The sequence below is a fragment of the Rickettsia amblyommatis genome, assembly GCF_002078335.1.
GTDB classification, from domain to species: Bacteria; Pseudomonadota; Alphaproteobacteria; order Rickettsiales; family Rickettsiaceae; genus Rickettsia; species Rickettsia rickettsii.
In genome coordinates this window covers 641,140-698,810 of record NZ_CP015012.1, presented here as the reverse complement: position 1 = coordinate 698,810, position 57,671 = coordinate 641,140, and the positions used below count along the sequence as shown (strand labels likewise).

Sequence of the window (57,671 nt, the reverse complement as noted above, 5' to 3'; positions counted from 1 at the left end):
ATTTTTTCCTTTTTACTTTTTTTATATTGAGAGGTTACTGCATCAGGTATTTTAAAGTTAATTAAATTCTTTTTTGCTTCAAATTATAAGCCTTGTTTAAAATAAGAATAATATCCTAAAAAAACCTTATTAATTTTCACTATAAAAGCTCTTTAATTATCAATTAAAATACCTGATGCAGTAACCTTTAAGTTAATTTTTACTAGCATGTGCTTGTATTACTCTCGCCATACTCGAAGGCGGGGCTTGTAAAACACCTACAACCTTAGTAGCCGGTGCTTGTAATAACCCAACAGTTTTACCCCTAAGCTCATTAAGTACAGGTAGCTTAGAAAGTTCTTTTATTGAATGTTCATCTAATACGTGATTATCGACTATTCCACCTATAATCTTAAGATTATCATTAGCCTTAGCAAAATTAACTACTAATTTTGCCATCTCAACCGGTTCTTTAGAATAAACAATAGCAGTAGGACCCACAAATAAATTAGCAATACTATCAAGCCCTGTTTGATTTGCAGCTATTTTTGCTAAAGTATTTTTAACTACTTTAAAACCTGCTTCTTTAGATTTAAGTGATTCTCTAAGCGAACTCACTTGACTAACGGTTAACCCGTGATAATGAGTAATAATTATAGAAGGCGATTCTTTATAAATATTTATAATATCCTCTACTGCTACCGGTTTTTCTGATCTTAACACCTTTTAATTCTCCTTTTATAATACAGTTTAATATATTTAAACTGATACAAATGCTTAAAATAACAAAATTTTTTTATTATTACTATACTACCGTTAAACGGCTATAAAAATTATGCTATACTAGTTAAATCTATTTGTACCGATGCTCCCATAGTAGAAGATAAATACATTGCTTTTAAATAACTTCCTTTTAATCCGGCAGGTTTTGCTTTAATTACTGCCTCAATAAACGCATTTAAATTTTTTAATAAATCTTGGCCTGAAAAAGATAATTTTCCAAGCCCTGCATGAATTATACCTGCTTTCTCTGCTCTATATTCTACCTGACCGCTTTTAGCATTTTTAATAGCATTTTTAATATCTAAAGTTACGGTACCAAGTTTAGGGTTAGGCATTAAACCTTTTGGTCCTAAAATTCTTGCAACTGAACCTATAGCTGCCATCATATCGGGAGTAGCTATACATACATCGAAATTACTTTTCCCTGCTTTAATTTCATCAATAATATTTGTTGAACCTACTAAATCTGCTCCGGCACTTTTAGCTTCTTCTTCTCTTTCTTCTTTACAAATAACGGCAACCCTTACGGTTTTGCCTGTACCGGCAGGTAAATTAACTACACCACGTACCATTTGATCGGAATGCCTAGGATCAATTCCAAGCTTCATAACTATTTCTAAGGTTGGGTCAAATTTAACATATGATGCTGATTTTAATCGTTCAACTGCATTTGTTAAATTATATAAAGTATCTGATTTTACTTTTTCTCTAGCTTCTCTTATTTTTTTACCGCCGCTAATTTTTACAGCAACATCTTTCTTATTTGACATAATAATTAATTCCCTACTACTTCAAGTCCCATAGATGCAGCACTACCACAAATAATTTTTGTTGCTGCTTCAATATTTTTTGTATTTAAATCAGGCATTTTTAACTTTGCAATTTCACGACAATCATCCATAGTAACTTTACCTACTATGGCTTCTTTTTTAGTAGCACTAGAACCTTTAGTAATTTTAGCATACTTCTTTAAAAAGTAAGAAGCAGGAGGAGTTTTTATTTTAAAAGAAAAACTCCTATCTTCATAAACGGTAATTACGGTTGGCAGAGGTATTCCTTTTTCCATAGCTTGCGTAGCATCATTAAAATCTTTACAAAATGCTGCAATATTAACTTTTCTTTGTCCTAGGGCCGGTCCTATAGGAGGTGCAGGAGTGGCTCCGGCAGCCGGAATTATCAAGTTAATATAACCTTTTATTGCTTTCTGAGACATTTATAAATATCCTTATTTTTCTCTTAAATTAATATTACTTTGTAACAATTGCATGGATCTTGTTTCCCATCATTGCGAGGAAAAGCTGTAAGTTTTGACAAAACAAGGAAGAAAAAAAATTCTGTAAATCAGAAGTTTTTTATTATTTCTTCTAGATTGCCATGCAGCCTACGTCTGCTTGCAATGACGACGCATTATCCCGCAACAATGACATCCTGAACATGCGTACAATACAGCTTAAGTAATTTGATAAACCGTATTTAGCCCAACTTTTAATCATTTTTCTTTACTTGATTAAAATTTAGTTCTATTGGAGTTGCTTTACCAAATATTGCAACTGAAACTTTTAACCTATTTTTTTCTTGATCTATTTCTTCTACTGTACCCATGAAAGTTTCAAAAGGACCGTCTGTAACAGTCACTATTTCACCAACTTCATACAATTTAGAATTCTTTGCTTCTTTAGCTTCTGCTTCCAAATTATTAAAAATATTTTGTATTTCACTTTCTGTAAGAGCTTTTGGCGTGGTTTTGCCTCCTAAAAAGCCGGTTACTCCAGATATATTTTTTACTAAATGCCAAGATTTATCAGTCATATTCATCTTTATCAAGATATAACTCGGCATTAGTTTTTTTTCTACCTTGACATTTTTACCGCGTTTAACTTCAGAAACTCCAAAAACAGGTATTAATATATCTTCAAAAAAATCCGTCATTTTCTGTTTAGCGATTTTTCTAAGCATATCTTCTTTAATGCGTTTCTCTGCTCCTGATGCCGTATGTACTACATACCACTGCTTTACATTTTTTTCAGAAGAAGGTAATATACTATCTATACTCTGTTCTGTCACAATTTATTCCTTATACTATTTGCCGATATTAAGCAAAAGCTGCATTATGTTATGTATACTATAATCAAGTACCAAACACATTAAACTAAAAATAAAAACTGCTACTACCACTACTAATGTTGAAGCAATAAGCTCTTTTCTAGTTGGCCAAACTACCTTATAAGTTTCTTGTTTAACTTGTTCAAAAAACTTATAAATTTTATATTCTTTAAACATATTTTTGTTAGGTAATTTATTAGACTTCTTACAAAATTCTATATTTTATAGCAAAAAAGCTCTAAGCCTATAATGGCAGGAGCGACAGGCATCGAACCCGCAACCTCCGGTTTTGGAGACCGGCGCTCTACCAATTGAGCTACACTCCTATCATATTTTTAATAAAAAATCAATAAAATTTATATTTGTTATTATTAAAAAAATTACTATAACAAACAGTACTTCTAATTTATAAGCTGCCACAGCAAAACAACATTTATTTCTATAAGACGTAACATCTCACTCCTAAATTATTTTTTAGCTTTAATAATATCAGCTACTTGACTCGGCACTTGATCATAATGAGAGAATATCATACTAAACTGAGCTCTACCTTGAGATAAAGACCTAAGCGTATTAACATAACCAAACATTTCCGCTAAAGGAACATTCGCAGTAACTACTTGAGCATTCCCTCTTGGATCCATGCTTTGAATTTGTCCTCTACGACTATTTAAATCGCCTATAATATCACCCATATATTCATCAGGAGTGATAACTTCAACTTGCATAATCGGCTCAAGTAATTTAGGATTACCTTTCGGCATCCCTTCTCTAAATGCTGCCTTTGCAGCAATTTCAAACGCAAGTACACTAGAATCTACATCATGAAACGCACCGTCAACTAAAGTTGCTTTAAAATCAATCATAGGATAACCGGCAATAACACCGGTTTCTCTAATATTATTTAATCCTTTTTCAACACCTGGTATATATTCTTTAGGCACGGCACCGCCGATGATTTTACTTTCAAATACAAAAATTTTATTTTTATCTTCATCTTTTAGATCTTTTACCTCTTTTAGAGGCTCAAAAATAATTTTTACACGAGCAAATTGTCCTGCACCGCCAGATTGTTTCTTATGGGTATAATCAATTTCACAAGCTTTTGTTATAGTTTCACGATATGCTACTTGAGGAGCTCCAATATTTGCTTCGACCTTAAACTCTCTTCTCATACGATCAATGATAATTTCTAAATGGAGTTCTCCCATTCCTTTTATCACTGTTTGTCCTGTTTCATGATCAGTTGACACTCTAAATGATGGATCTTCAGCTGCTAAACGAGAAAGTGCGAGGCCCATTTTTTCTTGATCGGCTGTTGATTTAGGTTCTACCGCAAGCTCAATTACCGGCTCTGGAAATTCCATTCTTTCTAAGATTACTTGCTGATCAATATCGGATAACGTATCACCTGTGGTAGTATCTTTAAGACCTGCTAAAGCTACTATATCACCTGCTGATGCTTCTTTTACGTCTTCACGATTATTAGCATGCATTAATAGCATTCTACCGATTTTTTCTCTTTTATTCTTTACGGTATTAATAACAGTTGTTCCTGAAGTAATTTTACCTGAATATATTCTAATAAAAGTTAATGACCCGACAAACGGGTCATTCATAATTTTAAATGCTAAAGCTGCAAAAGGCTCAGTTACCGAAATAGGGAAATTTTTTTCTTCACCGGTACTTACTTCCATACCTTTTACTATACCTATATCAATAGGCGAAGGTAGGAAATCTACTACGGCATCAAGTAAAGGCTGCACCCCTTTATTTTTAAAAGCACTACCGCATAAAACCGGATAAAATGCTGCTGAAATAGTACCTTTTCTGATTAATCTTTTAATCTCTTCTGCTGTTACTTCTTCACCTGATAAATATTTTTCCATAACATGATCATCTAACTCAACAACCATATCAAGTAATTTAGCACGATATTCTTCAGCTTTATCTTTCATATCGGCAGGTATATCTTCTTCCAAATACTCAGCTCCAAGTGCTTCATCTTTCCAAACCACTGCTTTCATTTTAACAAGATCAATTATACCTTTAAAATTTTCTTCAATCCCTACAGGCAACTGAATAACAAGCGGTTTTGCTCCTAAACGATCTTTGAGCATTTCAACGCATCTATAAAAATCTGCTCCCATTCTGTCCATTTTATTGACAAAACACATTCTAGGAACATTATATTTATCTGCTTGCCTCCAAACCGTTTCTGATTGCGGTTCAACACCTGCTACACCGTCAAATACTGCAATCGCACCGTCAAGAACACGAAGCGAACGCTCTACTTCGATAGTAAAGTCAACGTGTCCAGGAGTATCGATAATATTAATTATTTTATCTTGCCATCTACAAGTAGTAGCAGCTGAGGTAATGGTTATACCGCGTTCTTGTTCTTGTTCCATCCAATCCATGGTAGCACCGCCCTCATGAACTTCACCTATTTTATGCGATTTACCGGTATAATATAAAACACGTTCGGTAGTTGTGGTTTTACCGGCATCAATGTGAGCACATATACCGATATTACGAATATGCTCAAGTTTATTTATTTTACTCATTATACCCTACCTTATTTCATTTTTTTAGGGCTAAAATGAGAGAAAGCTTTATTAGCTTCGGCCATTTTATGAGTATCTTCTTTCTTCTTAATGGCAACGCCTCTATTATTAGAAGCTTCAAACAGCTCTTCGGCAAGTTTATCAATCATCATTTTTTCAGAACGTTTTGACGCAGCATTAATAATCCAACGGCTAGCAAGGGCATAGCCTCTTCTTTCATCAACATGAGTCGGAACTTGATAATTAGCTCCTCCAACCCTAACCGAAGTTACTTCTAAATGCGGCTTCACGTTATGCATAGCATTCTTAAAGGTTTGATACGGATCAACTCTATGCTTCTTTTCAATTTTATTAAAGGCTGAATAAACAATTTTCTCTGCAAGGGCTTTCTTCCCTTCTTTCATAATATTATTGATAAATCTTGACAGTAAAATACTGTTATATTTCATATCAGGTAAAATTACTCGCTTTTCCGCGGCATGACGACGTGACATTTTATTTTTTCTCTCTAACTAATAATTTATTTTTTTGTAACTGCAACTTGTTTACGAGGAGCACCGTAACGTGACCGACCTTGCTTACGTCCTTTAACTCCGGCAATATCATAAGCACCGAGTACGATATGATATTTCACCCCCGGAAGATCAGGAACCTGACCGCCTCTTACTAACACCCTATCATGCTCCTTTACACTATGCTTTTCACCAGGAATATATGCATTTACGGTTCTTTTATTACTTAAACGCACCGTTGCAATCTTACGAAGCGCAGAGTTAGGCTTTTTAGGGGTAACGGTTTTTACAACTAGGCAAACACCGCTTTTAAAAGGATTAGATTCTAAGGCAGGAGATTTGGTCTTACGAGTTTTTGACTTTCTCCCAAAACGTACTAATTGATTATATGTCGGCATTTAAAAAATACTCCAAAAAATATATATACGATAAATAAAGGGTGGAAGTATTTTCCACCCTTTATTTTTCAATCATTTCTAAATACAAATTATAAGAATTTGTAAATTACACTAAATTTAAATTATAATTACTTTTTCCATAAAAGCAAGTATGTTTTAATTAACAATCATTTTTTTCTCAATTATTTTTGCTATAAAGCTGATTAACATAACTAAAATATAGTAACAGCACGCAGCAATAAGCATTGGAAAAAAATAATTATATGTTTCAATTGATACAATTTGTGCTCTACGCATTAAATCCATTTCTCCAAGCATAGAAATAATGGCTGATTCTTTAATCAAATTTACAAGCTCATTTACTAATGACGGAAAAATATTTTTAACTGCTTGCGGTAGAATTATATCTTTCGTTATTAAAAACTTTGGAATAGCAAGAGCTTCAGCCGCTTCAAACTGCCCTTTATCAACTGCATTAATCCCTGCCCTAATTACTTCGGAAACATATGCTCCCGAATTAAGAGAAAAAGAAACAGCTCCCGCCATAAACACACTAAATTTAACGCCTATGATATAAGGTGAAGCAAAATAAATAATACTTAATTGAATTAATAAAGGCGTTCCTCTGAAAATAGAAGTATAGAAATTTGCAAAAAGCCTTAAAGCACGATTTTTATTTACCTTACAAATAGCAAGCAGCATCCCTATTACTAAACCGAATATAACGGCAATAACGCTATATTTTAAAGTTACCAAAGTTCCCTCTACAATAAAAAAGATTGTTGGATAGAATTTTATTAAATACTCAAACATATTTTATATATATTTTTTCCTTGTCATACCGCGGCTTGACCGCGATATCTAAAAAAATAAGCATTTTTGGATCCCGCGATTAAATCGCGGGATATGACATTAAAGGTTTCTAGATTCCTGCTTTCGCAGGAATGACATAAGAACATTAATTAGTACACTCTCTTCACCGGCGGGACTGCTGTTACTTCATCGGTTAAAGTAGTTAAAGTCACAGGTTTATAATCAAGAATTACTTTACCTGCTTCATCGATAGAGCTAAGAGTATGCTTCATCCAATCCCCATCATTACGATCAGGATAATCTTCACGTGCATGCGCTCCTCTACTTTCTTTTCTTGCAGCTGCCGAATATACCGTTACTAAAGCTTGATCAAGTAGATTATCTAGCTCTAAGGCTTCCACTAAATCGCTATTCCAAATTAAAGATTTATCGTTAATTTTTATATCTTTATAGCCGCTTCTTATTTCGCTAATCATTCCTGCTCCTTCATCTAGTACCTCTTGATTTCTGAATACCGAAACATGGCTTTGCATAGTTCTTTGCATTTTAAGCCTTAACTCTGCAACTAAAATATTACCGTTAGCGTAACGGACTTTATCAAATCTATTTATAATTTTTTCAAGGCTTTCTTCTTTTATAGACTTGTGGGGACTCACAGGCTTAATAAGCTCAGCTGCTTTTAATGCAGAACTTCTACCAAATACTACTAAATCAAGCAAAGAATTTGATCCTAATCGGTTAGCACCGTGTACCGATACGCAAGCCGCTTCACCGATTGCCATAAGCCCTTTTACTACGCTATTATGATTTTTACCGTCTTTGATTATGACTTGACCGTGATAATTAGTCGGTATCCCGCCCATATTATAATGTACCGTAGGAAGTACCGGTATCGGCTCTTTAGTCACGTCAACACCGGCAAAAATTTTAGCCGTCTCAGAGATACCGGGCAAACGACTATGTAAAATCTCAAGCGATAAATGATTTAAATGTAAAAATACATGATCTTTATGCTCGCCAACTCCTCGCCCCTCTCTGATTTCTATAGTCATTGCTCTTGAAACTACATCTCTTGAAGCTAAATCCTTTGCAGCAGGAGCATAACGCTCCATGAAACGCTCACCGTTTGCATTAACGAGATATCCCCCTTCGCCTCTTGCCCCCTCGGTAATAAGACAGCCCGCCGAATATATACCTGTCGGATGGAACTGTACAAATTCCATATCTTGCAGTGGAAGACCGGCTCTAATCGCCATACCGCCCCCATCACCCGTACAAGTATGAGCAGACGTCGCCGAAAAATAAGCACGCCCGCATCCGCCCGTTGCAAGCACTACATTATGAGCTCTAAAACAATGCAGACTACCGTCATCTAAATTCCACGCAACTACGCCTCTACATTCACCATCTTCCATCAATAAATCAATAGCAAAATACTCAACGAAAAACTGTACTTTATGTTTTAGTGACTGTTGATATAAAGTATGAAGTATGGCATGCCCCGTACGATCTGCCGCAGCACATGTACGCTGAGCTGCTTTTCCTTTGCCGTACTCTGTTGTCATTCCTCCAAAAGGACGCTGATAAATTTTTCCCTCTTCAGTTCTTGAGAAAGGTACGCCGTAATGCTCTAGCTCTAAAATCGCATCGGGAGCCTTTTTGCACATATACTCAATGGCATCCTGATCGCCTAACCAATCAGAACCTTTTACCGTATCATACATATGCCAACGCCAATCATCTTCGCCCATATTCCCAAGAGCCGCACTAATTCCGCCCTGAGCAGCCACAGTATGACTACGGGTTGGGAACAGCTTAGTTATACAAGCGGTATTTAGCCCTTCTTTAGCCATACCGAATGCAGAACGAAGACCTGCTCCGCCTGCACCTACAACTACTACGTCAAATTTATGATGAATGATATTATACGCTTTGGTCATTAAATTAATTTTTTCTATTTTGATACGTGAATTGTCTACCTCTGTCATCCCATGGCTTGACCATGGGATCCAGTAATTCAATACACAATAATGCTATAAATTATTTTCTGGATACCGAGGCCAAGCCGCGGTATGACAATTTTTATCCTTTATAAAACATCGCTACTACAAAAGCTACAATAGTCATAATGCAAAATAATTGCACTATTATAATCAATGTATTACGTAATTTGTGACAACTTATATAATCCTCAACTACTACACGCATACCAAGCATCGCATGATACAACGAAATAACCACCGTAATTAACAAAGCTACTACATTAAAAGGCTTTTTAAGCTCCCACATAATAATATTGATATCATTATTTTTGTTGGTTAACGTAAAATATATTAGCCACACAGAACATAAAGCTAATATAATCCCCGTTACTCTTTGCAATAACCAATGATGAGAACCGCTTTTAGCAGAACCGCTATTTTTTGCTTTTACAATTTCTGCTTTAAAATCATATACCATTAATTTTCTCTATTATTTGTTTTAGCTTTTCGTCATTGCGAGGAAATTGCATAGCAATTGACTAAGCAATCTCAGGCATTTGTTATTATTTCTGAGATTGCCACGTCGATGCTACGCATCTCCTCGCAATGACGTTTTTAATTACTACACCCATAACAATACCGTTAATAATACAGATCCTACCACTACACACCAACCAGTGATATTAACCAATTTTATAGAAAAACCGTAACCGATATCCCAAAATAAATGCCGAATGCCGTTACATAAATGATAAAACCAAGCATAGCTAACAGCTACTAAGCATATTTTTATAATACAGCATTCAGCAAGCTGTAAATAATTATTGTCATATTTACTAAGAATCAACCACCACGCCAAGATTGACACCGCAAAAAACAAAGCTACGCCTGTCATACGATGCAAAATTGATAATGTAGAACTTATTTGCGGCTTATATATAGTTAAATGCGGCGAAGTGGGACGCTTATTATAAATTTCTTGTTTGGTTTTAGTCATATATTTCTAATAAATAAAAAAGGGCTATGTCATTCCCGCGGAAGCAGGAATCCAGAAAAAAGAGAGCTTTTAATTTTAAAAATTCAGTATATGTGTATTTTTTAATTACTGGATTCCTGCTTCCGCGGGAATGACATACTACACGTTTCAATCGGTCAACGACATCTATCTCTGCAACCAATGTCTTTCTACGGGCGATAAATCATCTGTCACTGCTCTCCTATCATCGAAGACAAAACATTCACCTTGCCATAAATTGTTCTTGTTTTGTGTATCTTCTAGATATTGCAGTATTCCACCCTTTAAATGATATACCTCATCATAACCTATGCTTTTAAGTAAGCTGGTGGATTTTTCACACCTGATACCACCTGTACAAACCATAGCAATTTTCTTACCTTTGAGCAATTTTTGATTCTGCTGAACCCAAGCAGGAAATTGTTTAAATGTTTTGGTATTAGGATTAATTGCTGATTTAAATGTACCGACCTCTACTTCATAATCATTTCGAGTATCTATTACTATAACATCTTGTTTTGTGATAAATGCATCCCAATCTTTCGGCTCTATATATTCGCCTTTAAACAAATCAACATTTAAATCATTAACGTTCATTGCTATAATCTCTTTCTTAAGTCTGACTTTCAATTTCTGAAAAGGATGAACATCACTATAATTTATTTTAACGTTAACATCTTTGGGACCGGTTAGCTTTATCAATTCTTCAAGTACAAGATTTACATTTTCATATGAACCTGAAAAAGAGCCGTTAAAGCCTTCATTAGCTAATAAAATAGTACCTCTAACATATTTTCTTTTACCGATAAGCAAAAGTTTCGGTATCAAATTCGCCGGTTCTTCTATATTAACAAAACTATATGCACTTAAAATTGCTATTTTTTCATTCATAAATTATTTAGGTATTATTTTTACATTCTATGTCATTCCCGCGAAGGCGGGGATGACATAGAAAACTATATCTTACATAACCTGCAATGGTACGAACATATTACTACTACCCCTTTCAATCAGGAGCAAAATATTTTGCTTATCTGATTTTTTAGCATTTTCATATAATTCTTCTAGCGTACTTATATCGTCTATGCTTTCCTGATTAATATTGGTTATCACTATTCCCATTTTATCTTGAGGAATAGTATATTTTTGTCTTAGTTCTTCAATCAAATTACCAAAAGTACTATTATTTTAATTATTTTCTTCTTTATTTGTTATTTCTTTCTTATTGGTCTCTTCTGTAGAATCTTTGGTAACCTCTTCATTATCCGAAGTAATTTTAATAGGTAATTCAAGCTCCTTTTTATCGCGAAGTATTTTCACTTTTACTTCCTGATCAATAGGAGCATCTGCAATAATTACACGTAATTTTTTAGTATTTTTAACCGGTATATTTGCAAACTCTATTATTATATCACCTGTTTTAATTCCCGCTTTATCACCTGGACCGTCTTCTTGTACTTTAGCTACTAACACCCCCCTAGTATCTTTAAGTCCTAGCCCTTCAGAAATTTCCTCGGTTAAATCTTGTATTGTTACTCCAAGGCGTCCTCTACTTACTTTTCCATCTTTCTTAAGACGTTCGATTATAGGCTTTGCAGTATTTGACGGTATTGCAAAACCGATACCTATATTAGTACCGAGCGGTGAAAAAATTGCCGTATTGACGCCGATTACTTTCTGATCCAAATTAAACATAGGACCACCAGAATTACCGTTATTAATTGCAGCATCCGTTTGAATAAAATTATCGACTATATTGTCCGTATCTATATCGATATCCCGCCCTTTAGAAGAAATAATACCGCTTGTCACCGTACCGCCTAGATTACCGAACGGATTACCGATCGCAATCACCCAATCTCCTACTCTTGCATCATTTGAATCTCCAAACTCAACAAAAGGTAGAGGTTCCTCGCTATCTATTTTTAAGAGAGCTAAATCGGTTTTAGTATCGTTACCTATTAATTTAGCCGATAATTCGGTATTATCTGCAAGTTTTATATTAATTTTATCAACATTAGCAATTACATGATAGTTTGTCACTATTAAGCCGTTAGGTTCAATAATAAATCCTGAACCAAGCGGAACACTTTTCGGAGTTTGATCTACCTCTTCCAAATTCAGCGGTATATTAAGCTTTTCTAAAAAATCATTAACTTTTTCTTGCAGAGGATCTTTCTCGGCATTTTCCGATTTACTATTAACATATTCTATTGTTGAAATATTAACGACTGCAGGAATTAATGGTTCAACTATATCGGCAAAGCTATAACGGGCGGCTTCACTTACTTTTAAAGGAGCAGAATTTATTGCCGTAAATTCATTCTCTTCTTGATCTGCTACTTTTAAAGACTTACTATTTTCTTTTGCTAGAACAACGTTACTTGATATTAAAACTATTATAACAAGAACTATTTTCACATTAACCATATACTCCAAGTAAATAAAAAGTAGATAGACTAGTATACTACTTAGTTAGATTTAGATATTTTAAAACTTCAGCATCCGGTGAAATTACAAAATTAGTATCCTCTTTCTTTAAAGAATTTTTATATACTAAAAGTGATCTATAAAATTTATAAAATTCCGGGTCGACTGAATAAGCAGAGTTATATATTTTTGCTGCTTTCTCATCGCCGTCACCTTTAATAATTTGTGCATCTCGATAAGCTTTAGCAAGTATTATTTTACTTTCTTTATCTGCTTTTGAACGAATACGCACGCTTTCTTCTTGTCCTTCCGCTCTAATTTGGGTTGCTTCTTTTTCACGTGCCGTTTGCATACGACGATAAATAGCGGCACTATTTTCTTTTGGTAAGTCTGCTCTTAAAATTCTAACATCTACAACATCAATACCGAAGCTTTTAGCTTCACCGTCCACTTGATTTAAGATATTTAACATTACGTTACTACGTTCCTGACTTAAAAGGCTACTTAGCGAGATTTTACCTATCACCTTACGCATTGACGATTCAAGATTACGAGTCAGCCTAATTTTTACACCTTGATAATCATGTACCGTTTTATAAAACATTACGGGATTATTAATTTGGAATTTGGCGTAGGCATCAACAATAACTCGTTTACCGTCAGCAGCCGTTAATTCTTTTGCCTCAACCTCAACATCTAAAAGACGCTTATCAAAAAATTCAACATTTTGAATAAATGGGATTTTAATATTTAGTCCTGGATTTTCTATAGTTCTAACTGCCTCACCAAACTGGAATACTACTGCAGATTGGCGTTGGTCAACTGAAAATAAGGAGCTAGAAATCAGTACCAGCCCAAAAACAATTATAAAAATTATATAATAAATCTTTTGTTGCATTTAATATTCCTTGTTGTTTAGATGTCATTCGTGTATAGAGTGAAAAACACGCTCGATGTTATTCCCGCGAAAGCGGGAATAACTATCGCACCCCTATGGTTTAATAGCCATGTGCGGCAGTAGTGCATTATTAATAATCGTTTTATTTGAACCGCCTAATATCTCTTCGACTACTTCTAAATATAATCTATCTCTAGTTACTTGCCTACCTGTAGCATATTGTTTATAAATAGCATTAAATCTTTGGCTATCACCTTCTGCTTTCGATATAACTTCTTCTCTATAACCTTCTGCTTCTTGTATAATCTTTGCAGCCGCTCCTCTAGCTTCCGGCAAAATCTTATTATTATAGGCTTGAGCTTGATTTATTTCTTTTTCTTTATCTGCTTTTGAAGTTTGCACATCTCTATAAGCATCTATTACTTCGGCAGGCGGCTCGGCTTTTAATAATTGTACTTTCTCAATCATAACACCGGCATTATAACTATCCAATATCTTCTGTGCTAATTTCTCTATTTTATAAGTAATCTCCTGCTTTTGATCGGATAATACCCAAGAAATAGGAGTATTGCCTATGACTTCCCTAACGGCACTCTCAACTGTTGCTTTTACTGTTTCTTCAGGTCTTTGTAAGTTAAAAATAAAATCCTCAAGATTATTAATATGCCACATTACGTCACAATTTAAAGCAACGATATTTTCATCACCGGTGAGCATTATACTTTCACCGGCAATATTTTTAGTATTATCGCCACCGCTACGCAGAGAGCTATTTGTACGATAACCAATCTCAATCCGGCGTGATTGTTTAACTTTCTCAACTATTATCTTTTCAAAAGGCACCGGTAAATGATAATTAAGCCCGGGGTAACCCTTACGCACAAGACGCCCAAATCTTATTACCGCTGCTTCTTCGCCTTCTTTTATTTCATAAATACCCGAAGCGAGCCATAAAGCAACCACTGCGACAACAGCTAAAATTATTGTTTTAGCATTGAAATTAAACGGGAATTGAAATTGATCAAAATTAAATTGATTTTTACGCGGTCTTGTGAATATGTTATCTTCTTTATCAGAATCAAAATCTTTCCATGGGGATTTTTTTAAAATTGAGATATATTTTTTATTAAGCATTTGCTTTGTTGTTTTATATTATTTTAAAGATGAGATAATTATATATATTATAGTATATAACGTCAAGTTACGAGCTTCAACAGCTTTAAAAAGGAAATTTAATTATGGCGCATTTACACCAACGACAAATTATAGATAAAATTCAGCATATTACCTTTAAAGACGGTACTTTTTTAAATGAAGTTATATCGGATATTATAATTAAAGGTAATAATATCGGTTTCTCAATAGATATATCAGGTAAAAACAAGTTAGAAGCCGCAGAAATTAGACTTAAGGCAATTAATAAACTTAACGAGATTTCGGCAGTAAATAAAATAACAATTGTTTTTACCGAAAGTAAACCGATGGAGAAAAAAGTTCAAAAACTAAAACATTTTGTAGAAAATGTAAAAAAAATTATCTTAGTAGCGTCAGGTAAAGGCGGAGTCGGAAAATCTACAATATCGGCTCTTATTGCTCAGCAGTTAAGTCTAGAAAATTACCGAGTCGGGATAGCAGATGCGGATATTTACGGTCCGTCAATTCCGCATATATTCGGCATTAACGAAGTACCTAAAACGAAAGATAGACGAATAATACCGGTACTTGCTCAAAGCATCGAAATTATGTCTATAGGCTTCTTCGTTAAAGACCATTCGGCAATTATTTGGCGTGGTCCTATGACGAGTAAGACTATTTATCAATTATTATCGGTAACAAAATGGGATAATTTAGATTATTTAATTATCGATATGCCGCCGGGGACAGGTGATATTCATTTAAGTATACTAGAAAATTATCATTTAGACGGCGTAATAATCGTAACTACACCACAAAAAATATCAGAAATAGACGTAATACGTTCTATAGATTTATATCAAAAACTAAATTTACCTATTTTGGGACTAATTGAGAATATGAGCTATATGCTTAAAAATAATAGCGGCGGACATTTATCGCAAAAATATAATATACCACTAATCGCTCAAATTCCGATCACACCACAAATAGCCGAGGCTTGCGATAAATCACTACCTCTAACAAACTTATTAACATTACCTTTAGAGAAGTATTTACAATGAAAATACACGTATTGGCAGATGATAGAACAGGCAATACCCATCAGGCTATTGCACTTGCTGAAAAATTAACGGAAGAATATACAACAATTAAGCTTGAATATAATTGCTTAGCTAAGCTACCGAACTTTTTACTAAAATATTATCCTATTCATATAAAAAGTGAGCTATTGCAGTATCTTTTGGATAAGTCCCCACCTGATATGATAATTACCGCTGGAAGAAGAACGGCAGTACTAGCATTTTATTTAAAAAAGAAATTTAAAGATATTAAGTTAATACAAATAATGCAGCCTAATCTTCCTTACAATACATTTGATGCCGTTATTCTGCCTTATCATGACCAACGTCATTGCGAAGCCACAAAGTGGCTGAAGCAATTTCAGGGCTTTTTTACTAGATTGCTTAGTCAATACTTCGTATTTCTTCGCAATAACGACTTTAAAACCATCATCCCCATCAACGGAGCTATCAACAACGTAACCGAAAAGTTCGCCACGGCGAACTTGGAACTCCAAAAACATTATCCTAATCCTAAACAGTTTATTGCAGTGATAATCGGTGGGAATAATAAAAAATTTAATTTACATGAAGATGAAGCAGTTTTATTTGCTTCATTATTAAATAAAATATATACTAATCAAAAAATACCTTTTTTCATTAGTTTTAGTAGACGTACACCACACACTGTAAAATCAATTATTAAAAATAATATGCCGTCTTCCACAATTATTTATGACCCAAACGAAGACGCAGGCTATAATCCTTATATAGCTATGCTCTCCAAGGCAAAATATATAATCTCTACGGCTGACTCAATCTCAATGTGCAGTGAAGCAGCTTCAAGCGGCAAGCCTCTTTATATATTCTGCCCACCAAACTTTAATTCTTCAAAGCATAAGATTTTTATAAAGCAGTTAGTAGAACAGAAGATAGCAAGAATTTTTGATAAATCGACTATTGCTCTAGAAGAATATAACTACAAACCCTTAAATGAAGTAGAAAGAGTAGCTGAAATTATTAAATCTTTAATCAAAAGCTGGTAATTATATGGATAAAGATATACAATCATATATATTCATTAATAAGCTAAAATCTTTACCGTTTGTCAACGAAATATGGCTTTTTGGCTCTCGTGCTAGAGGGGATAACGATGAGCGTTCCGATATTGATATTGCAATTATCTGCCCTAATATTACAGATCAAGAATGGCTAGAAGTTATGTCTATTATAGAGAATGCCGACACGCTTTTAAAAATAGATTGTATAAGGTTTGAAAGTACTAAAATAAGCTCTGAACTTTATAAAAATATATTAAAAGAGAAAAAAATTATATATGTCAAAAATAAACCTTAAACTTGAAAAATTTCATAAAACTTTTATGACGCTTGAAGATATTTATTTAAAACCGACAACAGAAGATAGGGCTTATATTGATGCCACTATACAAAGATTTGAATTTACTTTTGAACTCGCTTGGAAGTTTTTAAAAGAATATTTTTCTCAAAAAGGCACAGTGCTTCACTATCCTAAAGAAGTGATAAAGGAAGCTTTTGTTGCCGCTATTATCAATGATGAGAGTTTATGGATTTATATGCTTACTGATCGTAATATGACATCTCATACTTACGATAAAAAGCTTGCCGATGAAATATATAACCGAATAAGAAATTATGTTCCTGAACTTAAGAAATTACTAAATATCATTGATTTAAAGATTTAATAATACCTTGCAGAGTTTGGACTTCAGGGGAAGAGAGACTATTGATACGTGTAAATATATTAGTGATATTTTGTTGCATAGTAGGTTTTTTGTTGGGAGCCTTGAAGAATCCGGCTTTATCGAGTTTACCGAATAAATTTACTAAAAAATGCTCTATTTCTTCTTTAGTAGCTAATTTTTGAATGTTATGTACATCCTCTCTGGGCGTAGAATTACGAAACAACTCATAGCATATAATAATAACCGCTTGAGCAATGTTTAATGAGCTAAATTCGGTTGTATTAATAGTGATAATCTTATTAGCAAATGCGATTTCTTCGTTGCTAAGCCCATTATTTTCCCGCCCGAACATTATCCCGACTTTTTCAGAATTTGGATAATCTAAAGGTAAATTTTGTGAAAATACATAACCTTTATTCATAGCCCTTTTAACGCAAGTAGTAGCATATAAATATTCGAGGTCTTTAATGCTATCCTCTAGGCTATCAAAAATTTTTGCATGATCTATAATATTAACCGCTCCGACTGCATTACTACGTGCTTGCTCATTAGGCCAGCCGTCTCTTGGAGCTACGATTCTAAGCTCATTTAAGCCAAAATTCTTCATTGCTCTTGCAGTAGCACCGATATTCGCACCCATTTGCGGGGCAACTAATATTATTATTGGATTCATTTTAATAATTTTTTGTAACTAAGCAGGTATAGGCAATCGCTACAGCGTCAGCTTCATCGGCATTGGTAATTAAGGAAGTGCCAGGCAGCAAAAGCTTTATCATATGCAAAATTTGGTCTTTCTCTGCGTGCCCATATCCTGTTACGGTTTTTTTTACTGTATTTGGCTTAAACTCTCGCATGTCCACATTATATCTACCGATCAGCGACATTATCGCCCCTCTAGCATATCCAAGCTTTAAAGAAGTCACGCTATTAGTATTAACAAATGTTTCTTCAATCGCTGCCATATTTGGTTGATATTCTAATATTACTTTTTCTAATGTACTATTAATAAAAGCAAGTCTATGATGAATTTCATCCTTACTATTTGTTTTAATAATACCACTAGCTAAATATTTCAACTGTGCGATCTCCTTTGCCACTACTGCCCATCCAAGACTCCCAAGTGCCGGATCAATCCCAAGTATTATCATGATTATTTAATGTTATTTTTATTGGCATTATTATATGGCTTTTATACCATTCCTGCGAAAGCGGGAATTCAGAAATAGTCTTAATATTGATAAAATAAACCTAAAAAACAAGTTTTTTGTAGGTTTTACTGGATTCCCGCTTTCGCGGGAATGACATCGAAAACCATCAAACAAAGCCTGTCAAGCCACAGGATGACAGCTTTATATCTTCATATACTGATAAAATTCTTGATTATTCTCCCACAGCTCACGCACCTTAACGAATAAAAATAAATGAACAGGAAATCCAAAAAACCTCTCCATTTGCATTCGGGATTTTGCTCCTATTTCTTTGATTTTAGAGCCGTTTTTACCGAGTATTATAGTTTTATAGCTCTCTCTTGAAACTACTATAACTTGATTAATCTTTACGGATTTGTCTTTAAGCTCTTCCCATTTTTCGGTTTGTACGGTTAATTTATAAGGGAGTTCTTGCTGCAAATTTAAAAATAACTGCTCTCTTGTAATTTCTGCTGCAATAAAACGCATAGGTAAATCCGTTATGTCGTCTTCCGCATAAAGCCAACGAGAAATTTTGGCCTTACTTGTTATATATTCAAGTAATACATCAATATTTCTGCCTGATAAAGCAGATATAGGAAAAAGCAAGCTATCAGGATGATTTTCTGTTAAAAAAGCTTTAATGTCATTTAGATATTTTGATTCGATGTCTATTTTGTTCAATAAAAATATCGGAACAATATTAAGTGAGCGAAGCTTATATAAAATATTATGCGTTATATCATCAAACGACTTTATACTATCAATAATTAACAGCACTAAATCCGCACTATGCAAACTAGACCACGCACATCTTACCATTGCTTTTTCTAAGCTCCCTTTCGGCTCAAATATACCGGGCGTATCGTATAAAATTACCTGCGTATCTTTTAAGGTAATAATACCGGTAATAATTGACCTAGTAGTTTGAACTTTTGGGGTAACGATTGAAAGCTTCTCACCGATTATTCTGTTTAATAAAGTTGATTTTCCGCTATTAGGTCGCCCGATTATACAAACCGATACCGTTTTCTGATTAGACATCTTCCCAAACTTCACTTCTAGAGGTAATTTAGACGTCGATCTAGTACTCGCATCCTCGCGTACTAGTGTGTACGCTGCGGAGGCAAGTGCTTCTGTGTCTCCTTTAAATTCCTCTCTATAAGCTGGTTTGGCAAGATGTCTATTAGTCATTTTTAAGTCTATGCAATAAGCTTCGTGCTGCGTTTTTCTCTGCTTCTTTTATTGCGTGACCAGTGCCTGTTTGTTCATAATCTTTTACTTTTACAAGAACCGTAAAAGTCGATGAATGGGAGGCTCCTTCTCTTTTTATCAGACGATATATCGGTAGGTGATGATCACTAGCTTGAGCCCATTCTTGTAAAGCAGTTTTTGGGTCATAATCCGTTAAATTCTGAACTTTTATAAATTCTGCCCATAACTTCTCGATAATATCATGGGTTGTTTCAATATTGCTATCAAGATATATAGCTGCAATTAAAGCTTCCGTGGCATTTTCTATATTATTAAGATTATCACGCCCGCCTGCTACTTCTTCGCCATGAGTCATAATTATATAATTTTTTAAAGTAAGTTTAGCTCCAACCATGCATATTGTTTCTTTGCAAACCAAATATGATCTAATTTTAGCTAAATTCCCCTCATTATAATTTGCAAAATTTCTAAATAAAATTTCTGTGATTACTAAATTTAATACGGCATCACCTAGAAATTCTAATCGTTCATAATCTTTATCATCCTTGTACTCGTGGTGTTGCCTTAAAGACGGGTGACTCAACGCCTCTATTAAAAGCTCTTTATTTTTGAAACTATAGCTAAGTAGCTTTTCTAACTTCTCAAATGATTCCATTACGCATCCGTGTTATAAAGATTTCTGAAAATTCTATTTAACCTAACAGATTCAATCCATGGCTTTAACTTTAGTACTAGATTAATAACTCCTATATCATTATCCCACCAAGTTATTTTTGTTGAGAACCAAATAAATTGTGCTTTAGCAATAAAATTTTCAAACGGTACAAATCCAAGACTTACTCTACTATCATTTGACTGATCTCTATTATCCCCTAAAAAGAAATATTTCCCTTCAGGTACATCAAAAACATCCGTATTACCGTATCTATCATTATATATAACGCCATAAATAGGAGCAAGCTTATAAGAAAAATATGTTCTACCGTTTGGCAGTGTTTCTTTAAACTTTAAATATTTTATTCCCTCTTCGCTTATATAAGTTCCCACTTCCGTGCGTTCTATTTTTTTGTCGTTAATATATATTACGTCATCAATCAATTGAATTTTATCGCCGGGTAGCCCTATTAAACGCTTTATATATCTAACACTCATATCGTTAGGCGGACGAAAAACTACAATATCGCCACGCTCCGGTTCACGAGCAAATATTCGCCCTTTAAAAAGAGGAATAAAATCAAAAAAAGATAAAGAATAATTACTATAACCATAACTATATTTCGTAGAAAATATATAGTCATTCTCAAGTATAGTTGCTTTCATAGACCCGGTCGGAACGGTAAATGGCTCCATAATAAGTATTCTAATAAGTAAAGCGATACATATTACAAAAGCAAAAGACCTACACTCTTGCTTAGCTGTTTTATTAGTGTTTGATTTTGTATTATCTGTTTGCATAATCTCTTAATTGTTTATAAATTGGAATCGTCATTGCGAGGAGAGATTGCCACGCTCCTTTCTCCTTTCAGTCGCTTGCAATGATGGCTTAGTATCCACACGGGCAATCTCTCCTCGCAATGACGATAAAGTCAAACCACGCTATAACTTCTTTATCCTCGCCTCAATCTCGCTTCTAAAATGGCGTATCAGCCCTTGAATCGGCCAAACTGCCGCATCACCTAAGGCACAGATAGTATGCCCCTCTATTTCTTTCGTAACGTTAAGGAGTTCGTCTATCTCAGATTTTTTGGCATTACCTTCAACTAGCCGCATCATAACTCGCCACATCCAGCCCGTACCCTCACGGCAAGGAGTACATTGCCCGCAAGATTCATGCATGTAAAATTTACTAAGCCTTGCTATTGCATAAATAATATCGGTAGATTTATCCATAACTATAATACCGCCTGTACCAAGTCCGGAACCTGCGGTTCTTAAACTATCAAAATCCATATCCACTTCACATAATGACTTAGGAAGTAAAGGCACGGAAGAACCACCCGGGATTATGGCTTTAAGATTATCCCATCCACCACGAACACCTCCCGCATATTTCTCAATCAATTCTTTTAACGAAATTCCCATTGCTTCTTCAACATTACAAGGCTTGTTAACATGCCCTGATATGCAGAAAATCTTAGTTCCCGTATTGTTAGGTTTACCTATATCGGCAAACCAGCTAGCTCCTCGTCTTAAAATGGTTGGCACTACTGCGATAGACTCAACATTATTTATAGTAGTCGGGCAGCCATATAACCCAAAGCCGGCAGGAAAAGGCGGCTTTAAACGAGGCATACCTTTTTTACCCTCTAAGCTTTCAAGCAATGCCGTTTCTTCGCCACAAATATAAGCACCCGCCCCACGATGTAAATAAATATTACAATCAAAGCCTGAACCGCAAGCATTCTTTCCTATTAACCCTTCTTTATAGGCTTCATCTAAGGCACGCTGAATATTAGAGGCCTCATTATAAAACTCACCTCTAATATAGATATAACAATTATTCGCTCCTATAGCAAAGCTTGCAAGCAAGCAACCTTCTATTAATTTGTGTGGCTCAAACCTTAATATATCACGATCCTTACAAGTGCCAGGCTCAGACTCGTCGGCATTTACTACTAAATAGCAAGGCTTCTCTGAATTTTTAGGCATAAATGACCATTTCATACCGGTAGAAAATCCGGCACCTCCTCGCCCTCTAAGCCCTGACTTCTTAACCTCTTCAACGATGCAATCTCTACCTTTATCAAGCAAAGCTTTAGTATCCTCCCAATCGCCTCGTTTCTTGCTAGATTTCAAATCATGGCTTTGCTGCCCATGCAGGTTAGTAAAAATTTTGTCTTCTTCTTTTAGCATAAACTATTCTCGTTATGGCTTAAAAACGTCATTGCGAAGAAAAATTGAAAATTTTGACTAAGCAATCTCGTGCCAAAATTCTGAGATTGTCACGCAGCCTACGGCCACTCGCAATGACGATGAAGCCGGTCCACGCAACAATGCCTGCTCGCAATGACGATTCTTTACCTTTCTATTACTTTTTTATTAAACTTCCTATTAACAAACATTGTAAGTATCGGAGCAGAGATAAAAATTGAGGAATAAGTACCGGCTATTATCCCAAAAAATACAAGTACGCTAAAACTACGGATTGCCTCACCGCCAAAAAGAATAAGGGCTAAATTGGCAAGTAGCGTGGTAATGACAGTTAAAATAGTTCTTGATAAAGTCTCATTAATACTTAAATTTATAATTTCCGTGATATTTTTTTTATGATATTTACGTAAATTTTCTCTAATCCTATCATATATTACTACCGAATCATTAACGGAATAACCTATAATAGTTAACACTGCAGCAATAGTACTTAAGTTAAAATCAAGCTTTGTCATACTCATAAACCCAAGAGCGAGTATTACGTCATGCACTAAGGCGATAAGTATACCAAGACCGAAATACCACTCAAAACGCACCCAAATATAAACCATAATCGCTAAGAAAGAGAATAGCATCGCCATAGCCCCCGCTTCTATTAGCTGCCTACCGACTTGCGGACCGACAAAATCTACCTTACGATATTCAAACTTATAAGGAAAATTACTTTGCAAAGATGCTTTAATTAACTCAATATTTTTCATGAGATTTTCTTCACTACTACTACCGAATCTAATCGATAAATCACGCTCACTACCGAAATTCTGTAAGACCACCTCACCTATTCCAAGCTTGCCTAGAACCCCACGCATTTTTGGCAAATCAGGAGCTTGATCAAGCCTTACTTCAATAACTATACCACCGGCAAAATCAATACCGAAATTAAATTTATATATACCGATCCAAATAAAGCTAATGAGTGATAAAATCATTGAGAAAGTGTAGCTAACTTTTTTAAAATGCATAAAATCAAAATCGATTTTATTAGGTAAAAGTCTTAAAGGATAAATTTGCATTATTATATATTTTGTTGAATAAGGATTATATTTGTATTATATAGTAAATTCAAAAAGGTTAAATGATTTTTTATGTCAGAAGTAGTAGTAAAAGAACAATTAGAGCAATATATAAGCAAAATAGAAAGATTAGAACAAGAAAAAGCTGATTTATCTCAAGAAGTAAAAGATATCTTCCAAGATGCTTCTTCACATGGATTTGATGTTAAAGCTATGAAATCTATATTGAAACTAAAGAAATTGGATAAAGATAAACTTGCCGAGCAGGACGCTATGCTTGAGCTTTATAGGGATACTTTAGGGATTTGAGGCATACGTCATTACGAGGAAATTACAAAGTAATTGACGAAGCAATCTCAGGAGTTTGTTATTATTTCATAAGATTGCCACGCAGCCTACGGCTGCTCGCAATGACGTATTTAGTATTCACGTAGCAACGCACTCTTTCGCAGTAATGACATAAGAAGATACAAATTTTAAGCTTTTGCTGCCTTAGTTTTAGCAATAGGGATATGTCTCTCTTTAATTCTAGCCGACTTACCGCTTCTATTTCTTAAATAATAAAGTTTAGCACGACGAACTACTCCGTATTTTACTACATCAATAGAGTGTACTATCGGCGAGTAAGTCATAAAGCGTCTTTCGACTCCTTCACCGTGGCTAATTTTACGTACTAAAAAAGATGAAGTAATACCGCGATTTCTTTTTGCGATAACTACACCTTCATAAGCTTGAAATCTTTCCGTTAATTTTTCCTTACCGTCTTTCTCAATCGATCTATCAATAATTCTAACAGTTACCTTAACTGTATCGCCGGCTTCAAAATCAGGAATTTTTTTATTTGCAGTACGCTTTGAAATGTTTTCCTGTTCAAAGCGGTCAATAATATTCATTTTTTTAACTCCTTAACTCTATAAATCTTTAAGTAACTCCGGACGGCGTAATTTAGTAATCATATGTGATTGCTCTTTTTTCCATTCATTAATTAGCCTGTGGTTACCGGATAACAAAACACTCGGTACAGCTCGATCACGCCAAATTTCAGGTCTTGTATATAGGCCGCATTCAAGCCCGCCCTTAAATTCCCCGTCTTCTTCGAAAGACTCGGAAGATAAGGTATTTTGGTTCATTAAAACACCTGGCAGTAGTCTAATTAAGCAATCGAGAATGGTGAGGGTAGGTATTTCTCCGCCGGATAAAATGTAGTCGCCTACACTAATTTCTTTAACATTATACTCTTCAATTACACGTTCGTCAATCCCTTCGTAACGTCCACATAAGAATATGAGGTTTTTATTTTTCAACATCTCTTTAGCAAAGTTTTGGGTAAAGACTCTACCGCGAGGTGAAGGATAGTACATTTCAGCATTAGGATTTAAAGCAAGAGCATGATCTATGCTACTACCTATAACATCAGGACGCATTATAAGCCCGTTACCACCACCATAAGCCTCATCATCAATATTTTTATGCTTAGTTAAACCGAAATCTCGAATATTAATAACGTCATATGACCAAATATTTTTATTTAGTGCTTGTCCTGCTAAAGAATGTCCTAGAGTCCCAGGAAACATTTCAGGAAAAACGGTTAAGATTGTGGCATGAAGTATAGACATACGTTTAAAATAGTAGACAGCACCAATTAACGCAATAAAATTATAATTTAATTATTTACCCCACCCACCTGCCCTATAATCTTCTTTTCTTTGTTTTTTAGCAGCAGCTGTTGCTAAGCATAATTTGACAAGAATTAGAGAGCTGTAAGCTAATATAATGGTTTAAAGATTTAACAGAAGAGAAAACAAGATTATTACAACGACGGAACTATAAAGTTTATTGATAGTTCAATTAAAAAAATGGAATAATCAAGGCATAAGATTGCTCTAAGCCTTGATTATAATAGTGATGGCAATTAATTTGTAAATAATTAAAACTTAAGTTTTGTACCTATAAGCCCAACAGTACCTCGTGTTGTTTTACTAGGTGCTTCAGGGTAATATACAGGTTTACCTTTAGCTTGGAAATGAGAAATTTCAGCATATGGTAATAAACCAGGCATGATCTTATATTCAGTAGCGAGGCTTACAGCATCAACGGTGTTTTTATATCTTGAAGTTTTAAGATATTCAAGACTTGTTTTTATAGGTCCTTGTCCATAAGCAACTGCTCCATTGTAATAATAGGTATCACGACCGACTTTATAATATTCCTTAGCGGTTAAGCTTTTACCTAAATTACCGTAAGAAGCACCACAAGAGAAATTACCGTAAGTAAATACAGCTCCAAGATTATATGCTTTTAAATTAGAAAGCTTATAGGTATTAAGCACTTGAATTGTAGTTCCGTCCATTTTAGCATGAATAAGACGACGAGCAGGTTTACCGTATTCTCCGGTGACAGATAATTTTAAGTCTGCATCTTCGCTAATTTCATGTTCATAAGTTAAGCCGGCAGAAAAAGCATCCCTAATATTCTGATTAATAGTCATGGTTTCGTTATTCTCTAATTTAACCGTCTTTATTCCGGTTTTAGAAACACTAACTCCGTTTCTGCCTGAGCTTTCAAGCGTTAAATTATTTATATCTCTATTACCGCCTGTATTAGCAGTATCGGGAGTATAAGAAACTCCGGCTTGGAAGCCTTGCATTTTAGGCGTGAAAAAATTCAATCTTCTAGCTCTCTCAGCTTTATCATTGATTTGATTAAAAGCATTAGAGTATGACTCAAGATAAAAGCTAGCACTAGTATCAAAATCCGATTTTAAACCGTTATATCGCATATATTGACCGTCAAGTAGAGCATATCTACACCATCCTCCGGTACCTGCAGTTACTTGACTACCGGTAATACGCAGCTTAGCGCTTGCATCAGCAGGAGAGCCGAGTTCTACTTTACCGTAACTAGTTTCAATAAAGATATGTGATCCATTATAACTTGTAGAGGTTTTTGCTTTTGTAGTAGGCTGAAGCACTATTTTAGCACCTGCTATTACATCATTGATAGTTTTAGCAATAGTGGCCGCAAACGCTGCTTCCGTGTAAAACCCTAGCTTTTTCCTGTTATCAGTTACATTTTTATCAAATAAAATTAAATGATCCTGTTTAATATAACCGCTTTCAAATAAATAGAATCCTTCTAATTTTATTTCAGTATCAGAATTAGAAATAACAGGTGTTGAATTTTCTTCGGCAAGACCAGCCGATGCAAGGCAAATAATACTTGCAGCTAATAATAATTTTTTCACTTTAATAAAACTCCTATAAACTTAAATAATAAAATTTACTATACAAAATAAATTGTGTTAATAAATATAAATCAACTACGCTAGAGTATAATAATACTTTCAGAATTCACAATAAAAAACTATTTTAATTTGTAATAATTTTAAGTATATAATGTTGTATTATTATCACTATCATTATTCAAGTAATTTCAGACTTATAGTTTTAAAGAAAAATTTTGTATTGTAAATAATTATGAGTTATAATCACTAGTTTATTAATTAAATCAAGTTTTGATTATGGCTATAATGTCAGATAAGTGGATAAAAGAAGCTGTTATAAATCAAAGTATGATAAGGCCCTTTGCGGAAAAGCAGGTAAGAGTGCATAATAAAGAAAAGATTATTTCTTATGGCTTATCTTCTTACGGCTATGATGCTAGAGTATCTAATGAATTTAAAATATTCACCAATATAAATTCTACTACGGTTGATCCAAAAAATTTCAGTGAATATAATTTAGTTGATAGAGAAGTAGATGTGTGTATTATTCCACCTAATAGCTTTGCCCTTGGCAGAACTATAGAATATTTTAAAATACCGCGTGATGTATTAGTTATTTGTGTCGGCAAGTCCACTTATGCAAGATGCGGTATAATAGTAAATGTGACTCCGTTAGAACCGGAGTGGGAAGGACATGTAACTTTAGAGTTTTCTAATACTACTCCATTACCTGCTAAAATATATGCAAATGAAGGAGCTTGTCAGTTTTTATTTTTAAAGAGTGATCAAATTTGTGATACTTCATATGCCGATCGCCAAGGAAAATATATGAAACAAGTAGGCGTAACTTTACCGCTAACATAACTTTTTTATGTAGGACATTATATTAAATTTTTAATAAGGATTTTTATGAGTACAATAAACACCGGGACTAATGAGACAATGCCGCATATTTCTGTTAATGCACAATATATAAAAGATTTATCTCTTGAGAACCCTTCTGCCCCGTCTTCTCTTGCGGCTTTGGATCAACGCCCTCAAATTGATTTATCTTTAGATATAAATATTACTAATTTATCGGACGAAAATTTCTATGAAGTAGAGTTAAATATCGAGGCAATTGCAAGAAATGAGAAATATAAATTATTTCAGATAGAATTAAAATATGCTGGAGTATTTAATTTAATTAATATTGATTCTGAACAACATGCGATTTTATTATCCGTGCATTGTCCGGCAATGATATTTCCATTTGCCAGAAAAATTATAGCTAGCTGTACTCAAGATGCAGGATTCCAGCCTTTAATGATTGATCCTATAGATTTTGGTGCCTTATATCATAAGAAAATATCGGAGCATCAAAACTAAGAAAATCATTTAATTACTTAATAAATTTCGTTTCATGCTTTTTAAATCACAGATAGAGCTTATAATAGTAGATATTTTATCAATTTGATTGAATATTCTTTACTTATGTTATTAATGAATGTATAAGGCACAAGATAAAAAATTATAGCACAATATAAAAATTGAATTTTATGGAGAAAAATAATGAGAGTTTTGTTAATTGAAGGCGAGACGGAAATGGCTAACTTAATTGAGCTAACTTTAGCTTCAGAAGGGATAGTTTGCGATAAAGCTTCAGTTGGTGTAGAAGGTTTAAGACTTGGTAAAGTTGGTGGTTATGATCTAGTAATCTTAGACCTTATGTTACCGGATATTAATGGTTTTGAGATATTACTAAGATTGCGTGCTGCAAAAATAAAAACCCCAATCTTAATTTTATCTAGCTTAACGGATACGGATCAAAAGATTACTGGTTTCTCTTTCGGAGCCGATGATTATCTAACCAAGCCGTTTGTAAGAGAAGAATTAATTGCTAGAATTAAAGCTATAGTTAGACGTTCTAAAGATCATGCAGCATCAGTATTTAGGTTTGATAAGGTTAGCATAAACCTAGATACTAGAAGTGTAGAAGTTGACGGCAAAAAAGTACATTTGACTAACAAAGAATATGCTATTTTAGAGCTATTAATACTCCGCAGAGGAACTATCTTAACTAAAGAAATGTTCTTAAATCACTTATATAGTAGTGTTGATGAACCGGAAATGAAAATTATTGACGTATTTATTTGTAAACTTCGTAAAAAGTTAAGTGATGCTGCCGGTGGTAGAGATTATATCGACACAGTATGGGGACGTGGTTATATGCTAAAAGAATATGATGAGTTACAACAAAAAGAAATTTTAGCACAAGGAGCATAATTAATGCCTTTATCTACTTCTTTACTTGGTAAAAAAAGTACTTATAAAGATAGTTATGATGTGACTTTATTATTTAAAATTCCACGTATAAATAATCGAAACGAACTTGGAATAAATAGTAATAATCTTCCGTTTTACGGTGTAGATGTTTGGAATACATATGAACTATCTTGTCTTAATAAGAACGGTAAGCCATGGGTTGGAGTAGGCACTTTTTATATACCGACGGATTCTGAAAATATAGTAGAATCAAAATCATTTAAATTATATCTAAATTCTTTTAATAACTTTGTTGTTGAATCAGTAAAAGAACTAGAAAGAATTATCTTGCAGGATCTAAGTAATGTTACACACGCTAAAGTAACAGGACGTATATTTCCTATAAATACAAAAGTAGAATTTGGTGTTCCAAGCGGTAAAAATATCGATGATTTAGATATAGTATGCAATAATTACGGTGCACCCGATAATAGTTTAATTGAGTATGAAGATGTTTTGGTAGAAGAAGAGATTAATTCTAATTTACTCAAATCAAATTGCTTAGTAACCGGTCAACCGGATTGGGGTACAATCGTTATAAAATATAAAGGAAAAAAGTTAAAACATGATTCTTTTCTGAAATATTTAATATCTTTTAGAAATTGTAATGAGTTTGCAGAGCAGTGTGCTGAGCGTATTTTTACAGATATTAAAAACGCTATAAGTCCTGGTTTTCTTTCTATTTATATAGTATATACTAGGCGTGGAGGAATTGATATTTGTCCCTATCGTTCTACCGATAAAAGTTATACTTTACCTAGCGATAAACGATTTATTAGGCAATAATTACTTTTCTAATCCATAAAGAAATCCGTTTGTGAGAAAAGTATTGTCAGTGTGGATTGAAAAACGCACCCGTTGTCATTCCGTGGCTTGACCACGGAATCTAGCTTACAATACTAATATTATTAGTATTTTAGATTTTTTTATGGACCCCGTGGGTCAAGCCACGGGGTGACACAGTGGATTTTACTAGTCCATCCAGCAATGTTCCGACTATACAGGAATGACATAAATGAGCCACGCAATAACGCTGATCAAGGCGGGGTAACAATCAAAAAATAATTCACGTAAGCAAGCTTTTTGCAGGATAGCAGTTAGTATAATTTTATGATTCTTTTGTAGGATTTTGTGGAGGCTTTAGGCTTTCTACTATTTTATTCAGGTCTATTTGACTACAGATCCCCAGTAATACGGGATCACGAGGACGAATAGAATTCATATTCCAATGGCTACGGGTTCTAATAGCATCTATAGTAATTTTAGTAGTACCTATTAATTTAATTATTTGATGGTCTTGGATGTTTGGATAATTAGACAATAACCAATATATAGCATCCGGTTTATCTTGACGTCTTGCTATAGGAGTGTATTTAGCACGCTGTTTTTTCTGATTTTTCATCAATTCATCAGCAGGGCTGCTATATGAAATTTGTAAATTAGCATTAGGATCTTTACTGCAACGCTCAATTTCCTCTAAAGTTAACTGACCGTTTGCAATTGGATTTAAACCTTTTATAGATTGTGCTACTTCACCGTCAGCCATACCTTTTATTTCAAATTCATGAATACCGCAAAAATCGGCAATTTGTTTAAAAGTTAAAGAAGTATTTTCAATTAACCACATAGCCGTGGCTTTTGGCAGAAGCGGTAATGTTTTTTGCGAATTCATGATAATGGTTTTTTAGCTTAATTTAAGAAGTTATAACAAATAGAGTTATTTAAGTCAATCTTCATTTAGAAACTTAACTATCTCCTCAACTACTTTCTTAGCATCGCCGAATAACATAAAAGTATTATCGTGATAAAATAGCGCATTTTTTATACCTGCATATCCTGATGCCATAGAGCGTTTAATAAACAAAATCGTACGTGCTTTTTCGACATCGAGTACCGGCATACCGTAAATTGGACTGTTCGGATCATTTTTAGCAGCAGGATTAGTTACGTCATTTGCCCCAATCACAAGCACTACGTCAGTGGTAGCGAAATCTCTATTAATTTCTTCAAGCTCAAGTACTTTCTCATAATCTATATTAGCTTCTGCAAGTAAAACATTCATATGCCCCGGCATTCTACCTGCTACCGGATGTACGGCAAAACGTACATTAATATCTGAACGTTCTAATATATCAACCATCTCTTTTATGATATGCTGAGACTGGGCTACTGCCATACCGTAACCGGGAACAATTATCACCGATGATGTATTAAGTAGTAAATGTGCCGCATCTTCAGGGCAGCTTGTTTTTGCTATTTTATCGTCGTCTATATCCTTGTTAATTCCAGTAGGTGCAGGCAAAAACGCCCCAAAAATAACCTTAATTAATGAGCGATTCATTGCTTTGCACATTATATAGCTAAGTATAGCTCCGCTACTACCGACTAATGCTCCAGTAATAATAAGTAGGCTATTGCTAAGCGTAAAGCCTATACCTGCTGCCGCAAAACCTGAATAAGAATTTAGCATTGAGACTATAACAGGCATATCTGCACCGCCTACCGGTATTATTAGTAATACTCCGATTAACAGTGATAAAAAGACTATTAGATTAAATAAAAATATATTCTCTGAACGAACAAACGATATTACTAGAATAACCAATATTATTGCCGTTAATACGCATACATATTGCTGACCGTAGAATTTTAACGGGCTACTTTTCATTAAGCCTTGTAGTTTTAGAAAAGCTATAATCGAACCGCTAAAAGTTAAAGCACCGATAGAGACGCCTACTGATATTTCTATTAATGCATTAATCGGTAAACTTCCTGCTATTCCTATAGAAAAATTTTCAGGGGCAAGTACTGTAGCATAAGCTACAAATACCGCAGCAAGACCGACAAAAGAGTGAAATCCCGCTACTAATTGAGGCATTGCCGTCATGGAGATTTTAAGTGCGATAATCCCGCCGATTACAGCACCTAATAATATGGTTGCTATAATGAGTAATTTATGAGTAAAATTCGGTAGGAAAAAAGTAACAACGACTGCTATCGCCATCCCCAAAATACCTATGGTACTGCCTAAACGTGCTTGTTTCTGTGAGGATAAGAATTTGAGTGATAGAATAAAGCAAACAGCCGCAACTAAGTATAATAACTGGATAATTTGTAGGGACATAGGTGAATGTATGTTTATATTATTAGCTATTTAGTGTCATACCGCGGCTTGACCGTGGTATCCAAAAAAAAATAAAAAAACTGGATCCCGCGATCAAGTCGCGGGATGACAAATACGCTTCAAGAACCATGCAACAAGGCTAAAAAGTAAATCCTATACCTATAGAAACTATTAAAGGATTAAGTTTAACTTTAGAGGTCACGGTTTTATTACCTACTAAATTCAGTTTATACTCAAGTTTAGGATTTAAGAAAAATTGTCTTACGTCAATATTGATTAAAGTATCATCTTTAGCATAAAAATCTACACCTATTTGTCCTACGGCACCGTGTCCATTTCTAATTTTAAGACCGGTAGCTTGCGTAAGCATATAAGAACCGTGATAACCTATACCTATATATGGTCTTATTCCACCGTAAGGAGCTATATGAAATTGTCCGGTAACTGTTGCAGGAATCATATAAATAGGTTTGTTTTTTCCTAGTTTGACATTATCAACGCCATAATTATGAGCAACGGCTACAAGAGATGTATATTTAGTGCGTAAAACATTAAAGCCAAGTGATAATTCAGTAGCTAAATAATTATTAAAGAATATAGTAGTGGACGCATCACCTCCATAACCGTTTTTTGCAACTTCTCCTACTGAAACAGGTTGAGGAGAGGTAGGAGTAGGTAATCCTTTTTGCTTAGCACTTGAAACAACACCTCCTAAACGCATCTTGAAAACTAAACTGCCTGCGTTTTCGTAATACGGTGTACTATCATAGTCAGGAGCAGAGTCTACATCATCATACATGCTTTTAGCAAAACTATTAATACTTATGCTCGATACAAACAAAATTATCCCTAATTTTTTCACTATTCTTAACATATAATTATAACCTTTACTTGCTTAAAATTGATTACCGTATTATTATATAAAATTTTTGTTTATATATCTATGCCATTGTCATAAAAGATAGAATTCTTTTACGCTAAAAGTCAAGACATTTAAGTAAAATTATAGAAATTATTGTATAGAAATTATTGGAGCATATTAATGAATGATGCATTAAAAACATATTTAACCGGTATAGGTTGGTTTTTACTTAGTTTAGTAAGTAGTAGTGCCAATGATGTAATGTCTAAATATCTTGGGACTCGTTTACATAGCTTTGAAGTAGCTTTTTTCCGCTTCTTTTTCAGTAGCATAGTTTTACTACCTTTTGTTGTTTATTGTGGTAAAAATACTTTAAAAACAAGTCGTCCTTTTGTACATATATTAAGAGGGTTATTATTATTTTTCGGTATGACTTCTTGGACTTACGGTCTTACCATAGCTCCCGTTACTACTGCAACAGTCGTAAGTTTTTCCATTCCTTTATTTACTTTAATACTTGCCGTATTTTTTCTGAACGAAAATATTATTTGGCCAAGATGGGTAGTTACCGTAGTAGGATTTATAGGACTTGTTGTTACGCTTAAACCGCATGCCGAGGATTTTAACCCAGAAATTTTGTATTTTGTATTAGCGGCTATTTCATTTGCTATGCTTGATATTATTAATAAAAAATTCGTAATAAAAGAATCGATGATTAGCCTGCTATTTTATTCGGCAATAGTAACTGCTATAGTGTCGTTACCTGTAGCATCGCAGTATTGGCTAACTCCTAATAGTTTTGAATTAGCTTTATTGTTTGTACTCGGTAGTAGCGGAAGCTTAATATTATTCTTCCTGCTTAAAGCTTTTTCCATGGTAGATGCAACCGCTACCGCTCCTTACAGATATTTAGAGCTGGTGATTTCGGCAATAGCGGCATATTTCATATTTAACGAATTTCCCGATAAAAGCACACTTCATGGAGCAGTAATAATAATTCCTACCACCTTATTTATAATATATTCCGAAAAAAAAGCTATGAATAGAAAACATGAATCGCAGTAAACTAGTATTTTCAAGCGGTATCGCTAACACTTTTGAATGGTATGATTATGTATTATTCGGTTATTTTGCACCCATAATAGGAACAAAATTTTTTCCAAATGATGATGCTAATACTTCTTTACTGCAAGCTTTTTTAGTATTTGCTATAGGTTATTTGGCAAGACCGTTGGGCGGCATATTTTTTGGTGTTATCGGTGATAGATTTGGACGCAAAGTAGCCTTAACTAGTGCGTTATTTTGCATGTCTGCCCCAACCGTATTAATAGGAATATTACCAACTTACCATACTATCGGTATAACTGCGACTATATTAATGATTTGTGTGCGAATTCTACAAGGATTATCAATTGGAGGAGCTTTGACCGGCTCTATTTCCTTTGTTATTGAGCATACTAGCCATAAACACCAAGGCTTCACCGGTAGTATTTCAATGTCTAGTATATGCTCCGGTTTATTGCTTGGTTCTTTTGTTTCTTATATCGTTAAGCATATCCTCACAGCTTCACAATTTGATAGTTTTGGCTGGAGAATACCTTTTTTACTTGGTTTTTTTATTCTTTTTGCAGCATTTTATATTAAAAAAAATACACACGAAACACCGAATTTTAAAAATCTAAGAGAGCAGAAGAAGATTTTACAATCACCGTTAAAAACAGTCATTACCAATTATTGGTTTGATATATTAATCTCGATTTTTATCAATGCTCCCGGTTCGATAATATTCTATCTAACTACAATTTACTTGGGATCGTTTTTAAAAATCAGCCGCAACTTTACTGAAAATGAGGTAAATAGCCTTGCTAGTGTGTGTTACGTGATTATGATAGCCGTAACTTTATTAAGCGGTTATCTATCCGATATTATAGGTCGCAGGAACATTTTTGTAATTAATCTGATAATAATTATTGTAACAACGCCGTTTTTACTTAATAATTTTGAGCATGGGGCCTTCACAAGTGTAATTATCTCACAATTGATACTTGCTATACTTGCTGCTAGCTATATCGGTCCTGAACCGGCATTACAAGCAGAATTGTATCCTACAAATATACGTAACACTGCTCTCTCTATTTCATATAACACTGCTACAAGTATTTTTGGTGGTACTACGCCTCTTGTCTTTGAATATTTAGTACACAAAACAGGGCATGTAACCTCAGCAGTTTATTATGTCATATTAAGCTGTATTTTTGCATTGATTGCCTTATCTTTTTACAAAAATAGAAGTTTAGATAAAATATGAAAAAAATTACAAAACCTGCAAACCTAGTTGAATTTAATAACAAAATTGTAGTCTTTAGACCTAAGAGTTATTACTATGGCGATGCTTGTGAACATAAAATAACTGAAAAGGGATTATGCCAGTATCTCTGAGGATAACATCAATCATTCCAGAACTTTTAAAGAAGTAACTAGTGACGAAGCAATTTCAAGGATAGATCTAGACTTATTCGGTACATGTCATAGAGTTACTACGAGTGTAACGGCTGACCTTCTACAACAAGAAGAAAACGGTTGTTTGGAAATGAGGCGTGTTACTGCAGAAGAGATATCCAAATTACACAAGTTAGTACAAGATAATAAAATGATATTAGCATGCCAAACCAAAGAAACAACACTAAAGATTTTAAGTGATTATTTACAGAAAGAATTTGGGATGCATGCTAATGAAACTACAGTAGCATCTTATAATGGGGTACATATAAGTGGAGCGAATTAGGAGCTAGAATAAGAGCTTTTTTGTAAATAGTAAACGAATTTCCAAAATTTTTCTTGATTTAATGACAAATATGTGGCAAAAAGGGTTTGAAATAATCTTGCTACTATAGCTCAGGGGTAGAGCACTTCATTGGTAATGAAGAGGTCGGGGGTTCGATTCCCCCTAGTAGCACCACCATACATCCTAAGCTTTGTGAGTTTTTAACCTTTCTTGAAAAACTCATATGCTGATTTTAGTCTAGTTTCTGTCAGATACTATTATTAGTATTATGTTTATTTTATAAAGCTAAGTTGCAAATAATATAAAACTAATGTATGATTTATATGATTTACATTTAAAATACAGCAACTACAGCAACGATTATTTTATTATATGATAGACATTCTTCTTTTTGTACATATTACTATCGCAATATTGCTAATTATAGTTATTCTGATGCAGCGTAGCGGATCGGATGGAATTAGTAGTATAAGCGGCGGTAATAATATGGGAGTAGTCAGTGCTAAAACAGTCGGTAATTTTCTTACTAAAAGCACTATAATACTTACAACATTATTTTTAATAAATGCAATAGTACTTGCTAACCTTTCCTCAAAAAAGAAATCTGATTTAGTTTCTAAGATTAATGAAATTGAAGAAAATCAAGCAGAAAATAGTTTACCTATAGCTAAATAGTTATAGCTTTATCTTAGTAATATCTTTCACACTTGTCATTGTCTACCTTTGTTGGTATTGTCGCGTGGATCGGTAAAATCCACTGTGTCACCCCGTGGCTTGACCACGGGGTGACACATAAAAGTACTGGATTCCTGCTTTTGCGGGAATGACATAACAGGACTCATGTAACAACACCTATGGATCAATGGCATGACATCAGAGAATTTAGTATAGTTTTCAGAACTCCCATATATATTATTAGAGTACAGCAATATTTTTGCATCTAAAATAATTTTAGAAATGTCTATAGAATTTAATATAAAAGAAAAAATTTATATCATTTTATGTACGTTTTTTACAGTTCTTATTATAGTAGGAAACTTAATATATCAAAAATTTGTTTACCTTAATATTTTTAATTTTTATATTCTTGAATTATCTATAGGAGCAATTTTTTACCCGTTAACTTTTTTATTAACGGATCTGAGTTTTACGGTAAAGAAAGAGCCAATTTTTGTGTAAAGCTTGCTATTATTTTTAATAAAATAGTAGTTTTAATAAATAAGTCTCATGGATAAATTGGAAGCTACTAATTGGTCTAATGTTGACAACATAACTTTTCATAAAGTCTTTGGTTCATACCATATATCTTTTTTAGCATCAACTTTTGCCTGTTATATATATAGCTCAACTTGTTGATATTAAATACCTATTTATGGATAAGAAATAATTTTAGTACGGCAATTTCTTTATTTATCGATACTTTTATTTGTAATTGGGATTATGAGCTTATTTAATATTTTTCCTTTTGACTAATTAGGTCATCTTGTACTTAATATCTATTCATTTAAACTATTTTTTACTATATTTAGTACTCCAGTATTCTATGCAGGAGTTTGGTTAATAAGCTTATTCATTAAGAAAGGATAAGCTCTTAGGAAAAGCTTATCCTTATTTAAATTTTCTATTGGTGATTTACAAATTGACTTGTAGTTTAATAAGTCCTTGATGGCTTTGATACTTTCTATGCGTATAATAATCATACTCAAGTAGAATATTTATATTTTTTCTACTCATAAGTATATTACTACCGATATTATATCCAAGCTTAGGTTGTTCTGGTATAATAATTGTTTCTTGTAATGTTTGTCCTTTAAAAGTCGCTTGTGCATTAACTTTTATATTTTTATTATTGAAGTGATGTTCAATATTACCATACAAACTTGGTGTTAATACTATATTGTTTGTGGTCACTATAGGCTTAAACACTATTTTACCGCCAAGGCTACTTTCAAATAATTGATTTGATTTCTTTTGAATCATGAGATTTTCTATATCTACATTATACTCTTTATAGTTGCTCGCTCTTGAATAATCATATTTAAAACCGATATTAGGAATAAAATGTAAATCGTATTTTGTACGATATTTATAATTTAATAAAGTTTGAAAACTTAAATTATTGTTTTGATATTTTCCAATTATATTATTAATGCTTTGAGATCTATTCTTAATATAATTATGACCGTAAGATGTTATAGCCCGCAATGAGAAACCTTTAATTAGTTCTTTTAGACCGTAAATGCTTAAAAGATGACCGTTAACTGCTGTTTTCCCTAGTTTTTTATTATATTTAATTTGGGATTCCAAACGGCTATAAGCTATTCCTATAACATCATGACTATTGATGAATTCAGCATCAGTCCCGATAGTTATGCCGGTTGTACGACTTTGATATTTTGGAATCTTCTTCCAAGTTCCTTGTTTGTTGATGCCGTATAAGCCGCTAATCCATACCCCTCTGTTTATACTAGCTTCTTCATCACCGGCCCCTATTGCAGCAACCTTTAATCTATCACTTAAAATATTATAGTGAACAGGTTTGTGAAGAGTTGAAGTCGCCTTAACTAATATTGCTACTTTCCTACTAGTGTCATCAGATACCTGTTGTCTCTGTGTCGCCTCATCTTGGTCTGTAATTGCTTCAGTTTTGAATGACACATCGATCGCTTCATCTTCGCTTTCTAAAACTATATCTTTTTTTAATTCTTCGTCAGTGGTGCTATTATTGCTTACTTCTAATTCTTCTTCATCAGTTTCATACCCTTTATCGTCTTCATTACTAGATCTTAATGCTAGAAGTGATTTTTTGTCATCTGATGATTTATCATTTTTGCTATCGTTAGAACTCAATAATCTTGGTGATAAAGCGGTTTTTGAATCAGATTGCTCTGACTTTTTATTGCTATCTTCAGGTTGTGTATCATCATTTGTTGAGGATTCATCATTTGTTGAGGATTCATCATTTGTTGAGGATTCATCATTTGTTGAGGATTCATCATTTGTTGAGGATTCATCATTTGTTGAGGATTCATCATTTGTAGCTTCGTTTTCTTGTTGGAATAATCGTAATTTTTTCGGATCTAAACGTCCTATTTTCTTTTCATTGTTACTATTTTCTGATTGAATATCACTACCATAGTTTTGTTTTAGTTCACTAGACTCTACTAGTAATTGTTTAACATATTGAAACAATTCTTCATCTTTTACTAACTCTGAAAGTTTAGATTTATAAATATTATGTACTTCTTGCCCTATTTCAGTTCTAGGACCTATAAAATCAGAGTTAGCAGTATTAAATGCCTCTTTTACCGCTTCTTCTGGATATTTTGTCAATTGCTGTGTATAAATATTATGTATTTTTTGTCCTATTGCAGTTCTAGGACCTATAAAATCAGAGTTAGCGGAAGTAAACGCCTCCGTTAATTTTTGGCTAAGTATAATATGATCTTCAACATATTGAATAAATTCTTTATCTTTTGTTAATTCCAAAAGTTTAGATTTATAAATATTATGTACTTTTTGTCCCATTTCAGTTCTAGGACCTATAAAGCTAGAGCGCATAGTGTTGACTGCTTCTTGGATTTTTGCAAAATACTTATTATTTTGATGAGCTTTAGATAAATTTTTTGAATGCTCACATGCTACTGATTCCATTATAGCTTTTTGCAATAAATCGGTATCAGAGTATTGTGCTTTATGTCCTGCTGCTTTATGTCTTGATAAAGCCAATTCTTTATATCTTACAGCTATATCGGAGCTAAAGTTATAAATTTTTGGAGTTGTTTTAAAAGTAGATGTATGTGCATTGAATTGAGTAATCCCTAAACTTGTTAGATAAGCTAATTCCGAATCTTGTGAACCAGGCAGTGGCGGTGGTGGTGGTGGCATGTTTCCGGTATGGATGTGTTTTTTAGCTTTTTCTTGCGAGCACTCTTTAAGAGCTTTTAATATTATAGGCATATTTAATTTACTAGCAAGAATTCGTACTTGTTCATCGCTCATGCCTGTAAATGAAGGCAAAGCTAATCTTAATTGATCTAAATTATTATTACCTGCTAGTTTGATAGTAGTAGCTTTTAAAAACTCTTTTAATAATTCGGGTTCTTTTTCCTTTACTATAGCAATAAACGCATGTTGAGGTAAATTTGCCGTAATTAATTCTTCAAATTTTATTGTGCTTAAAATAGCTGTTCTTAAATCATCAAGTTTAGCCTGTGCTTGATCAGAATTAATTGTTTTTCTTAAGTTTGTATCTTCTGTTATTAAAAAAGTAGCTTGTTGTACTATAGTTAATATATTAGGGTTGTTAATTAACTCTTCGACTCTATTGCCAAATATATCTTGATCGAAGTGTTTTGCATTAGTATAGGCAAATTCTAATTGTTCAAACGGATTTTGTTTGCTCTGTAACGCTCTAATCAATTCTGATTTATTGAATTCAAGTTTAATAGGTCTCTTTAATTCTTCAGATATTTTACATGACGATAATAAAATACGTTTTACTGCATCATCAGTGTCTTCATTGAAAAGATTTTTAATTATCTCTTCGCTTGTTGTTGTTTTCTTACCATTTACGGTTATATCTTGTATATACGGGTCTTGAACAAGGGTGTTAAAAGCTTCTTTAGCTTTTTCTGCGATTTCAGGGGTTGAAATGCTAAATAAATTTACAAGAGTTTTCTCGTCAGCTCCTTGGTTGGCGTATGATTCTGTTAATATTTGACGTATAACATTTGTAAGATCAGCTTGTCTTTTTATAAGCTGATCTTGTAAATCATCAGCTTTTTTACCTCCTGTCTCAGTTCTATATTCTGCATATAGTTTGGCATAAGCTGTCTCTGGCGTGCTTCTGTCTGTGTTGGTTGCACTAGAAGTTGTGGGTTGAAGTGGTACTTTTGGTTGAGTAGTAGTATTGCGAGTAAACTGAATATATAATGAATGTATGCGAGGATATTCTGCTTGTAACTTATTTAAATCAAAATTGTTAGAGTTGCTACTAAAGCCTTGAGAATTTAAGGGAGGTGGTGGGGGTGGCATGCTTCCATTTAGAGGTAAAGGAGGCGGATTTGGAATACCCACGTTTAGCGGTAGAGGTGGTGGATGCGGAATGCCGCTTTGTGTTTGTTCTAAATTATTTGAATTATTACTTACTACTAACCCTAAAATTTTATTGGCTTCATTGCTGAGTATGTTACTATCAGACAATATTACTTTAATTACTGAATTTAATGTTTGTTTATTTACTGCTTTGGCTAGTTTAATCATATCGTCTTTAGTTAAACTATCTATTATTAGCCCTTTATTTTTTAGTTCTATATTTATTTCTTTTACTACTTCTGGTGTTAAAATATAGATGCTTTTTACAATGTAAGGTTGCATTTTGTTTTTTAACTCTAATTGCAGAGCTAAAAAGTTTTCTACTGAACTCTTATCTTTACTTGCTGCTAGTTTGATAAGATCTAATCGTGCCTTTTCTTCAAATTGACTATTAGATATATTTCGTATTGCATAGTCTTGAATTCTTGCAGCAAATTTAGTTTTTTCTTCAGAAGAACTATTTTCTAATAATTCTTTTAAAATAGGTCTATTTTTAACGTCAATATTGGTATTGAAATCTAATTGTCCCGTATCATTGCTAAATAATACCCTTTGAATAGTATAATCATTAAAATCACTTAAGATAGTCGTTACTGCTTCTTGTTTATAACTACTATCTACTTCAAGATTTAATGCTGCTATAGGATCTGTTTTAATAAGATTTTTAAATTCTTCAATATTTTCTTCTTGTTGTATTATTCTACTTATATGGCGTTGAGACTGCGTTAAATTACCCTTATTTTCTTTATGATTAAAGTAAGTTTTAAAAGTATTTATAGGATTAAAAACATATTTTTGTTTCTTTTTTTTACCCGTGGAGACAACCCCTGAAGATGTTCCTGTATTATTTGTACCTTGATTTGACATATACCAACTGTCGTTTTTGCTTCCGCTCTTTTCTTGAGAGCGTCCGGCAGACGGTTTAGTAGTATCATTGTTGTTTAGAAACTGGTTTGCTGCTATTCCGGCTCTTATTTGGTCTATATAAGAATTTGCTTTTATCTTCCCTATCTTAAATTCATTCATTAATTCGTCAGAGTTAGGGGTAATATTATTAGCTATATAGTACGATTTTTTACCAAGCATCATCTGAGTTGCTATTGATGTGATATAGTTTGTTGCCTCACCTTTATCAGCACCAAATTTCTGCTCTAGCTCTTCTGCTGTAGGAATAATATTATCAGCTATATATTGTGGCTTTTTTTTGTCCATAACTTTAAGTCTTATTGACTTAATATAGCTGTTTCTATTATCATCACGAGATATACCAAACCTATTTTTTAACTCTTGTTCTGTAGGAATATGGCTATCGGCTATATATCGTCCCTTTGCGTTTTCCATAATTTCAGCTCTTATTAAAGCAACAAAAGATTCTGCATCATCTTTATTCATGTTAAGAGCAGTCCTTACTTCTTTCATTTCAGGAATAATAGCATTATCAACATAATGTTTGTATTTAATATCTCTGTTTATTGAGCTGATATATAGCTCGATTACCGCTTTTTTGTCTTTTGCTGCACGACGTACCTTTTGATCGTTTTCTACATTATTGTCTATTTTGCTAGGGTCATAACTTATTCCAAGATTTGTTGCTGCTTCTATAGCTGTAGGAACTACACCTTGATTAATATATTCTTGTTTTTTTGTATCAAAATCCTGTTGTTTTACTCTTTCTATGTATAATAAAATTTTAGCTCTTGCTTGTCTTGCTTTATGTCTAGTATCATCTAAAAAACTTGATAAATCTGTTTCCTTATACTTTATTCCCAGATCATCTTGTGCTTGAGTAAAACTAGGAACTAAATCTGCTTCTTGCCATTTTTTGATTTTTTCATTTGGAGTCAAATCTTCCCAAATATTTTGTTGCTGTGTTGAATTGTGCTTTTCCCATGCTGGGGTTTTACTAACTAAATCTTTAAAGCTTGCCGCTCTAGCACTTGTACTTAAAAGGTTACTAGTCAACAAACATGTTGACATGAAAAAAGTTAAAACATATTTTTTTGAGCGGGCATTTTGTAAATTCATTCAAACCTCGATTAGTTAGTATTATTTTTAATATAAACGAGGCGAGTTATATAATATTTGTTAACTTAATGTAAACTATTAATTACTAATATTTGTTAATCAATGAATTTTTTAGCCAAAATATGTTTAATATATCACATGCTAATGTATACTCCGAATTTTAAACTTCTTTCAAAAGTAGTATGTAATACTACTTTTGAAAGAAATGTACTTCAGTTTTTGGTAAATAAAATATGCAAACTCAATTTCACTTATATAACACTCTTAGCCGTACTAAAGAGGTTTTTAATCCTCAAGATCAAGCTAACGTAAAAATGTATGTATGTGGACCGACTGTTTATGATAATCCTCATATAGGCAATAGTAGGTCGGGAGTAGTATATGATTTACTTTATCGTATAGTTATAAAAATATTCGGTGAGAAGACAGTAAAATATGTACGTAACATTACGGATGTTGACGATAAAATTATCGATAGAGCTGAACTACTTGGTGTTACTATTGATGAGTTGACTGATAAAGTTACGAAAGAGTTTCATAAAAATATGGCATATTTAGGTTGTATGCTACCTAGTATTGAGCCGAAAGCTACAAAGCATATTGATGTAATGATCGCAATAATAGAACGCTTAATAGCAAAAGAGCACGCATATATTGCTGATAATCATGTTTATTTTGATGTTTTATCAGCTCCAAATTATACGGAATTATCTAACCGAAATTTAGAAGAAATGTTTGAGGGAGTACATGTAGAAAATAGTAAAACCAAAAAAAATCCACAAGATTTTGTATTATGGAAACCGGCAAAGCAAAATGAATCGGCAAATATGAATTTTGAAAGCCCCTGGGGACTTGGTCGCCCTGGATGGCATATTGAATGTTCAGCTATGAGCTACAAATATTTAGGTGAGAATTTTGATATTCACGGCGGCGGAGCAGATTTAATCTTTCCGCATCATACCAATGAGATTGCTCAAAGTAGATGTGCTTTTCCAAGTTCTACCTATGCTAAATATTGGGTACATAATGGGTTTCTAACGGTTAACGGTGAGAAAATGAGTAAATCTCTTGGTAATTTTATTACCGTAAGGGATTTAATAGATAAACAAATTCAAGGAGAAGTAGTCAGGTTATTTTTATTAAGTAGTCACTATAGGCGTCCTCTTGATTATAATGATAAAGCTATAGAAGATGCTAAGAAGACTTTAGATTATTGGTATAGAGCTATAGAAAATATTAATGTGCAGAAAATAGATTTACCTCATGATTTCATGCAAAGCTTACTTGATGATATGAATACGCCGCTTGCCGTTAAAATAATTAATGACTACGCTAAAGGTGTTTTTATTTCTAAAACTGAAGAAGAAAGGCAGCTTAACGCCTCTGCTATTATTACTTGTGCTAATTTTATTGGTTTAATGAATAAGACTCCACACGAGTGGTTTAATAGCGGTGTGGATGAACTCTATATAAATGAGCTTGTAAATAAGCGTTTGGAAGCAAAAAAACAAAAAAATTGGTTATTAGCCGATCAAATTCGTAACCAGTTATTAGAGGAAAAAATAATTCTAGAAGATCAACCTGACGGTACTACTATTTGGCGAAAAGAATAAAAGCTTGTAAATTACGCAATATGCGTATATAATTTATAGGCTTATAAGTCATCATTGCGAGGAAATTATGTAATAATTGACGAAGCAATCTCAGGATATTTGATGAGATTACCACGCAGCCTACGGTTGCTCGCAATGACGATTATCCAAAACTTAAGCAAAAAATTCACACGTAAGATATATGTTAGTTCATTAGAATGGACATCTTACGGAGGTATAAACTAACAATTAGGAGAATTTAAAAATGTCAAAAATACCATCTGTTAACATTAAAGAATTATTAGATGCGGGCGTGCATTTCGGTCACAAGACCTCACGCTGGAATCCTAAAATGGCATCTTATATATATGGTGAACGTGATGATGTTCATATAATCGATTTAAGACAAAGTGTCGCTTTAATGAGCGTTGCTTTAAATGCAATATATGAAACCGTAAAAAAAGATGGTAAAATATTATTTGTAAGTACTAAAATACAGGCAAGCGATATTATAGCGGAATATGCCGAAAAATGCGGGCAGTATTACGTAAATCATAGATGGCTTGGTGGTATGCTAACTAACTGGAAAACTATTGCGGGTTCAATAGAAAAGCTAAATAAGTTAGACAAAACCTTAGAAAACGAAGAAGCACTTATGGGTTATACTAAGAAAGAGATACTCGATATGAGCCGTAAGAAAGATAAATTACTTCTATCTCTTGCCGGTATTAGAAATCTTAATTCTAAACCTGATCTTCTAGTAGTCATTGACACTAATAAAGAGCATATCGCAATTAATGAAGCGGTAAAGCTTAATGTGCCTATAGTTGCAGTAGTTGATACTAATTCTAATCCTGATAATGTAGATTATCCGATTCCGGGTAATGATGATTCTATAAGATCAATAAGACTTTATTGTAGTTTATTTGCAGATGCGGCATTACAAGGACTTGAAGAATCAATGAAAGCTTCAGGAGTTGATATGGGTGCTATGCAAGAGCATACAGATAAGGCGTTAACTTCTAAAAATGTTTCTAAATTAAAACAAGCTAAAAAATTCTCTAAAATGAAAAATATTGATGAAGAGATAAATACCGAATTTGAGCAAGCATTAAATGATACCGATAAAAATAAAAATTCTGATAATGCATAAGTGTTGTTGCATGGATCGGCTTTTCCATTGTCATCCCGCGACTTGACCGCGGGATCCAGCTTAAAATACTAATATTAGTATTTTAAATTGTTTTTATGGACCCTAGGAGCAAGCTACGGGGTGACACCGAGGTCGTTCTTCGAGCCACAACCCAAGCCAAATATAATAATTAAGGAGAAAGTAAGGTATGAGTGAAATAAATATAAGTGCTGCAGCGGTTAAAGAATTAAGAGACAAAACCGGTGCAGGTATGATGGACTGCAAAAAAGCATTAATAGAAACCAGCGGTAATTTTGAAGAAGCTATTGATTTTCTTCGTAAGAAAGGTTTAGCTGCTGCTGCAAAGAAAGCCGGACGCATTGCTTCTGAAGGTTTAACGGCTGCAAAAGTTGATGGGCTTACCGGAGTGGTAATTGAAGTAAATTCCGAAACAGATTTTGTTGCTCGAAATGAGCAGTTTCAGGATCTAGTTAAGGATATTGCAAATCTTGCAGTAATTGCAAAAACTATAGACACGCTAAAAACATTTAAAATGCAAAGCGGTAAATTAGTTGAAGAAGAAATTATAGAAAATATCGCTACAATCGGTGAAAATTTAACATTACGTCGTATGGATATATTAGAGATATCTGAGGGAGCAATCGGTTCGTACGTGCATAATGAAGTTGTACCAAATTTAGGAAAAATTTCCGTATTAGTAGGTCTTGCGTCTAACGCAAAAGATAAAGCAAAACTAGAAGCTTTAGCTAAACAAATTGCTGTTCATGTAGCAGGAAATAACCCACAAAGTATAGATGATTCAAGCTTGGATCAAGCACTCGTAGAACGTGAGAGAAAAGTATTTTTTGAGAAATCTAAAGAAGAAGGAAAGCCTGATAATATTATAGAAAAAATGGTAGAAGGTAGAATACGTAAATTCTTCTCGGAAGTTGTATTGCTTCAGCAAAATTTCTTATTTGAGCCTAAACTTACCGTTGCGGAAGTAATTAAAAATGCTGAAAAAGAACTCGGTGCAGAAATTAAAATCGCCAAATTTATTAGATACGCACTTGGTGAAGGTATAGAACACGAAGAAAAAAACTTTGCCGATGAAGTAGCTGCCATTACGCAAGGTTAATGGGCTTGTTTCATAGCTTCAATGTTATTCCCGCATAGATACCAAGTCGTCATTGCGAGTATGAGTTGTTGTGCAGACACAATTCCACCCTGTCATCCCGTGACTTGATCGCGGGATCTAGTAAAAATATAAAAACAACTAATACTAGTTATTTTTATGAATACCGCGGTCAAACTACGGTATGACACCGAGTGCGTTTTTCTATCCACGCAACAATACCTTCCCGTGGTCAATTGAACTAGGTGACAGTAAAAAACTCGTGAATGCTCACTCACACCTTTTCAAAACAAACAAAGGCGCATTTAGGATAAGTGCTTATTCTCGTATTTATAATATCTCTTTAACTACAATCAACTATCTATTAATAAGTAATTTTCGGTTTTTTACTTTATAATAAAAGATTTATATTGACTTAACAATAGAAAATCTTACATTAATTATTATTAGTTTAAATGAAGAGCATTTTATGTCAAGGACAAAAGAGGAATATGCTGCACAAATTTATGCTGCCGAAGAGTATCGTAGGAGATAAGCTAATTATAGTGATAATGATGCCGAACTGCTTGGAGTTATTATAGTATGTGCCGGTTATGCATGTTATAAAGCAGTAGAAGGGGCAGTAAAAGTTACCGTCACAGGAAGTAAAATTATAGAAAACGCCTATAAGATAGGAAGTGGACAAATAGCAGTATTCGGTACTGATGCCGAAAGTAAAATAACTTATATAACAAAGCATCCTGCGTCTCAAGGTAATACGAGTACTCCCACTCAGTCGATGACAACTAATCCTGTAGATCCTTTAGAGCAAACTCCACCTAATACTCCTACCTCTAAAAGAGAAAAGGCTAAAATATACGGAAAAAACTGGTAGATAGTGCAAAGATTGGAGCTAAAACCCTTTCAAACGTTTATAAAGTGACAACCGGTACAATAGAAGTCGTTGGTCCAGGAAGTGATTTTAACAGCAACGGTAAGGAAAAATTTATATTTTCTGAACCTACTAAGCGTAAAGTTGTTCAAAAAGAATTGAAAACCGAAAACGGTTATAAGTGCGGTATTGAGTTGGAAGAGAAAATTGAAGCTTCCTTAACATTAAGATTAAATAACAAGCGTATAGTTAAGATTAAAGAATTTAGAAACATGATTGTCCCTGATACTACAGAAGATACGGGAGAAACTTTTGATATTTCGCTAATTTTAAAATATTCTGATGGGGCAAACATGCCTAAAGCAGATCCTGCTTGTTTAAAGATACATTACGGTAGAGACGGAAAATTAAATAAGTTATCGTTGCCAAACCCACCTATAATTTTTCATAACCAATGGTATCCAGCCTTAACCGTTTATAAAGGTGAATTATGTTCTTTGCCTATAAGTAGTGGGTATTATAATAAGAAAATAATGGAAGTATAGAAATCAGTCACGTAGATCCTGAATTTACTATAGAGCTTTTATAAGAGTTTTTAGTTAAATTCTATCAAAGAAACTTCGTAATTACTTTTAAATATTCATCTAGGACTTTTTGGTTGTCCTTAACAAATTTTAAAGCATTTCCGCGGTAAGCTTTAAGTTCTAGAGAATTATTAGACCTGAGTAGATATGTTAGTTTGGTTAGTAAATCTTCACCGTTTTTGATTTGGATAGCTGATTCATTTTGCAGTACGCCTTTAGCGATATCGGTGTTTTTGCTCATATCGGGACCGAATATAATACAATTAGAGAAATATGCCGCTTCTAAAATATTATGCCCGCCTTGTTTAAAAGAACCACCGATAAAAGAAATTGTAGCTACAGAAAAAAATAGTCCCATTTCGCCGAACCTATCAACTATATAAAGATCATCGCTTAAAACAGGTAAATCATTTTGCGACTTAGCGGTAGCGGATAAATTATGTGACTTACAATTATCGATAATTGATTTAACTCGCTCAGGATGTCTTGGAATTAAGATAATATAGCAGTCTAAAAACTGCTCTTTTAGGTTTTTGATTATAGGCAAAATCACCTCTTCATCTTCGGGGTGAGTGCTGGCAAATAGCACGACTCGCCTATTGTCTAAATATAAGCTTAATTTTGATAACGCTTCTTGATTGACCGGAAGTTTTTCGTTGGCAAATTTAATATTGCCTAAATTCACTGCATCTGATACGCCAAGTTCATTGAATTTTTGTAAGTCACACTCACTTTGCACGATAATTTTACTGAAATTTTTAAGAATAAGCTGAAAAAAGCTTTTTCTTTTTAGCCAAGCTTTAAACGATTTATCAGAAATACGAGCATTAACTAGTAGTAATTTACACTGCTTTGCGCCCTCATTAATAGTACACGGCCATAGTTCCGATTCTATAAAAATGCCTAAATCAGGTTGCCAATTTCTTAAAAATTTTCGAGTAAAAATAATATTATCTATCGGTAAAAATTGCTGAACTGCTATTTTAGGTAATTTGGCAGTTAATATTTTAGCAGAGCTGTTAGTCCAAGAAGTTACTAGAAAACGAACGTCAGGGTAGCGTTTACTTATATTATGTATTAATGTTAAAGCTGCCATAGACTCGCCAACGCTTGCTGCATGAATCCATATCAGCCTTCGTGCATAACTTGCTTCTAAAGGTAATTTATACGTCGATCCTAACCCTTCATCCTCACGTACTAGTGTGTACGCTGTGGTTCGCAGTGAAGTGTCTCCTTTAAATGCCTCTTTATTAGCGGACATTTGCACGAAGTCTAATGAATCGTCTTGTCTGTGTTTGCCAATAGCAAAACGCTCTTGGATGCGTCTTATATCTTCTTTACCTATTAATAAACGTATAAGAATTATGATAAAATAAACAGGTAATAATATAAAGCTTAAAGCATAATATAATAACATCATTTCTTTAAACGCTCTGTTAAGCTTGCTAATTGTTTTTCAAGGCTTATATGGTTTTGTATTTTATCATTTGTGAGTTCTAAAGGCGCACCAACTATGATTTTAATGGTACCAAACGGTAGGGGTATTATTAATTTATCCCAACTTTTTAATCTGAAACATCTAGAAGTGGAGCTGACTATAGGAATAAGTTTTGTGTTATATTTATAGGCAATTTCGGTAATGCTGCTATTTACTTTATATACCGGTCCTTTAGGACCGTCCGGCGTGACTATTATATTTGCACCTTGAGATAACTTACCTATAATATTACGTAAAGCTCCAATTGGATTTTTATTAGTAGAACCTACTATCACTCTGCAACCGAATTTTCCTACTAGATCGTTTAAAATTTTTCCGTCTAAATGCGGCGATATTAAAGCATAGATATTTCTATGTCCTATAAACATAGCCGGACTTAAGGCAAGCATATTATGCCAAAATGCAAAGATGACCCCTTGTTCGTTTAGGAATTTTTCCTTATTGCCGTTATCGTAAAATATAAATTTCTGCTTTGAAGTAAAGTAAACAAAACACAAATACCAATATAGTAAAATAGTAATTATACTAAGTACGTATTTATTATTTTTTAAAAATTTTTTAAAAACTTTCCACATTATTTTTTTGTTGGTTTAGGTGGCTTTTTAACTTTTCCGTCATTGCGAGGAAATTACGAAATAAGTGACGAAGCAATCTCAAGATATTTGACGAGATTGTCACGCAGCCTATGGCTGCTCGCAATGACGATTTGGTATCCATGCAAAGCCTTAAGCAGGAATGACATCAATTGTTCTCTCAATTCTAATACAAGCTTCTTCTAGCTCTTCCATAGAAGTAGCATAAGAGATTCTAAAATACCCCTCTAAGCCGAAAGCGATACCGGGTACTACTGCAACTTTTGCTTCTTCAAGTAAATATTCGGCAAAATCATTACTATTTGCAATAATTTTTCCTGATTTAGTTTTATGCCCAAATATTTTATCGCATTTAACAAATAAGTAAAACGCCCCTTCCGGCTTATAGCACTCAAAATATTTTACTCTTTTCAAAATTGATAAAGCAAGATCACGCTTTTTTTGACAATTTAAAGCATTAGGCTTTATATAATCTTGAGGACCGTTTAATGCTTCAATAGCAGCCATTTGACTTATTGAACAAGGGTTTGAAGTACTTTGCGACTGAATAATAGTCATTGCTTTAATCAAAGCTTTAGAGCCTGCACCGTAGCCTATACGCCAACCCGTCATAGAATAAGCTTTAGATACTCCGTTTACGGTAAATATTCTCTTTTTTAAATCAGGTGCTATTTGAGCTAATGTATAAAATTTAGAATCATCAAAAGTAATATGCTCGTAAATATCATCGGACATTACGTTTACATGTGAATATTTTCTTAAAACTTTAGCAATATTTTCTAGTTCTTCAAAATTATAGCTTGCACCTGTTGGATTACTAGGTGAGTTAATAATAAACCACTTAGTTTTATCCGTAATTGAACGTTCTAAAGCTTCTGCACTTAATTTAAAGTTATTTTCAATTCCACAATTTACAAAAACAGGTGTTCCTGTGCTAAGTGCAACCATATCAGGATATGAAACCCAATAGGGTGCTGGAATAATTACCTCATCCCCTTGGTCTAAAGATGCCATAAACAAATTATATATAACTTGCTTACCGCCGGTGCTTACTATTATTTCATCAAGTTCATAATCTATATTATTTTCACGTTTGAATTTGTCTTTTATTGCTTGTTTTAAAAGAGGCATACCCTCAACGTTAGTATATTTAGTAAAGCCGTCTTTAATCGCTTTAATCGCCGCTTCCTTAATATTGTCAGGCGTATCAAAATCAGGCTCACCGGCACCGAGTGTGATAATATCAACTCCCGCTTTTTTAAGTTTAAGAGTTTGTTTAACGACTGCAAGGGTCGGCGACGGTTTTATCGAACTTAGCCTAGTAGAAATAATTGACATAATTTGAGTCCGTATTAAATGAAAGCTATAGTAAAATCGGTAATTTCAAGAAATAAATATTAATTTTTATAATGAAATCTACAATTATATATTATAATTTGTTTAGTATTGACAGAATATATTAGTCTATGTTCGTGGTTAATTCTACGTGACCATAAACCTGATAATATATGTTTTAAAGCTTCGGGTTTACCTATACCTATAAACGGTGCTTCTTGGATATTTTTTATTAGAAGTTTAATACGTTCATATTTTTTAATATCATATTTTTTCCAACACGCTAAATCCTCCGCTGCTTCTAGTGTCCACTCAATCTCAATCATCTAAATTAACTTTAGCAAACTCTCCTCTTTTTGCTTGTTCGATAGATTTTTTTATTCGATTCGCATTAGCCGGATTAGATAATAAATATAATGTTTCTTTTGTAGATTCATATTCTTCTTCTGTTAAAAGAATAATATTCTTATGATTCTTTCTTTTAATAAGATAAGGGACATGATCGTTTTCTACGGTATTTAGTACAGAGCTTAAGTTTTTTCTAAATGAAGTGCCGCTAATTGAGTTCATGAGCTACCTACTAATGTACATATAACATGTACATCCTAGCTTCAATTCCATTAATTTACAAGTAAAATTATTATTTTATTTAAAAATTTATCAAGATATGCTTTATTAATAGTAAGTAATATTAATTTAGTAATTAAACTATGCTCGGTAAAATAAAAGACAAAATCAAACATTATTGCTTAACTATAATAAATATGCCAAATTTTATTAAGAATAAAATTTTAGAATTTAAAAATTATATAAGTGATTGTAAATATAAATTCTCTCATTTAGCTGAAACTAATTATCAACTTGGACTCGATCATTTATATAGAGGTAATTTAAATGATGCATTACTTAGGTTTAAACTAGTCGATAAATTTTTTAATCCTAATGATTCTAAAGTATATTATCAACTCGGATGGGTTTATTTTTTAAAAAATAATTACAGGCAAGCTATAGAATATTTAGAAAAATCTAATGAAAAATATAAACCTATATTTATAAATTTTTTGAAAAATTATAAGGATATTACTGAAATACCTCAAGAAATTTGTGGAAAATATCGTGATTTAACTGCACAATATTATCCTACTATTTTTAATAACGATAAAAATCTCCATATTCCGTATAGGTTTGTTAATGAAGCACTTAAGCAGATATCTGATTTACCGGATAATTACTCTATTTTGGAACTTGGAAGTAATATAGGGCTTGTAGGTTATGAAATACAAAAACGTTTTCCGGAAAGTTTTACTTTAACCGGTGTAGAAGTTTCTGCTTTAATGAATGAGTTACAAGAAACATATTACCCGAACACTAAAATTTACGATCAAATATATAATATTGCTATCGATGAATTTTTAAAACAAAACTCTAATAAATTTGATATTATTTTTAGTTTTTGTGGATTATCGTTTACTAACAATCTAATAGAATATTTTAATATAATATACTCATCTCTTAATAAACAAGGGTATTTTGCCCTTTGTTTACCGAATGCGACGAAGACACAATTTTCAGTAAAACGCAAAGAATTTATTTTTAACTTGAATGAAATAAATAATTTTTTACAAAAAAATAATTTTACTATATTAACTTCGGAAGAAATAATACTAGCGGAAAACAATAAATATAGTATTATTGTTTGTAAGAAAACAGCATAAATCAATGAGAATATTAATTATATTATCCATTATTTTATGTTCATTATCGATAAGAGCTGATCTTGAGTATGTTGATAATGACATATATAACTATAATGGTGGAAGAAATGAAAACGGTTGCTTAGAAGTTTATGATCCATACGAAAAATTTAACCGTAAAGTGTTTGTATTTAATTCTGTGTTAGATTATATAATATTGCGTCCTTTAGCAATAGGTTATAAGAACATCACGAATGATTACGTAAAAGCACGCATTAATAGTTTCGTCAGTAATGTCGATACACCGCTTACGGCGGTAAATTACGGGCTTCAGTTAAATTACGATAAAACTATGAAAAGCGTTTGGCGGTTTCTCATTAACACGACGCTTGGCATAGGCGGTTTATTTGACGTGGCAGGTAAAGTAGGTTTGCCGTCTGATCGTCAAACTTTCGGTAGTACCCTAGCACATTATGGAGTTGCTCCAGGTCCTTATTTAGTATTGCCGATAATCGGTAGTACTAACGCAAGAGATATGATGGATTCGGTAATTACTAGTTATGCTCTTAATCCATTAATGTACTACACTCATAATGATTTTGACTTAGGAGTACTAGCAGTTAGTAAAATAAACGATCGATATGTTGTATTACCGTTTAGTGATTATGTGATGAAGAATTCTACCGATCCTTATGTGGCTACTAAATCAGCATTACATCGTGCTCGTGAAGCATCGGTTCAATATCCTGAAAATTTTAAATGTCCTAAACCCAAGAATTAATGAAATTTAAAGAGGATTATATGCAAAAAATTATTACAGGTTTATTTTTATTAGTTATGACGTTTTCCGCGTATTCTAATGAAAAAGTGCCTGCCGGTTTGAACAGTTACGTTACTAATTTAGTAAATGAAGCTTCTAGTATATTAAACAATGGTAAGGTATCTGAGCGAGTAAAAATTGCTAAAGCACGTGAGTTAATGTCTCAGAACCTAGATTTTGATTGGATGGCTAAATATACATTAGGCAGAAATGGGATAAAAACTTTATCAGGTGGGCAGGTTCAGGAATTCATCAAAGTTTACTCTAAATATGTTACTAAATCTTATACTGATTTAATAAAAGATTATAAAGGCAAACAGCCTAAAATAGTAGGAGTTCGTCCTTTAAGCTCGACCGATTTTATGGTTGCTATGAATATCATTAGTAATAAAGAGCAAGACCCTATTAAAGTAGAATATCTTGTACGTGAAATGAAAGGAAACGGAAAAGATGTTTTTAAAGTTTCTGATATAATTACGGAAGGTGTAAGTCTTATTGGAGCTCAACAAGACGAGTTTACCGATACTTTAAAAAATCAAGGCTTTGAGGCACTAATACAAAAATTAGCAAGTCGTTCTTAAGCTTATTTCACTGTCATCTTAAATCGTCATTGTGAGGAGGTATTGTTGCATAGACACCTAGTCGTCATTGCGAGGACATTGCATAGCAATTGACGAAGCAATCTCAGGAGTTTGTTATTATTGCATGAGATTGCCACGCAGTCTACGACTGCTCGCGATGACGATTAGATATCCACGCAACAAAGCCCGCTCGCTAATAGCGTTAAACAACATAAATCACTCACATGAAAATCTTAGCAGGCAGTAGTAATAAGTTACTCGCAACGCGTTTAGCTATAGCATTAAATATTAAATATATTGAGCCGAAAATTACCTATTTTAATGATTCCGAAATAAAAGTAGAAATTCAAAAGTCATTTCATAATGAAGATATAATCATAGTACAATCCACATCAAAACCCGTTAATGATCGCTTAATTGAGCTGTTTTTACTAGTAGATGCAGCAAAAAAAGCGGGAGCAAATCGAATAATTTTAGTAATGCCTTATTTTGGTTATGCAAGGCAAGATAATATAAATTCTCAAAATATAATTCCTGCTAAGTTAATAGCAGATTTTTTAGAGAAACTCGGAGTAAACCATGCAATTATTATTGATTTACACTCCAATAAAATAGAGAAATTTTTTAATATTCCTGTTTCTAATCTTGAACCTATAAATTTATATATCCCGTTTTTAAGAACTTATAGCAATTTCGTTATAGTTGCACCTGATAAAGGCAGTATCAATCGAGTGCAAAAAATTAGTAATTTACTAAATATAGATTCAGCTTATATAAACAAAGCAAGGGATATAAATAATAATTGCGAGATGATATCAATAACAGGTAGTGTAGAGGGCAAAAATTGCATATTAATTGATGATATTATAGATAGTGGAGAAACAATCGTAAAAGCAGCGAGATTTTTAAAAGAACATTCGGCTTTATCGGTTAGTGCTTTTATAACTCATGCAGTGCTTTCTGTCGGTTCTAAAAATTCGATATTAGACCTCTTAGAGAACGAAGCTAACAAAGAGGAATTTGTAGGAAACATGGAACGCAGCGCCGCAGCGTACACACTAGTACGTGAGGATGCGAGTACTGGATTGACGTACAAATTACCTTTAGAAGCAAGTTATGCAAGAGGTCTAATAGACAATATTTTTATCACAGATACTATAGAAGCAAGTGACTTATCTACAAAATTTCATATAATACCTGTATTGCCTATCATCGTAAAAGAGTTAATAAATATACTACTATGAGCTTGTGTACTGTAGAAATAAATCTATCTACAATAAAAAATAATTACTTTTTATTACAAGATATTTGCAAAACCTCATTAGTCGGTGCTGCCGTTAAAGCTAACGGTTACGGTCTTGGAGCAGTACAAATTTCTAAAGCTTTAATAGAAGAAAATTGTAGGCATTTTTTTGTGGCCTCAAGTGAAGAAGGAGTGAATTTACGCAACGCTTTAGGATTAGATGTTAATATTTTAGTTCTTAACGGCGTTTTTGCACATGATGCTTTAGAGCTGATAGAATATAATTTAACACCTGTCCTAAATAACTTAAAACAAATAGAAATTTGGCAAAAATTTAGTAATTTGCAAAACCGATTATTGCCTTGTTATTTACATTTCAATACGGGGATTAATCGTCTTGGCCTAAGCTCTGATGAGATAGAGCAGCTAATTAATGATCGTGATTTGTTAAAAGGGCTAGATTTACAATATATTATAAGCCATCTAGCTATATCCGAGGAAATCGATAATCCTTATAATCTAGAACAATTAAACAGATTTAAAGCTTATTTACAATATTTCCCAAACGTCAAAGCCAGCCTTGCTAATTCCGGCGGCATATTTTTAGGACAGGATTACCATTTTGATTTAGCAAGACCGGGGGCAGCCTTATACGGTCTTAATCCCTTAACAAAGAATCCCGTAACCTTAAAAGCTCCTATAATTCACTTACAGAATTTGACACTAGATAGCCATATCGGTTATAATATGACTTTTACAACTAAGCGTGATAGTGTCATTGCAACGTTACCGCTTGGTTATGCCGATGGGTTTAGTCGTAATTTTAGCAATCAAGGCGAAGTATTTATTAACAGTCGCAGTGTTCCTATAGTAGGGCGAGTATCGATGGATTTAATAAATATCGATGTTACCGATCTACCACCGTCCGAGATTTTTCTAGGGCAGGAAGCGGAAATTATCGGAAATTATTGCACGCCCGATAAAATAGCGAGTATTATAGGTACTATCGGGTATGAGGTATTAACTAACCTTGGTAGTAGATATAAAAGAAAGTATATCTGGTAGATATCTGTGTCATACCGTGGCTTGACCACGATATCCAGAAAAAGATTAAAAAAGACTGGATCCCACGATCAAGTCGCGGGATGACATTAGAGGTTACTGGATTCCTGCTTTCGCAGAAATGACATAGCGTACTTAAATTAAAGAGAAAAAATACAAATGTTATTAAATATAGCTAATTCGGTCGGTAAACGTACTATAAAGTTTGCACAAAGTGTAGGTAGTTTTTCTCTATTTAGCTTTGCTGCCGTTAGCAGTATCATAAGACCGCCTTTATATTTGAGTTTAATCATCAGACAATTATTATTTATCGGGTTTCACTCGCTTCCAGTTGTTGCGATGACGACTTTTTTCTCAGGGGCGGTAC

Annotated in this window: 57 protein-coding genes, 2 tRNA genes and 2 pseudogenes (1 of these 61 running past the window's edge); 25 read left to right on the top strand and 36 right to left on the bottom strand. The window is 33.4% G+C overall.

Features of this window, described 5'->3' with window-relative positions; genetic code table 11:
* Positions 1–192: 192 nt before the first annotated feature.
* The 17 genes and pseudogenes from rplJ to hflK form a co-directional block, all read right to left on the bottom strand.
* Positions 193–702, bottom strand: a complete 510-nt coding sequence (rplJ, locus tag A3305_RS03960; protein WP_014391849.1) for a 50S ribosomal protein L10 — start codon at positions 700–702, stop codon at positions 193–195.
* Positions 703–812: 110 nt separating this feature from the next.
* On the bottom strand, positions 813–1,532 hold the full coding sequence (gene rplA / locus A3305_RS03955) for a 50S ribosomal protein L1 (protein WP_014391848.1): 720 nt from the start codon (positions 1,530–1,532) through the stop codon (positions 813–815).
* Positions 1,533–1,537: 5 nt separating this feature from the next.
* On the bottom strand, positions 1,538–1,975 hold the full coding sequence (gene rplK / locus A3305_RS03950) for a 50S ribosomal protein L11 (protein ID WP_014391847.1): 438 nt from the start codon (positions 1,973–1,975) through the stop codon (positions 1,538–1,540).
* A gap of 272 nt (positions 1,976–2,247) precedes the next feature.
* Positions 2,248–2,826 carry a transcription termination/antitermination protein NusG gene (gene nusG, locus A3305_RS03945; protein WP_014391846.1) on the bottom strand — a complete coding sequence of 193 codons (579 nt, stop codon included), beginning with the start codon at positions 2,824–2,826 and terminating at the stop codon, positions 2,248–2,250.
* Positions 2,827–2,841: 15 nt separating this feature from the next.
* A complete protein-coding gene (gene secE, locus A3305_RS03940) occupies positions 2,842–3,042 on the bottom strand; it encodes a preprotein translocase subunit SecE (RefSeq protein ID WP_014391845.1) in 201 nt (66 codons plus the stop codon).
* Between the two features lie 73 nt (positions 3,043–3,115).
* A tRNA-Trp gene (locus A3305_RS03935) sits at positions 3,116–3,191 on the bottom strand.
* A gap of 141 nt (positions 3,192–3,332) precedes the next feature.
* Positions 3,333–5,432: an elongation factor G gene (fusA, locus tag A3305_RS03930; RefSeq protein WP_014391844.1), complete on the bottom strand. Its 2,100-nt coding sequence runs from the start codon at positions 5,430–5,432 to the stop codon at positions 3,333–3,335.
* Between the two features lie 11 nt (positions 5,433–5,443).
* Positions 5,444–5,926, bottom strand: coding sequence for a 30S ribosomal protein S7 (gene rpsG, locus A3305_RS03925; protein ID WP_014391843.1), 483 nt, complete (start codon positions 5,924–5,926; stop codon positions 5,444–5,446).
* A gap of 26 nt (positions 5,927–5,952) precedes the next feature.
* The gene (gene rpsL, locus A3305_RS03920; protein ID WP_004996647.1) at positions 5,953–6,342 is read right to left on the bottom strand and encodes a 30S ribosomal protein S12; all 390 of its coding nucleotides are present in this window, start codon (positions 6,340–6,342) and stop codon (positions 5,953–5,955) included.
* A 156-nt stretch (positions 6,343–6,498) separates the two neighbouring features.
* Positions 6,499–7,155, bottom strand: a complete 657-nt coding sequence (locus tag A3305_RS03915) for an amino acid ABC transporter permease (protein ID WP_014391842.1) — start codon at positions 7,153–7,155, stop codon at positions 6,499–6,501.
* A gap of 149 nt (positions 7,156–7,304) precedes the next feature.
* A complete protein-coding gene (gene sdhA, locus A3305_RS03910) occupies positions 7,305–9,095 on the bottom strand; it encodes a succinate dehydrogenase flavoprotein subunit (RefSeq protein WP_014391841.1) in 1,791 nt (596 codons plus the stop codon).
* A 142-nt stretch (positions 9,096–9,237) separates the two neighbouring features.
* Positions 9,238–9,615 carry a succinate dehydrogenase, hydrophobic membrane anchor protein gene (gene sdhD / locus A3305_RS03900; protein WP_014391840.1) on the bottom strand — a complete coding sequence of 126 codons (378 nt, stop codon included), beginning with the start codon at positions 9,613–9,615 and terminating at the stop codon, positions 9,238–9,240.
* Positions 9,616–9,759: 144 nt separating this feature from the next.
* Complete coding sequence (gene sdhC, locus A3305_RS03895; RefSeq protein ID WP_014391839.1) at positions 9,760–10,134, bottom strand: succinate dehydrogenase, cytochrome b556 subunit; 375 nt, start codon at positions 10,132–10,134, stop codon at positions 9,760–9,762.
* Between the two features lie 165 nt (positions 10,135–10,299).
* Positions 10,300–11,043: a rhodanese domain-containing protein gene (locus tag A3305_RS03890; protein WP_014391838.1), complete on the bottom strand. Its 744-nt coding sequence runs from the start codon at positions 11,041–11,043 to the stop codon at positions 10,300–10,302.
* Between the two features lie 72 nt (positions 11,044–11,115).
* A pseudogene (locus tag A3305_RS03880) lies at positions 11,116–12,582 on the bottom strand (Do family serine endopeptidase).
* 37 nt (positions 12,583–12,619) lie between these two features.
* Positions 12,620–13,480: a protease modulator HflC gene (gene hflC, locus A3305_RS03875; RefSeq protein WP_014391837.1), complete on the bottom strand. Its 861-nt coding sequence runs from the start codon at positions 13,478–13,480 to the stop codon at positions 12,620–12,622.
* 93 nt (positions 13,481–13,573) lie between these two features.
* Positions 13,574–14,614, bottom strand: a complete 1,041-nt coding sequence (gene hflK, locus A3305_RS03870; RefSeq protein ID WP_014391836.1) for an FtsH protease activity modulator HflK — start codon at positions 14,612–14,614, stop codon at positions 13,574–13,576.
* A 104-nt stretch (positions 14,615–14,718) separates the two neighbouring features.
* Here hflK and A3305_RS03865 point away from each other — a divergent pair, with 104 nt between their 5' ends.
* From A3305_RS03865 to A3305_RS03850, 4 genes are read left to right on the top strand one after another with little or no spacing between them, the layout of a single operon-like run.
* Positions 14,719–15,678 carry an Mrp/NBP35 family ATP-binding protein gene (locus A3305_RS03865; protein ID WP_014391835.1) on the top strand — a complete coding sequence of 320 codons (960 nt, stop codon included), beginning with the start codon at positions 14,719–14,721 and terminating at the stop codon, positions 15,676–15,678.
* Positions 15,675–16,721, top strand: a complete 1,047-nt coding sequence (locus tag A3305_RS03860) for a mitochondrial fission ELM1 family protein (protein WP_014391834.1) — start codon at positions 15,675–15,677, stop codon at positions 16,719–16,721. The genes A3305_RS03865 and A3305_RS03860 overlap by 4 nt, the downstream gene beginning before the upstream one ends.
* A gap of 4 nt (positions 16,722–16,725) precedes the next feature.
* Complete coding sequence (locus tag A3305_RS03855) at positions 16,726–17,031, top strand: nucleotidyltransferase domain-containing protein (RefSeq protein WP_014391833.1); 306 nt, start codon at positions 16,726–16,728, stop codon at positions 17,029–17,031.
* Complete coding sequence (locus A3305_RS03850; protein ID WP_014391832.1) at positions 17,012–17,398, top strand: nucleotidyltransferase substrate binding protein; 387 nt, start codon at positions 17,012–17,014, stop codon at positions 17,396–17,398. Before A3305_RS03855 ends, A3305_RS03850 begins: the two co-directional genes overlap by 20 nt.
* On the opposite strand, the gene A3305_RS03845 is transcribed toward A3305_RS03850, so the two are convergent.
* The 7 genes from A3305_RS03845 to secF form a co-directional block, all read right to left on the bottom strand.
* Entirely contained in the window at positions 17,379–18,071 is a 693-nt protein-coding gene (locus tag A3305_RS03845) for an RNA methyltransferase (RefSeq protein WP_014391831.1), read from the bottom strand. The two genes, A3305_RS03850 and A3305_RS03845, sit on opposite strands and share 20 nt — an antisense overlap.
* Before the next feature lies 1 nt (position 18,072).
* The gene (gene ruvC / locus A3305_RS03840; RefSeq protein WP_014391830.1) at positions 18,073–18,546 is read right to left on the bottom strand and encodes a crossover junction endodeoxyribonuclease RuvC; all 474 of its coding nucleotides are present in this window, start codon (positions 18,544–18,546) and stop codon (positions 18,073–18,075) included.
* Positions 18,547–18,747: 201 nt separating this feature from the next.
* Entirely contained in the window at positions 18,748–19,779 is a 1,032-nt protein-coding gene (gene era, locus A3305_RS03835; protein WP_014391829.1) for a GTPase Era, read from the bottom strand.
* Positions 19,772–20,455 carry a ribonuclease III gene (gene rnc / locus A3305_RS03830; protein ID WP_004996667.1) on the bottom strand — a complete coding sequence of 228 codons (684 nt, stop codon included), beginning with the start codon at positions 20,453–20,455 and terminating at the stop codon, positions 19,772–19,774. Before rnc ends, era begins: the two co-directional genes overlap by 8 nt.
* Positions 20,455–21,255: a signal peptidase I gene (lepB, locus tag A3305_RS03825; protein ID WP_014391828.1), complete on the bottom strand. Its 801-nt coding sequence runs from the start codon at positions 21,253–21,255 to the stop codon at positions 20,455–20,457. Before lepB ends, rnc begins: the two co-directional genes overlap by 1 nt.
* 141 nt (positions 21,256–21,396) lie before the next feature.
* Positions 21,397–22,653, bottom strand: a complete 1,257-nt coding sequence (gene nuoF, locus A3305_RS03820) for an NADH-quinone oxidoreductase subunit NuoF (RefSeq protein WP_014391827.1) — start codon at positions 22,651–22,653, stop codon at positions 21,397–21,399.
* Between the two features lie 164 nt (positions 22,654–22,817).
* A complete protein-coding gene (gene secF / locus A3305_RS03815) occupies positions 22,818–23,744 on the bottom strand; it encodes a protein translocase subunit SecF (RefSeq protein WP_014391826.1) in 927 nt (308 codons plus the stop codon).
* Between the two features lie 72 nt (positions 23,745–23,816).
* Between secF and A3305_RS03810 the strand changes: the two genes are divergently transcribed.
* On the top strand, positions 23,817–24,053 hold the full coding sequence (locus A3305_RS03810) for a DUF2312 domain-containing protein (protein WP_004996682.1): 237 nt from the start codon (positions 23,817–23,819) through the stop codon (positions 24,051–24,053).
* 167 nt (positions 24,054–24,220) lie between these two features.
* Here the strand turns inward: A3305_RS03810 and rplS are convergent, their stop codons facing one another.
* From rplS to A3305_RS03790, 3 genes are all read right to left on the bottom strand, one after another.
* Positions 24,221–24,637, bottom strand: coding sequence for a 50S ribosomal protein L19 (gene rplS / locus A3305_RS03800; protein WP_014391825.1), 417 nt, complete (start codon positions 24,635–24,637; stop codon positions 24,221–24,223).
* Positions 24,638–24,655: 18 nt separating this feature from the next.
* Entirely contained in the window at positions 24,656–25,360 is a 705-nt protein-coding gene (gene trmD / locus A3305_RS03795) for a tRNA (guanosine(37)-N1)-methyltransferase TrmD (RefSeq protein WP_014391824.1), read from the bottom strand.
* Positions 25,361–25,671: 311 nt separating this feature from the next.
* Positions 25,672–26,988: a porin gene (locus tag A3305_RS03790; protein WP_014391823.1), complete on the bottom strand. Its 1,317-nt coding sequence runs from the start codon at positions 26,986–26,988 to the stop codon at positions 25,672–25,674.
* A 276-nt stretch (positions 26,989–27,264) separates the two neighbouring features.
* Here A3305_RS03790 and dcd point away from each other — a divergent pair, with 276 nt between their 5' ends.
* The 4 genes from dcd (at position 27,265) to queF (ending at position 30,057) form a co-directional block, all read left to right on the top strand.
* Positions 27,265–27,831 (top strand): dCTP deaminase, encoded by a 567-nt coding sequence (gene dcd / locus A3305_RS03785; RefSeq protein ID WP_010420471.1) that lies wholly within the window; start codon positions 27,265–27,267, stop codon positions 27,829–27,831.
* A 45-nt stretch (positions 27,832–27,876) separates the two neighbouring features.
* Positions 27,877–28,335 (top strand): protein-export chaperone SecB, encoded by a 459-nt coding sequence (gene secB / locus A3305_RS03780; RefSeq protein ID WP_014391822.1) that lies wholly within the window; start codon positions 27,877–27,879, stop codon positions 28,333–28,335.
* Between the two features lie 183 nt (positions 28,336–28,518).
* On the top strand, positions 28,519–29,232 hold the full coding sequence (gene ctrA, locus A3305_RS03775; RefSeq protein WP_014391821.1) for a response regulator transcription factor CtrA: 714 nt from the start codon (positions 28,519–28,521) through the stop codon (positions 29,230–29,232).
* Positions 29,233–29,235: 3 nt separating this feature from the next.
* Positions 29,236–30,057 (top strand): NADPH-dependent 7-cyano-7-deazaguanine reductase QueF, encoded by an 822-nt coding sequence (queF, locus tag A3305_RS03770; protein WP_014391820.1) that lies wholly within the window; start codon positions 29,236–29,238, stop codon positions 30,055–30,057.
* 322 nt (positions 30,058–30,379) lie between these two features.
* Here queF and A3305_RS03765 read toward each other — a convergent pair whose 3' ends face one another.
* The 3 genes from A3305_RS03765 to A3305_RS03755 form a co-directional block, all read right to left on the bottom strand.
* Positions 30,380–30,943 carry a cell cycle transcriptional regulator TrcR gene (locus tag A3305_RS03765; RefSeq protein WP_014391819.1) on the bottom strand — a complete coding sequence of 188 codons (564 nt, stop codon included), beginning with the start codon at positions 30,941–30,943 and terminating at the stop codon, positions 30,380–30,382.
* 54 nt (positions 30,944–30,997) lie between these two features.
* The gene (locus A3305_RS03760; RefSeq protein ID WP_014391818.1) at positions 30,998–32,395 is read right to left on the bottom strand and encodes an NAD(P)(+) transhydrogenase (Re/Si-specific) subunit beta; all 1,398 of its coding nucleotides are present in this window, start codon (positions 32,393–32,395) and stop codon (positions 30,998–31,000) included.
* A gap of 139 nt (positions 32,396–32,534) precedes the next feature.
* On the bottom strand, positions 32,535–33,269 hold the full coding sequence (locus tag A3305_RS03755) for an OmpW family outer membrane protein (protein ID WP_014391817.1): 735 nt from the start codon (positions 33,267–33,269) through the stop codon (positions 32,535–32,537).
* A 168-nt stretch (positions 33,270–33,437) separates the two neighbouring features.
* Between A3305_RS03755 and A3305_RS03750 the strand changes: the two genes are divergently transcribed.
* The 6 genes and pseudogenes from A3305_RS03750 (at position 33,438) to A3305_RS10375 (ending at position 37,629) form a co-directional block, all read left to right on the top strand.
* Positions 33,438–34,322, top strand: a complete 885-nt coding sequence (locus A3305_RS03750) for a DMT family transporter (protein WP_014391816.1) — start codon at positions 33,438–33,440, stop codon at positions 34,320–34,322.
* Positions 34,309–35,565 carry an MFS transporter gene (locus A3305_RS03745; RefSeq protein WP_014391815.1) on the top strand — a complete coding sequence of 419 codons (1,257 nt, stop codon included), beginning with the start codon at positions 34,309–34,311 and terminating at the stop codon, positions 35,563–35,565. The genes A3305_RS03750 and A3305_RS03745 overlap by 14 nt, the downstream gene beginning before the upstream one ends.
* Positions 35,566–35,841: 276 nt before the next feature.
* Positions 35,842–36,042 carry a hypothetical protein gene (locus A3305_RS03740; RefSeq protein WP_041860481.1) on the top strand — a complete coding sequence of 67 codons (201 nt, stop codon included), beginning with the start codon at positions 35,842–35,844 and terminating at the stop codon, positions 36,040–36,042.
* Positions 36,043–36,141: 99 nt separating this feature from the next.
* A tRNA-Thr gene (locus A3305_RS03735) sits at positions 36,142–36,216 on the top strand.
* Positions 36,217–36,414: 198 nt separating this feature from the next.
* The gene (gene secG, locus A3305_RS03730) at positions 36,415–36,717 is read left to right on the top strand and encodes a preprotein translocase subunit SecG (protein WP_004996773.1); all 303 of its coding nucleotides are present in this window, start codon (positions 36,415–36,417) and stop codon (positions 36,715–36,717) included.
* 282 nt (positions 36,718–36,999) lie between these two features.
* Positions 37,000–37,629: pseudogene (locus tag A3305_RS10375) on the top strand (queuosine precursor transporter).
* A 45-nt stretch (positions 37,630–37,674) separates the two neighbouring features.
* Here the strand turns inward: A3305_RS10375 and A3305_RS03720 are convergent.
* A complete protein-coding gene (locus A3305_RS03720; RefSeq protein ID WP_196795997.1) occupies positions 37,675–43,164 on the bottom strand; it encodes an autotransporter outer membrane beta-barrel domain-containing protein in 5,490 nt (1,829 codons plus the stop codon).
* Positions 43,165–43,397: 233 nt separating this feature from the next.
* Between A3305_RS03720 and cysS the strand changes: the two genes are divergently transcribed.
* The 4 genes from cysS (at position 43,398) to A3305_RS03695 (ending at position 48,439) form a co-directional block, all read left to right on the top strand.
* The gene (gene cysS, locus A3305_RS03715; protein ID WP_014391810.1) at positions 43,398–44,777 is read left to right on the top strand and encodes a cysteine--tRNA ligase; all 1,380 of its coding nucleotides are present in this window, start codon (positions 43,398–43,400) and stop codon (positions 44,775–44,777) included.
* A 244-nt stretch (positions 44,778–45,021) separates the two neighbouring features.
* Complete coding sequence (gene rpsB, locus A3305_RS03710) at positions 45,022–45,909, top strand: 30S ribosomal protein S2 (protein WP_014391809.1); 888 nt, start codon at positions 45,022–45,024, stop codon at positions 45,907–45,909.
* Positions 45,910–46,096: 187 nt separating this feature from the next.
* Positions 46,097–47,026: a translation elongation factor Ts gene (gene tsf, locus A3305_RS03705; protein ID WP_014391808.1), complete on the top strand. Its 930-nt coding sequence runs from the start codon at positions 46,097–46,099 to the stop codon at positions 47,024–47,026.
* A gap of 915 nt (positions 47,027–47,941) precedes the next feature.
* Positions 47,942–48,439, top strand: a complete 498-nt coding sequence (locus A3305_RS03695) for a Sca4 family protein (protein WP_045799383.1) — start codon at positions 47,942–47,944, stop codon at positions 48,437–48,439.
* Between the two features lie 64 nt (positions 48,440–48,503).
* Here A3305_RS03695 and waaA read toward each other — a convergent pair whose 3' ends face one another.
* The 5 genes from waaA to A3305_RS03670 all read right to left on the bottom strand — a co-directional run bounded on the left by waaA (position 48,504) and on the right by A3305_RS03670 (position 52,474).
* Positions 48,504–49,898: a lipid IV(A) 3-deoxy-D-manno-octulosonic acid transferase gene (gene waaA, locus A3305_RS03690; RefSeq protein WP_045799382.1), complete on the bottom strand. Its 1,395-nt coding sequence runs from the start codon at positions 49,896–49,898 to the stop codon at positions 48,504–48,506.
* On the bottom strand, positions 49,895–50,551 hold the full coding sequence (locus tag A3305_RS03685) for a lysophospholipid acyltransferase family protein (protein ID WP_014391806.1): 657 nt from the start codon (positions 50,549–50,551) through the stop codon (positions 49,895–49,897). The genes waaA and A3305_RS03685 overlap by 4 nt, the downstream gene beginning before the upstream one ends.
* Before the next feature lie 150 nt (positions 50,552–50,701).
* A complete protein-coding gene (locus A3305_RS03680) occupies positions 50,702–51,907 on the bottom strand; it encodes a pyridoxal phosphate-dependent aminotransferase (protein WP_014391805.1) in 1,206 nt (401 codons plus the stop codon).
* Between the two features lie 59 nt (positions 51,908–51,966).
* Complete coding sequence (locus A3305_RS03675) at positions 51,967–52,230, bottom strand: Txe/YoeB family addiction module toxin (RefSeq protein WP_014391804.1); 264 nt, start codon at positions 52,228–52,230, stop codon at positions 51,967–51,969.
* Complete coding sequence (locus tag A3305_RS03670) at positions 52,223–52,474, bottom strand: type II toxin-antitoxin system Phd/YefM family antitoxin (RefSeq protein ID WP_014391803.1); 252 nt, start codon at positions 52,472–52,474, stop codon at positions 52,223–52,225. Before A3305_RS03670 ends, A3305_RS03675 begins: the two co-directional genes overlap by 8 nt.
* A gap of 140 nt (positions 52,475–52,614) precedes the next feature.
* On the opposite strand from A3305_RS03670, the gene A3305_RS03665 reads away from it, so the two are divergent.
* The 6 genes from A3305_RS03665 to A3305_RS03635 all read left to right on the top strand — a co-directional run.
* The gene (locus A3305_RS03665) at positions 52,615–53,619 is read left to right on the top strand and encodes a methyltransferase domain-containing protein (protein ID WP_014391802.1); all 1,005 of its coding nucleotides are present in this window, start codon (positions 52,615–52,617) and stop codon (positions 53,617–53,619) included.
* A 4-nt stretch (positions 53,620–53,623) separates the two neighbouring features.
* A complete protein-coding gene (locus A3305_RS03660) occupies positions 53,624–54,379 on the top strand; it encodes a VacJ family lipoprotein (protein ID WP_041860557.1) in 756 nt (251 codons plus the stop codon).
* 20 nt (positions 54,380–54,399) lie between these two features.
* Positions 54,400–54,999, top strand: coding sequence for a phospholipid-binding protein MlaC (locus A3305_RS03655; protein WP_014391800.1), 600 nt, complete (start codon positions 54,400–54,402; stop codon positions 54,997–54,999).
* Positions 55,000–55,223: 224 nt separating this feature from the next.
* Complete coding sequence (gene prs / locus A3305_RS03645; RefSeq protein ID WP_014391799.1) at positions 55,224–56,243, top strand: ribose-phosphate diphosphokinase; 1,020 nt, start codon at positions 55,224–55,226, stop codon at positions 56,241–56,243.
* Positions 56,240–57,307, top strand: a complete 1,068-nt coding sequence (locus A3305_RS03640) for an alanine racemase (protein WP_014391798.1) — start codon at positions 56,240–56,242, stop codon at positions 57,305–57,307. Before prs ends, A3305_RS03640 begins: the two co-directional genes overlap by 4 nt.
* A gap of 156 nt (positions 57,308–57,463) precedes the next feature.
* Positions 57,464–57,671 carry the 5' portion of an MlaE family ABC transporter permease gene (locus A3305_RS03635; protein WP_014391797.1) on the top strand. The gene runs 572 nt beyond the window's last position, so only the first 208 of its 780 coding nucleotides appear in the window; it begins with the start codon at positions 57,464–57,466; its stop codon lies beyond the right edge, outside the window.

Excerpts from the sequence above, each read along its gene's own strand:
- fusA (WP_014391844.1), bottom strand. The coding sequence starts at position 5,432 with ATGAGTAAAATAAATAAACTTGAGCATATTCGTAATATCGGTATATGT.
- dcd (WP_010420471.1), top strand. The coding sequence starts at position 27,265 with ATGGCTATAATGTCAGATAAGTGGATAAAAGAAGCTGTTATAAATCAA.
- hflK (WP_014391836.1), bottom strand. The coding sequence starts at position 14,614 with ATGCTTAATAAAAAATATATCTCAATTTTAAAAAAATCCCCATGGAAA.
- era (WP_014391829.1), bottom strand. The coding sequence starts at position 19,779 with ATGACTAATAGACATCTTGCCAAACCAGCTTATAGAGAGGAATTTAAA.
- cysS (WP_014391810.1), top strand. The coding sequence starts at position 43,398 with ATGCAAACTCAATTTCACTTATATAACACTCTTAGCCGTACTAAAGAG.
- A3305_RS03915 (WP_014391842.1), bottom strand. The coding sequence starts at position 7,155 with ATGTTTGAGTATTTAATAAAATTCTATCCAACAATCTTTTTTATTGTA.
- prs (WP_014391799.1), top strand. The coding sequence starts at position 55,224 with ATGAAAATCTTAGCAGGCAGTAGTAATAAGTTACTCGCAACGCGTTTA.
- A3305_RS03665 (WP_014391802.1), top strand. The coding sequence starts at position 52,615 with ATGCTCGGTAAAATAAAAGACAAAATCAAACATTATTGCTTAACTATA.
- A3305_RS03865 (WP_014391835.1), top strand. The coding sequence starts at position 14,719 with ATGGCGCATTTACACCAACGACAAATTATAGATAAAATTCAGCATATT.
- A3305_RS03685 (WP_014391806.1), bottom strand. The coding sequence starts at position 50,551 with ATGTGGAAAGTTTTTAAAAAATTTTTAAAAAATAATAAATACGTACTT.
- tsf (WP_014391808.1), top strand. The coding sequence starts at position 46,097 with ATGAGTGAAATAAATATAAGTGCTGCAGCGGTTAAAGAATTAAGAGAC.
- rplA (WP_014391848.1), bottom strand. The coding sequence starts at position 1,532 with ATGTCAAATAAGAAAGATGTTGCTGTAAAAATTAGCGGCGGTAAAAAA.
- rpsG (WP_014391843.1), bottom strand. The coding sequence starts at position 5,926 with ATGTCACGTCGTCATGCCGCGGAAAAGCGAGTAATTTTACCTGATATG.
- A3305_RS03680 (WP_014391805.1), bottom strand. The coding sequence starts at position 51,907 with ATGTCAATTATTTCTACTAGGCTAAGTTCGATAAAACCGTCGCCGACC.
- A3305_RS03720 (WP_196795997.1), bottom strand. The coding sequence starts at position 43,164 with ATGAATTTACAAAATGCCCGCTCAAAAAAATATGTTTTAACTTTTTTC.
- rpsB (WP_014391809.1), top strand. The coding sequence starts at position 45,022 with ATGTCAAAAATACCATCTGTTAACATTAAAGAATTATTAGATGCGGGC.
- A3305_RS03750 (WP_014391816.1), top strand. The coding sequence starts at position 33,438 with ATGAATGATGCATTAAAAACATATTTAACCGGTATAGGTTGGTTTTTA.
- secG (WP_004996773.1), top strand. The coding sequence starts at position 36,415 with ATGATAGACATTCTTCTTTTTGTACATATTACTATCGCAATATTGCTA.
- A3305_RS03640 (WP_014391798.1), top strand. The coding sequence starts at position 56,240 with ATGAGCTTGTGTACTGTAGAAATAAATCTATCTACAATAAAAAATAAT.
- A3305_RS03745 (WP_014391815.1), top strand. The coding sequence starts at position 34,309 with ATGAATCGCAGTAAACTAGTATTTTCAAGCGGTATCGCTAACACTTTT.
- sdhA (WP_014391841.1), bottom strand. The coding sequence starts at position 9,095 with ATGACCAAAGCGTATAATATCATTCATCATAAATTTGACGTAGTAGTT.
- secF (WP_014391826.1), bottom strand. The coding sequence starts at position 23,744 with ATGCAAATTTATCCTTTAAGACTTTTACCTAATAAAATCGATTTTGAT.
- secE (WP_014391845.1), bottom strand. The coding sequence starts at position 3,042 with ATGTTTAAAGAATATAAAATTTATAAGTTTTTTGAACAAGTTAAACAA.
- rplK (WP_014391847.1), bottom strand. The coding sequence starts at position 1,975 with ATGTCTCAGAAAGCAATAAAAGGTTATATTAACTTGATAATTCCGGCT.
- A3305_RS03860 (WP_014391834.1), top strand. The coding sequence starts at position 15,675 with ATGAAAATACACGTATTGGCAGATGATAGAACAGGCAATACCCATCAG.
- A3305_RS03810 (WP_004996682.1), top strand. The coding sequence starts at position 23,817 with ATGTCAGAAGTAGTAGTAAAAGAACAATTAGAGCAATATATAAGCAAA.
- lepB (WP_014391828.1), bottom strand. The coding sequence starts at position 21,255 with ATGCAAACAGATAATACAAAATCAAACACTAATAAAACAGCTAAGCAA.
- rplS (WP_014391825.1), bottom strand. The coding sequence starts at position 24,637 with ATGAATATTATTGACCGCTTTGAACAGGAAAACATTTCAAAGCGTACT.
- secB (WP_014391822.1), top strand. The coding sequence starts at position 27,877 with ATGAGTACAATAAACACCGGGACTAATGAGACAATGCCGCATATTTCT.
- A3305_RS03760 (WP_014391818.1), bottom strand. The coding sequence starts at position 32,395 with ATGTCCCTACAAATTATCCAGTTATTATACTTAGTTGCGGCTGTTTGC.
- A3305_RS03655 (WP_014391800.1), top strand. The coding sequence starts at position 54,400 with ATGCAAAAAATTATTACAGGTTTATTTTTATTAGTTATGACGTTTTCC.
- A3305_RS03755 (WP_014391817.1), bottom strand. The coding sequence starts at position 33,269 with ATGTTAAGAATAGTGAAAAAATTAGGGATAATTTTGTTTGTATCGAGC.
- sdhC (WP_014391839.1), bottom strand. The coding sequence starts at position 10,134 with ATGACTAAAACCAAACAAGAAATTTATAATAAGCGTCCCACTTCGCCG.
- A3305_RS03855 (WP_014391833.1), top strand. The coding sequence starts at position 16,726 with ATGGATAAAGATATACAATCATATATATTCATTAATAAGCTAAAATCT.
- rnc (WP_004996667.1), bottom strand. The coding sequence starts at position 20,455 with ATGGAATCATTTGAGAAGTTAGAAAAGCTACTTAGCTATAGTTTCAAA.
- A3305_RS03675 (WP_014391804.1), bottom strand. The coding sequence starts at position 52,230 with ATGATTGAGATTGAGTGGACACTAGAAGCAGCGGAGGATTTAGCGTGT.
- A3305_RS03660 (WP_041860557.1), top strand. The coding sequence starts at position 53,624 with ATGAGAATATTAATTATATTATCCATTATTTTATGTTCATTATCGATA.
- ctrA (WP_014391821.1), top strand. The coding sequence starts at position 28,519 with ATGAGAGTTTTGTTAATTGAAGGCGAGACGGAAATGGCTAACTTAATT.
- A3305_RS03850 (WP_014391832.1), top strand. The coding sequence starts at position 17,012 with ATGTCAAAAATAAACCTTAAACTTGAAAAATTTCATAAAACTTTTATG.
- ruvC (WP_014391830.1), bottom strand. The coding sequence starts at position 18,546 with ATGATAATACTTGGGATTGATCCGGCACTTGGGAGTCTTGGATGGGCA.
- queF (WP_014391820.1), top strand. The coding sequence starts at position 29,236 with ATGCCTTTATCTACTTCTTTACTTGGTAAAAAAAGTACTTATAAAGAT.
- waaA (WP_045799382.1), bottom strand. The coding sequence starts at position 49,898 with ATGATGTTATTATATTATGCTTTAAGCTTTATATTATTACCTGTTTAT.
- A3305_RS03765 (WP_014391819.1), bottom strand. The coding sequence starts at position 30,943 with ATGAATTCGCAAAAAACATTACCGCTTCTGCCAAAAGCCACGGCTATG.
- nuoF (WP_014391827.1), bottom strand. The coding sequence starts at position 22,653 with ATGCTAAAAGAAGAAGACAAAATTTTTACTAACCTGCATGGGCAGCAA.
- sdhD (WP_014391840.1), bottom strand. The coding sequence starts at position 9,615 with ATGGTATATGATTTTAAAGCAGAAATTGTAAAAGCAAAAAATAGCGGT.
- trmD (WP_014391824.1), bottom strand. The coding sequence starts at position 25,360 with ATGTCTATACTTCATGCCACAATCTTAACCGTTTTTCCTGAAATGTTT.
- rpsL (WP_004996647.1), bottom strand. The coding sequence starts at position 6,342 with ATGCCGACATATAATCAATTAGTACGTTTTGGGAGAAAGTCAAAAACT.
- A3305_RS03670 (WP_014391803.1), bottom strand. The coding sequence starts at position 52,474 with ATGAACTCAATTAGCGGCACTTCATTTAGAAAAAACTTAAGCTCTGTA.
- A3305_RS03890 (WP_014391838.1), bottom strand. The coding sequence starts at position 11,043 with ATGAATGAAAAAATAGCAATTTTAAGTGCATATAGTTTTGTTAATATA.
- hflC (WP_014391837.1), bottom strand. The coding sequence starts at position 13,480 with ATGCAACAAAAGATTTATTATATAATTTTTATAATTGTTTTTGGGCTG.
- A3305_RS03845 (WP_014391831.1), bottom strand. The coding sequence starts at position 18,071 with ATGAATCCAATAATAATATTAGTTGCCCCGCAAATGGGTGCGAATATC.